Genomic DNA, 57,514 nt, shown 5'->3' on the forward strand with positions numbered 1-57,514 from the left:
GAAGGCGCCGGACTCGGGCGAGAGCCAGCGCAACCTGTGGTCGAACCTCGACCACCTGCTGCCGCACGACCAGATCAAGATCGTCATCGCCAGCCGCGCCGACTACGAGTGGGCGCGCGCGATGCTGGCCGAGCACGCGCTGGCGGATCGCTGCATGGTGCTGTTCTCGCCGGTGCACGGTGCGGTCGAGCCACGTGATCTCGCCGAATGGATCATCGCCGACAAGCTGCCGGTGCGCTTCCAACTGCAACTGCACAAGTTGCTGTGGAACGACGCGGCCGGAAGGTAAGAGGCGGCCATATTGCTGTAGGCGACAAGAGAACCCGCGCGCCGGCCTGTGTCGCCGGTGGCGTTCGCGACCGGTGACCGGTCACTCCAGGTGGAAACATCATGTCTCAAAGCACATTGCGCAAAGCCGTCGTACTGGTCTCCGGCGGCATGGATTCGGCCGTCACCATCGCGCTGGCGCGCGAGCAGGGCTACCAGGTGCATGCGCTGAGCGTGGCCTACGGCCAGCGTCACAACTCGGAGCTCGCCGCGTCCGATCGCGTGGCGAAGATGCTCGGTGCGGTCGAGCACAAGACCGTCGGCATCGACCTGCGCAGCATCGGCGGCTCCGCGCTCACCGCCGACATCGACGTGCCGCTGGATACCGTGGACAGCAGCGACATCCCGGTGACCTACGTGCCGGCGCGCAACACCATCATGCTGTCGATCGCGCTGGGCTGGGCCGAGGTGCTCGGTTCCAGCGACATCTGGTGCGGCGTCAATGCGGTCGACTACTCGGGTTATCCGGATTGCCGCCCCGCCTTCATCGAGGCGTTCGAGGCCCTAGCGAACGTCGCCACCAAGGCCGGTGTCGAAGGTGCCGGGATCCGCATCCACGCGCCGCTGATGCGCATGAGCAAGGCCGACATCGCGCGCGAAGGCCAGCGGCTGGGCGTGGATTTTTCGGCCACGGTCAGCTGCTACCAGGCCGACGACGACGGCCGTGCCTGCGGTCATTGCGACGCTTGCCGACTGCGTGCACAGGGCTTCCGCGAGGCGGGCCTGGTCGATCCCACGCGCTACGTCTGAACGACCCGATGCGCTTGCTTGTGCCGTTGCCGCCCAGCCCGTAAAATTGTCGGCTTGAGTTTTGCCGCAGTTTTGCGTGATGGGTCGTTAGCTCAGTTGGTAGAGCAGTAGACTTTTAATCTATTGGTCCCGGGTTCGAATCCCGGACGACCCACCAGTTTTCGGAGCGTCCTGACGGGCGCTCTTTTTTTGTCCTTGCCGGCGATCGCGCGCGACTTCAGTCGTCGCCGTGGGCGACGGTCCACACCGACATCATCGCGCGGCGCAACTGTTGCGGTGAAACCGGCTTGTACAGCAGCGGGACCTTCGCGGCGATAATTTCGCGCAGGCGGTCGATGCGGGTTTCGCCGGTGATCAGCAGGCGGGCGAACGGCGCCTCGCCATCGCGCTGGTAGTGCTGGTCGAGCGCGGCGAAGACGTCGATACCGCGTTCGCCGCCGCGCAGGCGCAAGTCGGAGATCACGATGTCGGGCGGCCCGGGCCAGTTCTCGACGGCCTCCAGCGCCTGCAACCGATCCTCGGCTACTTCCACTTCGCAGCCCCAGCTGCGCAGCAGGAAGTGGATGCCGGAAAGGATGGCTGGGTCGTCATCCACGACCAGCACGCGTTTGCCGACCAGGTCGATGGGTACGTCGTCGTCGGGTACGGGCAGCTCCGGGCGTGCGTCGGTGGTCGGCAACTGGAAGTGAAACACGCTGCCGCGACCGAGCCGGGATTTCACCATGACCTCGGTATCGAGCAGCTCCGCCAACCGCTGCACGGTGGGCAGACCCAGGCCCAGGCCCGAGTGCGAGCCGTCGTCGAGCCCGACGTCGGCATGGTCGTCGATGCGGTAGAACTCGTCGAACACGCTGGAAATGTGTTCCGGTGCGATGCCGCTGCCGGTATCCCGGACCTCGATGCGCACCCGGCCATCGCCGGCACGCCGGACGCCGACCAGCGCGCCGCCGTGGCGGGTGAAGCGCAGGGCGTTGCTGACCAGATTGTTGAGTATGCGGGTCAGCATGGTGCGGTCGCTGCGTACCCACACCCGGGTGGGGTGGATCGTCAGCTGCAGCCCGCGCTGCTCCGCGACCATGTCGAAATTGCGGCGGACCTCGGCGAAGACCTGGTTGAGCGGGAACTCGCTGATCTCGACCTGCACCGCGCCGGTTTCCAGCCGCGACAGGTCGAGCAGTTCGCCGAACAGGTGGTCGAGCGACTGCACGCATTCCTGGATGTGGGCGATCCGGTCCAGCCGCTGCGGGTCGTGTTCGTTCACTGCCAGCGCGGAAGAGAACAGGGTCAGCGCGTACAGCGGTTGGCGCAGGTCGTGCGAGGCGGCCGCCAGGAAGCGCGACCTGGCCAGGCCGACCGCTTCCAGCGCGGCGTTCTTGCGGGCCAGTTCCTGCGTGGCCTGTTCGATCTGCTGCTCCATCCCGCGCTGCACGTCGTACAGCGCGGCCGCCGCATGGTTGAAACCCCGCTGCAGTTCACCGATCTCGGTGCGGTCGGTCACCACCACTTCCACCTGGCGGTCGCCCTGGCCGAGCTGGCGCACGGCACCGGCCAGATGACGCAGCGGCGCACCGATCCAGCGCGCCGCCCGCCAACCGATCACGCCGGCCACGCACAGGCTCAGCACCAGGACGACCAGTGCATAGCGCAGGCTTGCGTGCTGGGCGGCGATCGCGTCGTGCAGGCTCACGTCCACCAGCACCGAGCCCAGCGTTGTCGTTCCGGGCTGGTCGCGATCGAACACGTCGCGCACCACGGTCAGGATCTCCTGCGGATCGCGACTGTCGTCAGGCTCGTGGTGATCGGCCAGGATCTGGCCGGCGGTGGTGCGGATCTGCACGCGCGTCACATGCGGCAGGTTGCCGATCGAATCGGCGATCCGCACCAGCTCGCGCAATTGCATCGTGCGCAGCGGCTGCAGGCTGATCGAGGCCGCCTGCGTGGCGATGGCTTCGGCGTTGCTGTGCGCCATCTGGCGCAGGTTGGCCTGCTGGCGCTGGGTCAGGAAGGTCACCAGCAGCGCGGCGGTGATCAGGGCGGGTACCAGCGCCACAAAGGCCAAGCGCTGCATCAGCGACATGCACTGCCACAGGCGTGCGGGCCAGGAGTTGGTCGCCATGTCCATCCGCCCCTACCTCCCCTGTATTACCCCGCGCCAGCGCGCCGGGCCAGGTCCAGCCCTTGCCCGTGCATGCGGGTGATCTGGACCTGACATAACACTAGCGCGAAATGGGTAGATTGACAGCTGCACCGGGACGCACGAGGCGTTCCGTCTGCCGGCCCTTGGGAAGCTGGCACTGGCGACGACACCTCGCGGCACATGGTCGACGGAGCTTGCGTCCCGCAGTTTCGAGTAGGGTGGCGCCGTCGCGTTGGGGGGAGCAACGGCCATCGCGGGCGATCCGCCTCGCCCGAGGCCGTGGTGCAGGCGCGACGGGAGGGTCGCGCCTGCTGAGCCCGGCGACTATTTCAGGCCTTCGGTGAACCAGTAGGTACGCTTGCGCTTGCCGGTGTTGGGCGGAGTGACCTTGTTGGCACCCAGTGCCGAGGAGTTGTTGCCGCCGCCCGGCCCGGTCTGGTTGCCGCCGCCGATCAGGACCGGGGTGTACACGCCGCTATTGGCAGTGACTTCGACCAGACCGAATACCGGCGAGGGCGGCAGGCCGCCGCCGTCGAAGGGGACGTAGCCTTGGCCGTTCAGGCCCGCGCCGGTCAGGAAGTTGATCGCGTAACCGCGCGCGAGACCCAGGTTCCCCTTGCACACGAAAGTGTTGCTTGAAGCATCGGGTGTATTGGTGCCGAAGTAGGTATAACCCGCCACTGTCAACGGTGCATTCACGGCCTTTTCGCCATTGCTGGTTGTGACTCCTTGAGCGTTGGTGGTTGTGCCCCCCAAGGTGATGAAGAAGCCCTTCGGGGCGCCGGTGGAGGAGGAATAGGCATACGGTGTTCCTCCTGTGAGAGCAGCGGTTGCATCGGTGAGCATGGATTCGGTAATCGTGGTCCAGCCACTCGGTGGGGTGAGGCCGGTGTTGGTGTCCTGCAGCATGTAGTAACGGTTGAATACGGTGGACGCCGCATTCGCCAGCAGCGGGTGCTCGCGATCACCGCTAGCGGCCACCACCGCGTCGAAGCTGCCGGTCGGGGTGACGTCGGGCGGGTAGAAGAACTTGCGGGCGTTGGTGCCGGTGCCGCCGAGGCTGGCGAGCTGGGTCACCGTCCACTTTGTCGAGTCGGCGTCATTGATGTCGGCACGCCAGATATTGCCGCCCAGGTCGGCGGTGTAAAGGCGATCGGTGTAACCATCGCCATTGGTATCGAGCAAGGTGACGTCGGCAGGGATCGCGTAGGTCATGGCGGTGACGTTCGTCGTGCAGCCGCTCGGGCAGGCAGTCCACACCGGGTTGCCCGAGAAGGCGTCCAGCACCACGATCGCGTTCCCCATGCTATCGGGAGCACCTACCGGGTCGGCATCCTCTTCAGGGGCATAGCCGCCGCCCATGATGAGCACGGGATTCGTATTGCCGTTGATCAGGGCCAGTTTGGGCTGCGACCAGGTCTGGCCGAGTGCGGGGATGTCGACGTTGGTCTTGCTCCACAGGAATGCCGGTGCGGTCGGGTCGCTCACGTCGAACGCGTAGATCAGGCGACCGCCGCGGCGTGCCGTGACATAGATATAGGTCTTCGAAGGCGTGGTGCGCAGATCCTGGTAGACCGTGGTGGTGCCGTCGAAGAAGTAGTCCTTGCCACTGCCGGTAGCGGTTGCACCCAGCGTGAGCGATGGGGTGTTGTTGTACAGGTGCTGGAATTTACCGAAAAAGTCCGGGGCGATGAACGACCACAGCTCGCCGCCGGGACGCACGTAGCGTGTAGGTGCAGATGGAGTACTGGTAGTCGTGATGACGGTGGGGGGCGGAGTGGTCGCGGTAGAGGGAGCGCCCGTGTTGCCGTTGACGGCACGGAAGAGGCCGTCATTGGAGCCGTAGAACACCACGATGCCAATGGAACCGCCGTAATTGACCACCGCTGGCCGCGAGTGCAGCACGTCGCCGTGGATGGAGGGGCGCACGGGTGTGGAACCTAAGCCGCCGGGCCCCGCCGGGTTCTCGATGCCGGTGCCGGTGTTGTTGTCCGTGCCGCGGATCCAGTTGATCAAATTCGTGGTAGTCGGGGTCGTAGTGGTACTGGTACCGAAAGTTGTGTTGCTGCCCAGCGTGGCGACATCGAACTTGGTGGTGGACAGCGCCGCATTTCTGGTGCAGCCACTTGTTGGGCAGGTATAGATCGCGCGAATCGTCTGATCGGTGAGGTAATCCGCGCGTGTCATCTCGGCGACGCCGCCCTTGTCGACGATCTGGCCGTCGGGGGCGTCGAAGGTGCCGCCAGATCCTTGAACGGTGGAGTCCAGATGGACCCAGAAGCCGGAGGGGGGGGTGGGGGGAGTGGTGGTGGGGGGAGTGTTGAAGCTGGGCCAGTTGGTGACGGGCGTGCTGGTGGTGTTGACCTGGAATGGGCCGTCGCGCAATTGGGTGGTGGTGCCCAGGGTGGTGAGCAGGGTGGCGGGCAGGTGATCCGCCGTCCAGAAGCTGAGCGCGTTGGGCGTGATGAAGCCGGTGCCGGAGTTGGTGATCGCCGGGTGGCGCAGCGAGTCTTCCATCTGGACTTGCTGGCTACCATTCAGGTCGGTATAAAAACCGAGCTGATACTGCTTGAGATTGCCCGCCCAGCGCGGAGCGCCTCCGGCATCCGGGCGGAACATGCCGACATACACCTGGTTCAGCGAGGTGCCTTGGGCGTTCACGCTGACCGGCAGGCTCACCGAAGCGAACACGCTGTTGGTCGCCTGCACTTCGGTCAGGATCGTGTTGAACGCACTGATCAGCGCGGCCACAGCGTTTGTATCGGTCCCATTGACGTAGAAATATTTGCCGCCGCCGTATGAGGCCATGCTCTTGATCAGGTTGACGTGATCGATGCATTTTTGGCTCGGGTTTCTCCCCGTATCGCAACCATCCGTAACGGCGATGGTGTAGGTAATGATGTTCTGGCGGGTATGCGCGGTCGACGCGGGAATGCCGGAAAGATCGGCCGTGCTGTACATGAACTGAGCCCACTCGTCGGCCCAGTTCTGCTGGTCGCCGGAGGGGGTCAGCGGGATGATCCCCGGGGTAACTCCGCCGTTGGCCGTCGTCAACTTTGATTGTGGGAGCGAAACGTTGTTTGACGTTTTGGGTGAATTGTTGCCGGTCACATTGGCCAGATAGATGATGAAGTTCTGTTGGCACGTGTCCGTGGTCGGCTTTTTGTACTTGGTTCCCGATATACCCTGGGTGCCGCTGAAGAAGGCATACGCCTCCTGCATGGATTCGTCCACCTTGTTCGAGCCGGCGCCGAAAGCCATGCCGGTGCCGCCGGGGCCACCGCTCAAGATCGCGGTCATAAAATTGCTGGCGCCAGCGCTGTCCAGCAGCGGAAGCGGGCCGGGTGCAGGTGTGGGACCCGGATAGAAGAACCGTCCGCCACCGGTACTATCTGGAGCGAACATCATTAGGCCCATGTTGACCTTGCCGTTCAACTGGCTGGTCGACGAGCCAATCCCTTGGACCAGGTTGTACAGAGCGCATTGATCGACCAGTAGATCACTGGTGTTGCTGAGCCCGAAGGTACTGCAGGCGGAGGAGCCGGAGGGGACTGGTTTGAAGGCCGCATTGGCAGCATCGGCGTTGTCCAGCACGAGCAGGACGTTCGGCTGGCCGCCGCCCGTCGTGTTGACGGTGTACAGGTCGATATCCTCGCCGTTGACCATGCCCGGCAGCGCCAGGGCCGCGGCGATCAGCACGAAGAGACGCAGCCGGTGGTTCAAGACAATGCGCGCGTGTGGCATGACGACTCCTCCGCGGGAACGGATGCGAGGTTGATTAATTGGGGCAGGGCGTGCCGATCGGCACCTGGACGGAGGCACCCTGGTGCACGGTGACAGCGACGGCAGTGTTGCTCGGATCGGTGACGGCGGACTGGATGTCCCATTGCGTCGCCGAGCACATCGAGGGTGCCGCCGGCGGTGGAGATACCGAGGAGGCCGGACCGGGCAGGGTCAGGTTGCCGTTGTTGTTGTTTGGCGTCTTGCAGACATCGCCTACCGGCAGGGACGCGTTCGGGATCACTTTGCTGTCGAGGCAGGATGGCGGTGAAACCTGCGCGGTGAAATCCGTGACACCGTCGCCGTTGACGTCGACCTGCACGGGGGTGGTGGCGGTGATCGGCAGCCGGACGAACGGCTGGCTCATCACCTGCTCGATGCCCTGTTGCGCCACGGTGCCAGCTTCCAGACGGTACTGCTGATTGGCGGCGACCTTGGTGTTGATCATGCTCGAACTGACCATGGAAATGGCGAACAGCATGAAGATGATCAGGAAGATCAGCGTCATCACCAGGGTGAAGCCGCGCTGCGAGGCGCGAGACGGAGGGGTCTTCATTACTGGTTCTCCCTCAGGCCGCCGGTGTTCCAGATACGTGCGACGGTACCGTAGACGTGCCGCTTGTAGTGGTCGTTGTACGGGCCGTTTGCTGTCGCGCGGCCCAGGTCATAGGTGCGGGTGTCGGTCCAGCTGGCGGTGTTGTCGAGATTGCGCGAAAGCAGGTTGACGCGCACAGCGGTAACGTTGGGCCAATTGGCGGTGCCGGATGTGATCCATGTGTAAGTGGCGGCCGCAGCCACTGCCGCGCAGGCCGGCACGGCGCTGTTGTCCACGGATGGGTTATCGACGTAGCAATCTGGCGAGCCGTTGTTGTCGGTGTCCACGCCGTAGCTGTAGTGCACGTCCTCGATGCCGGTAACCAGCGAGGAGACCTGGATGTTATTGGGTGCGCCGGGCGCGAACTCGGCCACCTTCAACGTCGGCGTGGTGTCGGCGCCAGGACCGGTGCAGACATCGCAGGTGGCCACGTAGTAGCTGCGCTCGACGTACTGGCGCAACTCGGCCGTGGTACCGGTGGTGCTGCAGGGCTGGCCGGCAATGGGCGCCTTGGTGAGCAGGGTGAAGGCGCTGGCGGTATTGCTGTAGACCATCGATACGCTGTCGGTCTCGCAGCCGGATCGCTGCAGGTAGTAATTGGTACCGTCAGCCGTGGCGCTGGTGCTGCCGGAGACGTAGCTGACGGTGAGGACTTCCGTGCCGAGCTTCATGTTCGTAAGTTTGGCCGCCAGGCATGCGGGAACAGTGGCGGCCAGCGCCGGCCCGTAGACCGGGAGCGGGACGGTGAGTGTGGTGAAACCCATCGATGCCGGCGCTGTGGCGCAGGGATCCGACAGGGCATAGCTGGTGGTGGCGACTGGCTGGCTGGCACGGCCGTAAAAGCCGGCCATCTCGATGTCGCGCGTGATGGAGTGCAGGGCGAAGCGGCCGTTCTCGACCTGCTCGGAAGTCTTGTTGAACTCCGAACGTGCCTTGCTGGTGGAGACGTACAGCGAGCTGAGCCCGGCCAGCAGCGCCAGGCCGATGGCGACGGCGATCATCAGCTCGATCAGGGACATGCCCGCCTGGTGGCGGGCATGCGACAGGGGCTGGCCGTGAGCGCGAGGAGTCATCATGTCGTCGTGAGGTTGGCGATCTGGATTTCGACGCTGATTACGCGCCGCTTGTTGTTGTCGCCGAGCGAGGCCTTTCCGCACGACAGCTTCGGTACAGCGGTGGACATCAGGCCTTGCCAGGCGACGCTGACACGATAGATCTGGTTGACCGGGTCAACCACCTGGTCGACGCAGCCCACCGCGCCGATCATGGCGCCGACTTTGTTGCCGCTGGAGACTTCGCTGGAACCGAGCAGGGCGTTTTGCCATGCAAGGAGATCGGCGTTGGCCGTGGCGATCTGGACGGCCGAGCCCGTAGCGCAGACGGGCAGTGGAACGCTGGTCGTGCTGAGGCCGGCGGAGCCATTCGAATAGCACGCGGCGACCTGCCGGTTGGCGTTGATGCGCGAGACCATGTCCTGCACCAGGGTCAACGCCTGCACCCGCTGGTACGACTCCATCTCGCTGCGCGTGGATTTGGCCATCAAAGTGACGGTGCCGAGCAGGGCGATGGCTGCGATGACCAGCGACACCAGTGCCTCGATCAGCATCATGCCGGTCTGGTTTTTCATGTGCAGGTGACCTTGGTGGACTCGACGCGGCCGGTGGCGCCCACTGTGACGGTGAGACAGAGCGGCTGCGAGCCGGTCTTGTTGAGTGGCTTGATCGTGAACGTGGCCCCGGTGCTGGTCATCCGGCCGTTGCCGTCGAAGCTGAAGCTTTGGCCGTTGGTCGGCGCGATGACGATGTTGCCGAGGGCAGGCTGCTTGCGGATGGTAGCGGCGGGGGTGGTCTGACTGACTACCCAGCCCTGGCTCCAGTCGGTCGCGCTGTTGGCCGTAACGTCGACGATGGCGTTGCGCTTGATCGCCTCGCTGCGCGCCAGCGCCACCGTAGAGTTGATGTCCATCGAGGCGTTCTTGACGCTTTGCGACTGCAGGAACGGTCGCATCGAGGGGACGGCGATCATCAGCAGCACGGCGAAGATGGCCAAGGTGACCAGCATCTCGATCAGGGTGAAGCCGTGGCTACGTGATGTGCGCATGGCTCATTTCCAGCAGTTCGTGGCGCCGGTACTGGCCTTCTTGCTGCCGTCGCCGTTGAGCGTGAGCGTTTTGCAGCCGGTGTCGCGGACCTGGCTACCTTTTGGCGTGGCCGTGATGGTGTAGTCCGGCGGCGTGCCGCCCGAGGCGGAGGCCGCGGTAGCCACCATATCGACTCTGTAGTTGGAGTCCACCGTGTTCGGCACGCTGTAGCCGAGCGTGCTCAAGTTGCCGGCGAACTGCCGGCTGTCGACCAGGTAGCGTTCCTGCGCGCTGGCGATTTCCTGCATGACGCTCTCGGCCGCCGAGCGGTTGGAGCGCAAGGTGTACTGGTAATAGCTGGGAACGGCGATGGCCGCGAGGATGGCGATGACCGCCACCGTGATCATCAGCTCGATCAGGGTGAAACCCCGTGTACGTGCCGTGACCTGCGCCTGCCGCAAGCGCGTGCGCGCCGGTGACATGGACCGTCGATCGGATTGGATCGAAACTGGCATATTCCCCCCCTAGGGCCGCCGGCATTATTTCAGTTGACCGACAAGCTTGTCCGTGTGCTGCGTCACGGGCTAACGCCATGCCTGACAGGGAATATGAGATGTTCCTGAATCAATGTCAATTTACTGATTTACGGGCATTTGGCTGTACCGCTGAACCTTGCGCATGATCTTTCAGCTTGGCCCGGAAAGCGGTTCATCCGGGCCGCCGGCGTACTCCGGCTCGGAACCGGCAGAGGCCTGAGCCGGTCGATGGCGTCGTCGAAGGCGCTGATCGCCCCGCGTCGCGGCCGGATTCCGGCGTTCAGTCGATGTGCCTGGTTCCTTGGCGGTGGCGCCGGGTGATGCGCTCGATCAGCAGCGGCAGCAAGGCGAGCAGGGCGATCGCGCCCAGTGGCAGCAGCACTTCGCGGTGCATGAACAGGGCGATGCCGAAGCTGTCGCTCCGACTCATGGCCATGGCGTCGCCGAGGCCGGCGCCGATCGAGGTTTCGAAGATCAGCGAGACGGTGCCGCCAAGCCAGCTGGCGCCGAGGAACAGCCACAGCGGGCAGCGCAGCCATGCCAGCGCCACGGTCACCCCGCCGAACGGCACGACCGGCACGAAGCGCAGGAACAAGGTGTAGCTCACCGGGTGCCGTTCGAAGCCGTGGCGCAGGCGCGCCACGAAGGCCGGCGGCTGGCGGCTGCCGGGGCCGAACGCGTAGCGGCTGGCCAGGTACAGAACCAGCGAGCCCAGGGTAAGCCCGACCGACGAGCACAGCGTGGCGTCGACCACGCCGAACGCGAAGCCGCCGGCCAGGATCACCACGATGGTGCCGGGGATCCCGGTGGCCACGGTCAGCGTCAGCAGTCCGATGAAGGCCAGTCGGGTCAGCCACGGGTGTCCGGCGATCTGTACGTGCAACTCGGCCTGGTGCGCCACCAGCTGGTGCGGGCTCAACTGGTCCAGCGAGCCGGAGGCAAACAGGACGATGCCTGCCAGCACCAGCAGGATCAGCGGCAGCGCGGCACGCCAGCGATTCAATAGGGTGTGCCGGTGGCGCCGTAAGTGGCCAGTACCTCGCGGGCCTGGTCGCGCAGGATGTCGCGGCGCACGACGATGTTGCGGCGGGCCAGCTCGCCGATCCAGTCGGCCGGCAGCGGGCCTTCGTCGAATTCGGTAAGTTCCTCGACGTCTTCGGCGCGGGCGCCGATCAGCAGCTCGTCGATGCCGGCCCACACGCTGGCGCCGTAGCACTGGCAGCAAGGCTGCGAACTGGTGGCCAGCACGTAGTGGCCGCCGTCCTCGTTCAGCCGGTGCCGGCTGAGCCGCTGCTGCGCGATCATGATCACCATCATCTCGGCGTGCGCGACCGAGCAGCTCTGCGGCACCACCCGATTCACCCCGACCGCGACCAGTCGGCCGCTGTGACTGTTGAACACGGCCGCGCCGAACGGGCCGCCACCGCCGCGATCCACATTTTGCCGCGACAGCTCGATGGCCAGGCCAACGCGCTCCTCGTCGCTCTGGTAACGCCGGTTGGTATCGGCAACGTCGCCGATCCACGGCGGCAGGGTCAGGTGGATCTGCAGGGGCAGCATCATTGTTCTCCGCTTACTGGCCGGCAGGCTTGGCCCAGACGTCGCGCAGGGTCACCGTGCGGTTGAACACCGGCGCGTCGGCGCGATGGTCGGCGCGGTCGGCCACGAAGTAGCCGAGCCGTTCGAACTGGAAGCGCTGCTCCGGCTCGACGTGGGCGGCGGCCGGTTCCAGCCACGCCTGCACCACGCGTTTGGCCTCGGGGTTGACGTGGTCGAGCCAGCTCTTGCCGTCTTCTTCGTTGTCCGGCGCGGGCACGCTGAACAGGCGGTCGTACAGGCGCACCTCGGTGGCCACCGCATGCTTCGCGCTGACCCAGTGGATCGTGCCCTTCACCTTGCGGTCGGCGCCGGGCAGGCCGTGGCGGGTTTCCGGGTCGAGCGTGCAGTGCAGCTCGACCACGTGGCCGTCGGCGTCCTTGATGATCTGCTCGCACTTGATGATGCCGACGCCGCGCAGGCGCACTTCGCCCTCCGGCTTCAGCCGATGGAAACCCTTCGGCGGCACTTCGGCGAAGTCGTCGTGCTCGATCCACACTTCGCGCGAGAACGGCACTTCGCGCGTGCCGAAGCTCTCGTCCTTGGGGTGGTTCGGGAAGCTCAACGTTTCCTCGTGGCCTTCCGGCAGGTTGGTGATCACCAGCTTCAGCGGGTCGAGCACGGCCATGCGCCGCGCCGCGGTGGCGTCCAGATCCTCGCGGATGCAGTTCTCCAGGATCGCGTAGTCGATCACGCTGTTCTGCTTGCTCACGCCCACGCGTTCGATCAGCAGGCGCAGCCCGGCCGGGGTGAAGCCGCGCCGGCGCAGGCCGCGCAGCGTGTTCATGCGCGGGTCGTCCCAGCCGTCCACGAAGTTCTCGTTCACCAGCTGCGCCAGCTTGCGCTTGCTGGTGATGCAGTAGCTCAGGTTGAGCCGCGAGAACTCGATCTGGCGCGGCTTGGCCGGCACCGTCGGCAGGCCGGCGTCGAGCAACGGCTGCCACAACTCGGGGTGGTTCGGCAGGTCGACCTGGTCGACGAACCAGTCGTACAGCGGCCGGTGGTCCTCGAACTCCAGCGTGCACAGCGAATGCGTGATGCCTTCCAGCGCATCGGACAGGCAGTGCGCGTAGTCGTACATCGGGTAGATCGGCCAGGCGTCGCCGGTGTTCTGGTGGGCGATCTTGCGCACCCGGTAGATCGCCGGGTCGCGCATGTTGATGTTGCCGGCGGCCATGTCGATCTTCGCGCGCAGCGTCTTGCTGCCATCGGCGAATTCGCCCGCGCGCATGCGGCGGAACAGGTCCAGGTTCTCGTCGATGGAGCGCTCGCGATGCGGCGAGTTGCGGCCCGGCTCGGTCAGCGTGCCGCGGTACTGGCGCATCTCCTCGGCGCTGAGGTCGTCGACGTAGGCCACGCCGTCCTCGATCAGCTTGCAGGCGCTGCGGTAGAACACCTCGAAGTAGTCCGAGGCGTGACGCAGTTCGTGCCACTCGAAGCCGAGCCAGCGCACGTCGTCCTTGATGCCCTGGACGAATTCGGGGTCTTCCTTGCCCGGGTTGGTGTCGTCCAGACGCAGGTTGCACCAGCCGCTGAATTCCTTCGCGATGCCGAAGCTCAGGCAGATCGCCTTGGCGTGGCCGATGTGCAGGTAGCCGTTCGGCTCCGGCGGGAAGCGGGTGTGGATCGCGGTGTGCCTGCCCGCGGCGAGGTCGTCGCGCACGATCTGCCGGATGAAATCCTGCAGAGGAGCCGCCTGATGTGGAGCCGCGCTGGCGGGTGCAGTGGCGGAATTCTCGGTCGACATCGGGCTGGACTCGCAAGCGGTGGCGGAAACGTCCAAGTTTACCCTGTCGTCGCCACTGGGCGCAGGGCGGCCGATGGCCGTCGGGAGGCTTGCCCCGCGTCGCCGTGCGGGTTAGCGTGCAGGCATGCACATCGTCTACCGCGCCGAAAACCTGTTCGATGCCCATCTGGTCAAGGATGCGCTGGAGGCCGACGGCATCCCGGCGTTCATTGCCGGCGAGTACCTCACCGGCGCGGTGGGCCAGCTGCCGGCGATGGATTACATGGCGGTGATGGTGCCCGAATCGAGCCTGGCGATCGCCAACGGCATCGTGGGCGAGGTCGAAGCCCGGCTCAGCGAGGCGCGGCAGGCGATCGTGGACGATGATCTGCCGGACGACCCGCTGACCGTGCCTTGCTGAGTCATGTGGCCGGCACGCTCCCAGGAAGCCCCATGCAAGACCTCGCCGCACTGATTCGCGCCGTACCCGATTTTCCCCGCCCCGGCGTGATGTTTCGCGACGTCACCCCGTTGCTCGCCGATGCCGGCAGCTTCGCCCGTTGCATCGACGCGCTGGCCGAGCCGTGGCAGGGCAGCGGCGTGCAGGCAGTGTGCGGCATCGAGGCGCGCGGCTTCATCTTCGGCGCCGCGCTGGCGCAGAAACTGCACGCCGGCTTCGTGCCGCTGCGCAAGCCGGGCAAGCTGCCGCCGCCGGTGGTGACGGTGGACTATCAGCTGGAATACGCCAGCGACCAGCTGCAGGTGCAGCGCAATGCGTTCAGGCCCGGCGAGCGCGTGCTGCTGGCCGACGACGTGCTGGCCACCGGCGGCACCCTGGCGGCGGCTGCGGCCCTGGTCGGCAAGCTGGGTGCCGAGTTGCTCGGCGCCAGCGTGGTGATCGAGCTGCCCGCGCTGCAGGGACGCAGCCGCTGGCATGCCGGCAAGCCGCTGCACAGCTTGCTGCGTTACTGAGTCCCGCCTGTCGCTGCGGTCGGCAGCGCTCACGGCGCCGCGGCGTCGACCCTTTCCACATAGATCAGCTCGCACGCACCGGCGCCGGTGTCGTCGCGGGTCAGCGAGGTATTCCAGTGCCAGCCGCCGGCGCGGCTGGCGTCGACCAGGAAGCCTTCGATGTGCACCAGCTGGCCGGGGCGCACCTGGTCGAGCTGGCGCTTCACGTCCGCGTCGGCGGGGATCATGTGCATGTTCGCGCTGGAGGTTTCGATCTCGCGGCGCGGGATCGGAAATGCCTTGACGTGCCAGTAGTAGAAGCGGCCGGACTGGCTGATGTCGATGTTTGCCAGCACCGCGCTGTCGGACATGCGGCCCCAGCCGAGCGCGAGGTCGAGCGGGATCAGCTCGGCGTCGGCGCCGGAGGAGTATTCCTTGCGCGACAGCACGCGGGCGGTGATGTCGAAGTGGGCGCGGGTGGTCAACGTGGTGTCGCCACGCTGCAGCTGCGCTCCGTGGTCGAGGTCGACCTGCACCGGCACTTCGGCGGCGAGCACGCCAGGTTCGGGTTGCAGCGGTGCGTGATGCCTGCGCGAGAACACGCCCAGCAGCACCAGCAGCAGGGCGGCGGCGATCGGGAGTTTGCGCATGCTCAGGCGAAATCCGCCGCCAGGGCGCGCGACTGCCCGGGTGTGAGCGTGGTGTCGACCGGCATCGCCGGCAGGGTCGAGGCTAGTGCGACTGCAGCGCCGGCGCGCCAGTCCGCGATCATCGCGGGGCTGAGTTCGAAACGCAGGAAGTGCACGGCGGCGGTCTTCTCGTCGTTGCTGCGCTCCATGTCCTCGTCGGCGATCGCGGCGACCGCGGCGTGGCCGTGCACGCTCAGCGCGATCGCATGCTCGATATGGCGCAGGCGTATGAGTTCATGCTTGCGCTGTTCGACGTCGGCGTATTCGATGAGCATGGTGGCCTTGAGGTTGCTGCCGTCGGGGACCAGCGGATTGTAGGCGTCCAGTTCATCCTGGATGCCGTCCACCTCGAAGATGCGCTCGATGCGCAGCATTTCCTGCACCTGGTACTGGATGCTCAGGCGGTCTTCGAAGATCAGCGTGAGGTGCTCGCCGAGATGCACCGTACGCTGCTTCTTGTGCGCCATCACGCGGGCGCGGAACTCGTTGCGCTGCTGCGCGTAGGTTTCCAGGCTGAGCAGGTCGGCGCGGGTGAGTTTTTGCATGATGTTTCCGTCAGCGCGATGCCGATGAGTACGTGCGGAAGTTTCATATTGCCGTCATTCCCGCGACAGCGGGAATCCACCTTGATCTTCGGCCGCGCGTGAAAATGGATTCCCGCTTGCGCGGGAATGACGGCAGTGAGGGCATGTGCCTCAAACGCCGTACGCCTTGCGTAGCAGACTCAACGGATGCTCCGCGCCGGGCTTGTCGTCGAGGCCGTGGGCGATGTGGCCGCCGGCCATCGGGCAGTCGCTGGTGAAGTGGTCGGGGTTGGCCTGGCTCACCCGGTTCTCCACCGGCTTGGCCAGCTTGCGCGAGAGTGCGTAGGTCTTGTGCTTCACGCCGTAGGTGCCGTCGTGGCCGGAGCAGCGCTCGATCGTGACGATTTCGGTGCCCGGCACCAGCTGCAGGATGTCGCGCGTCTTCGGGCCGATCTTCTGCACGCGCTGGTGGCACGGCACCTGCCAGGCGACCTTGCCCAGCGACTGCTTGAAGTCGGTCTGCAGCAGGCCGGCCCTGTGCCGTTCGGCCAGGTATTCGAACGGATCGAAGAAGCGCTCGCGCACCAGCGCCACGTCGGCATCGTCGGGAAACATCAGCGGCAGTTCCTGCTTGAACATCAGCACACAGGACGGGATCGCCGCGGTGAAATCCCAGCCCTCGCGCGCCATCTTCGCCAGCACCGGGATGTTGCGCTCCTTGTACTTCTTCACCGTTTGCAGGTCGCCCAGTTCCAGCTTGGGCATGCCGCAGCAGCTTTCCTGTTCGACCAGCTTGGTCGGGATCGCGTTGTGCCGCAGCACCGCGGCGAGGTCCTCGACCACCACCGGGTCGGAGTGGTCGCAATAGCAGGTGGCGAACAGCGCCAGCTTGCCGCGCGTGCGGCCGGCGGGAACCGCTTCGCCGCTGCCGTCGAGATCGCGCAGACGCTTGCGCGCGGTGGGCGAGTGGTATTCGGGCACGCGCGCCTTCGCGTCGACGCCCATGGTTTTTTCCAGCAGTTGGCGCGCGCCCGGGTTGCGGTTGGCGGCGTTGATCACCTGCACCACCACCGGAATCGAGGCGAGCTTGCCCACGGTGCGCGTGCTGGACAGGATCTTCGACGACAGCGGCACGCCGTCACGCTCGAACGCCACCGCCTTGGCACGCAGCATCAGGTGCGGGAAATCCACGTTCCACGGATGCGGCGGCGTGTACGGACACTTGGTCTGGTAGCACAGGTCGCACAGGTAGCACTGCTCGGTGACCTTGGGATAGTCGGCCTTGTCGACGCCGTCGATCTCCATCGTCGCCGACGCGTCGATCAGGTCGAACAGGGTCGGGAAGGCGTGGCACAGGCTGACGCAGCGGCGGCAGCCGTGGCAGATGTTGAACACGCGCTCGAGTTCGGCATCCAGCGATTGCTGGTCCATGAAGTCGGGGCTGGTCCAGTCCAGCGGATGCCGCGTGGGCGCGTCCAGGTTGCCTTCGCGCGTGTCTTGGGTGGGATCGGCCATCGTCTTCTTCCCGCAAATCAGGAGGGAATCCCATAACCCGTCATCCCGGCGAAAGCCGGGATCCAGCGTCTTTACATTGGGACTGCCGAGTCGCTGGATTCCGGCTTTCGCCGGAATGACGGTCTTGGTTGTTGGCGGCTTCTCAGCCCAGTTCGCCCAGCGCCTTGGTGAAGCGGTTCGCGTGCGAGCGCTCGGCCTTGGCCAGGGTTTCGAACCAGTCGGCGATCTCGTCGAAGCCTTCCTCGCGCGCGGCCTTGCTCATGCCCGGGTACATGTCGGTGTACTCGTGGGTTTCGCCGGCGATGGCGCTTTTCAGGTTCAGCTGGGTGCCGCCGAACGGCAGGCCGGTGGCGGGGTCGCCCACCGCTTCGAGGTATTCCAGGTGGCCGTGGGCGTGGCCGGTCTCGCCTTCGGCGGTGGAGCGGAACACCGCGGAGACATCGTTGTAGCCCTCGACGTCGGCCTTGGCGGCGAAGTACAGGTAGCGGCGGTTTGCCATCGACTCGCCGGCAAAGGCGTCTTTCAGGTTCTGCTCGGTCTTGGAGCCTTTCAGGTTGCTCATGACATCACCTCGTGGCGTTGGGCTGGGAGGGGTTGCGAGTGCGGCCTTCACGGTCGTGACCTGCCGAGCCTAGCGCCCGGCGGGCGAATGCTGAAATTGATTGTCTGGATCGGACGAATAGCCTGCAGCTATCGGCGCGCCGCCTTGCGCGCGGGCCGGACGGGTTCCGCCGGCACGGCGGGCGAGGCTGCCGTATGCGGGTTCAGCAGATCGGCCGGCAGTTGCCGGAACACCGCCGCCATCCGCTTCAGGAATCCGGCCATCGCCGAACTCTTGCGCCAGACCATCGCGACACGCCGGCTCGGCGGCTGGCCCTTGAACTCGATCAGGTGCAGGTTATCCAGCGGCGCCACCGGCGGCTTCACTGCGGTGACTGGCAGCAGGGTGATGCCGACGTTCGCCGCCACCATCTGCCGCAGCGTCTCCAGGCTGGTGGCGCGGAAACCGCTGCGCTCGACGGCGCCGGCGAGGTGGCACACCTCCAGCGCCTGGTCGCGCAGGCAGTGGCCGTCTTCCAGCAGCAGCAGGTTCTGGTTGGACAGGTCGGCCAGTTTCAGCTGGCCTTGCTTGTGCGCCAGCGGATGGGCTTCCGACACGGCCAGCAGGAAGGGTTCTTCGAACAGGAACTCGGTATGCAGGCTGTCTTCGTGCAGCGGCAGGGCGAGGATGCCGGCGTCCAGCTTGCCCTCGCGCAACAGGCGCAGCACCGCCTCGGTCTTTTCCTCGACCAGCAGCAGTTCCAGCTGGGGGAACGCCTTGCGCACCAGCGGCAACGCATGCGGCAGCAGATACGGCCCCAGGGTGGGGAAGATGCCCAGCCGCACCGTGCCGGATTCCGGATCCAGCGTGCGCCGGGCCACGCTGCGGATCTGCTCGATGCCGTTGAGCACGTCGCGCGCGCGGATGGCGATGTCGCGGCCGACTTCGGTCAGCAGCACCTTGCGCGGGGTGCGCTCGACCAGCGGCACGCCCAGTTCCTCCTCCAGTTTCTTGATCTGGGTGGACAGGGTGGGCTGGCTGACGAAGCAGGCCTCGGCCGCGCGGCCGAAGTGGCGATGCTCGGCCAGGGCCACCAGGTACTGGAGATCGCGCAGATTCATGGATCGTCCCGGCTCGGCAATAGCCATACGCTATGGCTGGGATGGTAACAATCAATTGGAGCAATGCAAGCGAGGGTCCTATGCTGTGCCCACGTTGTGCTTTTGACACCCCGCGCGCTGGAGCTCCCCCTCCCTCTCCCCCGCAGGCGCGCGGGCTTCCCCGGCCGGTGATGAAGCTTGCTTCGTCGCCGGTTTTTTTTCGCCTTTCTCCGCAGGCGGTTCCGCGTCGCGCCTGCCGCGCGGCGGGCATGCCTTCTGGCACTGGGTCGGAAGTCATGCCGCCTCTAGTTTGGGGTTTTCCCCCACGCCAGAGAAAGTTCTCATGCGCCGACTCGTCCGTCCTCTTCTGCTCACCGCGCTGGCCGCCTGCTGCGGCGCCGCGTTTGCCGCCACCGCCGATCAGGCGCCGCAGGGCCGCTTGCCCGGCTGGGCCGTGCCGCAGTCCTACCAGCTGGCGTTCAAGGTCGATCCGGCGCAGCAGGATTTCTCCGGCACCACCACGATCAAGGTCAAGCTGACCCAGGCCTCCGACCACCTGTGGCTGGACGGCGCCGAGTTGAAGGTGTCGAAGGTGACGATCACCGACGCCGCCGGCAAGGCGCACGCCGGCAAGTACGTCGCGGTGGATCCGAAGGCCGGCGTGGTGCGGGTGGATTTCGGCAGCACCCTCAAGCCGCAGCAGCTGACCGTGAAGTTCGAGTACACCGCGCCGCTCAACGCGCAGCTGCAGGGCCTGTACAAGGTCACCGCGAAGGGCCAGCCGTACGCGATGACGCAGATGGAACCGATCAGCGCGCGCTTCGCCTTCCCCGGCTTCGACGAGCCCGGCTTCAAGACCCCGTTCGACCTCAGCATCACCGTGCCCGACCACGAAAACGTGGTGGCGAACACCCAGCAGGTGAAACAGGCGCCGGCCGGCAAGGGCTGGAAGACCGTGACGTTCGCGCAGACGCTGCCGCTGCCGACCTACCTGGTCGCGTTCGCGGTCGGCCCGTGGGACATCGTCGCCGGCCCGGACATCTCGCCGACCGCTTATCGCGCCAAGCCGCTGCAGCTGCGCGGCATCGCCGCCAAGGGCGAAGGCCAGCGCATGCAGCACGTGCTGGGCGAAACGCCGAGCATCATCCACGCGCTGGAAAACTACTACGGCTTCGGCTACCCGTTCGACAAGCTCGACCTGCTGGCCGCGCCGGATTTCGAGGCTGGCGCGATGGAGAACCCGGGCCTGGTCACCTTCCGCGACTGGCTGCTGCTGATCGACAAGGATTCGCCGGCGCGCAACGTGCAGGGCTCGTTCAACGTCAACGCGCATGAACTGGCGCATCAGTGGACCGGCGACACGGTGACCACCGAATGGTGGAACGACATCTGGCTCAACGAGGCGTTCGCCACCTGGATGCAGCAGAAGGTCACCATGCAGGTGCACCCGGAATACCGCGCCGACCTCGACCGCGTGCGCGGCGGCCAGGGCGCGATGAACAACGACAGCCTGGTCAGCGCGCGCAGTATCCGCCAGCCGATCACCGGCAACGGCGACATCATGACCGCGTTCGACGGCATCACCTATCAGAAGGGCGCCAGCGTCATCGGCATGTTCGAGAACTACGTGGGCGAGAAGACCTACCAGAAGGGCATGCGCGCGTACATCCAGAGCCAGAAGTACGGCAACGCCACCGCCGACGACCTGGTCTCGGCGATCGCCACCGCGGCCGACAAGGGCGATGCGTTCAAGCACGCCTTCAAGAGCTTCCTCGACCAGTCCGGCGTGCCGTACGTGGCGACCAAGCTGGAGCAGAAAAACGGCCAGACCGTGCTGCAGCTGAGCCAGAGCCGCTACCTGCCGCTCGGCAGCCGCGGCGACGCGCAGCGCATCTGGGGCGTGCCGGTGTGCGTGCGCTACGGCACCGCCGCCAGCGGCAAAGATGGAGCACCGTCCAGCAAGGTGGCCTGTGAAATGCTCGACAAGGCAACCGGTTCGATGGTGCTGGCCGGCGCCAGCAAGCCGACCTGGATCATGCCGAACGCGAACGCCAGCGGCTATTACCGCTTCAGCCTCGACAAGTCGGAACTGGACGGGCTGGTCAAGCAGGTCGGCAAGCTCAGCGATGCCGAGCAACTCGCCTACGCCGACGCGATCAGCGCCAGCTTCCGCCATGGCGACCTCGATGCCGGCGACATGCTGGCCGCACTGCAGCCGTTGACCGCTTCGAAAATCCGCGAAGTGGCCACCGTGCCGCTGGACCAGGCGGCGCAGCTCTACCACCGCATCGCTGCCACCGATGCGCAGCGCGCCCGCCTGGCCGACTGGGCGAAGGCGGCCTACCTGCCGCGCCTGGAGCAGCTCGGTTACCAGCGCAAGGCGGGCGAGCCGGAAGACGACTCGCTGATGCGCAGCAGCCTGGCCAGCTCGCTGGCGTTCGATTTCAAGCTGCCGGAAGTGCGTGCAGCCCTGCTCAAGCAGGGTGAGGCGGCACTCAAGCCGAACGCGGATGGCCGTCTGAACCTGGCCGCCGCCGATCCCGACCTGCTCGGCGATGCGCTGGGCGTGGCGGTGCAGGAACATGGCAAGAGCGCGGTCGATGCGTTGATCGCCGAGCTGCCCAGGACCAGCGATCCGGCCCTGCGCAACGGCATCCTCGGCGGCCTGGCCAGCGTGGAGGATCCGGCGCTGACCGAGCAGGTGCGCAACTTCGCCCTGACCAAGCCGGTCAAGGTCGGCGAGATGGGCATGCTGCTGCGCGCCGGCCGCGACACCCTGGCCCAGCGCAACGCGATGTGGACCTGGTTCACCGCCCACTACCAGCAGATCCTCGATCGCACCGGCAGCTTCTCCGGCGGCCGGCTGCCGTCGCTGGCCGGTGGCGGCGGCTGCAGCACGGCCGAGTACGAACGCCTGCAGGCGTTCTTCAAGCCGCGCGAGAAAGATGCCGCCGGCATCGGCCGCGGCCTGGCGCAGACCGGCGAATCGATCCAGTTGTGCAGTGCGCTGAAAGCGAAGCAGGATCCGGCCGCGATCCTGCGCTGAGCGGCAAGGTGGAACTGAAACAGCCGGCGCGCAAACGTGCCGGCTGTTTCATTTGCGTGGATCGAAGAGCCCTTCGGCCAGTCGCGGTCAGTTCGCGGGGACGGCATCCTTCGGCACGTTGGCATCGATCCAGCCGATGACGAATGCCTCAAGCGCCACCCGCGGCGGCGCCTCGATCCCGGCCTCCCGCGCGAACGCGGCGACCGCCTTGATGAAGGATTGCCTCGACTGGCTCGATGCCTGCCGCGCGGCAGCCTGCTGCTGCCGCAGCCGGACGATGTGCGGCGATGGCTGGCCCGGCTTGGCGAATTTCTGATACCGGCGCAGCTCGTCGGCCACCACGTCCGTATCGTACGACGCCTGCAGCACGGCCTTGCGCGCCTTCAGCAATTGGATCAGATGAGCGGCGGCTGGCGTCGGTTGGCCGGAGCCTTCCGCGACCAGGGAAATGCGGGCGAGTGATGGCGGCAGCCGGGCCACGGGCATGGGCGCCGATGCGTCGATGTGCTCCAGCTGGCTCAGGAAGCCGGCGTGGGGGAAGGGCTTCGGGGTTGCCATGGGGAGCCTGATGGTGGAGAGGTTGGACGATACGTTCTTCATCGGCGGGATGCCACGGCGGCGGTTGAAAGCTGCCGTGGCAGCGGCAAAAGAAGGGCATGCGAGATGCTCAAGTGTGGCCCCGATATCGCTCATTCCTTCCGGTTGGTCCTAGAATCTCCACGTATCGCGGACGTCTTCCGCTGCAGCGCATGGCCTGCACACGGCGACGTCGCTCCACACAACGTGTTCCATTGGCATCGCCTACAGGGGGCTGGATGATCGAGCTGGAAATCCAGGGCCTCTCGGAAAGCCGGAAGGGGCTGCTGATCGAGGTCGGACGACTCGTCCTGGCCAGTGGCTTCGCGCTGCAGCGGCAACGCCTGATGCAAGGCGAACACGGCATCCTGCTCAGCGTGATCGTGCGGGGGCCATCCCGCGCCCGACGCACACTCGAGGCGGCGCTGGATGGCTGCGATCGTTTCATCAGCGTCAAGCTGTTTCCCTACACCGAGGACGAGCCGAGGCCGCATTTCGCGATCTCGCACAAGCGCACACGGCCGGCGGTCATGGCGCCGCCGGCACCGGTCGGGCCGGTGGTCACACCGGTCGTACCGGTGGCCACTCCGTCGCCTGGCGTGGCGTTGCCGGTAGCGGCGACGGCGGCCGAGCCCGAGGCGGCCGGACCGGTGGCGACACCTGTCGTGGCGAGCCCGCCAGCGCCGCGGCAGGCATCCTCGCCCGAGCCGGAGTTCGAGTTCATCCAGCCCACGCCACGGGCACCTGCACCGGCGAAGTCCGTGGAGACGGCGCTGTTCGTCGAACTGGTTGCACTGGCGCCGGATGAGGCGGCGGTCGACAAGGCGTTGCAGGATCTGGAGCACGACTACCCGCGGGTACTGCCGCAACTGCTGGCGCTGCAGCATGCGGTCGCCGCGGATGCGCGCGAGCCCTCGCTCGCGCTGGCCGGCCGGCGCATGGGCACTTGGGTGTTCGGGCGCGAGTACGCGCTGGATGGCGGACTGGACCTGCGCGAGGCGGTCGAGCGCCTGGGCATTCCTGCCTTGCGCGCGCTGGTCGAGGCCGACCAGCAGGGCATGCAACTGCACATCCACGACAGCCCCCTGTGCGCGGAAGACGGCCAATCCGGCTGCAGTTTCTTCAGCGGTTTTCTGCAGGGCCTGCTGGAGCCGGCCATCGCGCCGGGAACGCTGTCGATCTTTCCGGTTTGTTGTCGCAGTTATGGGGCGGGGGAGTGTGTGTTGGCGATTTCGGATTGAGTGACATTGCGGTGATGGTGATTTCGCTGCCCTCGGCCGTCATTCCGGCGAAAGCCGAAATCCAGCGCCTTGCTTCCAGGCGTTGAGTCGGAGCAAGAGCTTTCGTCCTCCTTCGGAGGGCGAGTTACTTTCTCTCGCTTGCCCGAGAGAAAGTAACCAAAGAGAGAGGCACCCCGCTTACGCGCTTTCCGGGCTTCCTGCCCGGAAAGTCCGCGGGCGGGTTACGGGGTTTGTCGACAGGGCATCCTGCCCTGACGCCAAACTGGTTCGCATCCATGCGAACCACCCTGCGGGCTGATCCTCCACCCGCCCGCCGCTTCAGAGGGGCCCCCGGGTAGAGCGACGCGCATCCTGCGCGTACTTTTCAGAAGAGCCAGATCGACAGCAACAGCAACAGCAAAAAACCACGCGCCACCTTTGACGCATCGCCTGCTCGTCATTCCAGCGAAGGCTGGAATCCAGTGCCTGGGGTACAGCCATGAAGTCGCAGGGATGGCGCACGCTGCGAGGCTTGGCTTTTCAGCTCTCCACCGAGTGCGGGCCACGATGGTCCGCTGCTCTACCCGGGGTCCCTTGTGCGGCGGTGAGTCGGGGACGACAGGCCGCGTAGCGGGAGTCGACATGGATGGCGACTCCTTTTCGTCCGGACAGGAGTCCGGTCGAAAAGCCCGGCCCCGGCTCACGGACTTGCCGGGCAGGAAGCCCGGCAAGCGCCAAGCGGGGTGGCCTTTCTCTTTGGTTATCTTTCTCTTTGGCCACGCAAAGAGAAAGTAACTCGGGCGCCGAAGGCGCACGAAAGCTCTTGCTCCGACGTCGCTGGCGAAGAAGTCAGAACGCGGAATAGCCGTTTCCGGCAGAGGCTTCGCCGGATTCAGGGCGGATAAACGCGGTCGGATTTGCAGGCGTGGCGATCTGTACGAGAGGACGCAAGCGTGGGTGCTGATCGTTTGATCGGCGCCATCATTTGGCGGACACCCCGCATCGGCTCAGTCTGGGGCTTGACATGACGTAAAAACTCCTTAAACTCTAAAACTTCGAGTTAATAAGTTTAGGGGTTTTTATGAGCAAAACGATAGTCGTGACAGACCAGTTGTACGAGCGCTTAGCTGCACTCGCACGGCCCTTTGTTGATAAGGACCCGGCCGACGTCATTGGCTGGCTGATAAAAATTCAGCAAGAGAGCTGCACGCAAACGCCATCGAATGTCGCTCAACCAGCTGCCGATATAAGTGACCGATCGCCTAGGGAGCGAGGCGCGATCGTCGACCTAGACGGTACGACAGTTCGTTCGGACTCAGTTCCAGATCTTTGCATGAAGGTTATGGAATACCTTCATGCGCATGGGCATTGGGGCAAAGTTGCAGGGCTGGCCCCTTACAGGACAAGTACACAGCGCTACCTTTTCTCGAAAACTCCCAAGCACCCAAACGGAAACGATTTTTTTGTGTCTATTAAGTGCCACGAGATGTACGTTGAAGTTCACAAAAACTACAAGACTTCGATTGGGCAGCTTGCACGGTTGGCCGCTAAGTGTGGCGTAACACTTACTTATAAAGGCACTTGAGAGCGATAGTCGCCTCACATCGCTTCAAGATGTAGCTCGTTCAGCTCGCGGCATCAACCACACTTCACGCCGTCGGTTCAACCCGCAACACCAACTTCCCCCGATGACTCCCATCGAACAACCGGTTGAGCACGACGGGCGCATTCTCCAGCCCCTCCGCCACCGTCTCCTCCGCCTTCAACTTTCCCTCGCGAATCCACCCGCCAAGCGCCTGCACCGCCTCGCGCGTCTTGGTGTAGTCGAGCACCAGAAACCCGCGCATGCTCAGGCGCTTCATCACGCATACGCTGAAATCGTCGCTGGGGCGTTCGGTGCTGTTGTAGCTGGAGATCAGGCCGCATAGGGCGACGCGGCCGCCGATGACCATGCGCGCGAGCACCGCGCGCATCACCTCGCCGCCCACGTTCTCGAAGTTGACGTGCACGCCGTCCGGGGTGGCGGCTTTCAGTTGCTGCTTGAAATCGGCGGCCTTGTAGTCGACGGCGGCGTCGAAGCGCAGTTCGTCGGTGAGGTAACGGCACTTGTCGGCGCCGCCGGTGATGCCTACCACGCGCGCACCCATGATCTTGCCGAGCTGGCCGGCGATGGAGCCGACCGAGCCGGCGGCGGCGGAGACCACCAGGGTTTCGCCGGGTTGCACCGGGGCGATCTCGGTGAGGCCGTAGTAGGCGGTGATGCCGCTCATGCCGCAGGCACCGAGCAAGGTGGGCAGCGGGACGCCGGGATCGGCGGGCAGGTGCGCGTAGCCCTTGGCGCTCTCGTGCAGTACCAGGTAGTCCTGCCAGCCGGTGACGCCTTGCACCAGGTCGCCTTCGCGGTATTGTGCCGAGCGCGACTGCACCACGCGGCCCAGGCCGAGCGCGCGCATCACCTCGCCGATCGCCACCGGCGGCAGGTATTGCGGGATGTCGCGCATCCACACGCGGTTGGTCGGGTCCATCGAGATATACAGCACGCGCACCAGCACTTCGCCGTCTTTCAGCGCGGGCACGGGCCGTTCGAGCAGGTCGAAATCCTCGCGCCGGACCAGGCCTTCGGGACGGGTCTTGAGGCGCAGTTGGCGATTGAGCTGGGACATGCGGTTCACCGTGATGGGAAAGCGCATTCCACTATACGGCGCCGTCGTTGTCGGCACGTAACCCCGTTGTGCCACCGGCTGCGTTGAACCAGTGATCGGAATCGTTTCGCGCCGATGCGCCGCAACGGCAACCGGGGCAGGCGTGACGGTGTGCCTGTCGTGTTCCACTTACACTGTGCCGACCGCACGGCGCACAGGGAGAACTGCATGCTTGCTCGAACGCTCGGACTGCTGGGTCTGTGGTTGCTACTGGCGGCGCCGCTGCCGGCGCAGGACGTACCGCCGCCGTTGCGCGACTGGCAGGGCTGGGTGCTGCACGACGTGCCGCAGCACGACTGCCCGTTTCTCGCCACCCAGATGCCGAACGCCGGCAGCTATCAATGCGCCTGGCCCGGTCGGCTGACCCTCGATGCCGGCAAGGACGGCGGCCGCTTCGGCCTGGACGTGCGCGTGGATGCGCCGAGCTGGGTGGCGTTGCCCGGTGACGCGAAGAGCTGGCCGCAGCAGGTCAGTGCGAACAACCAGCCGGCAACCGTGCTGCAGCGCGCCGGCCAGCCGATGCTGTGGCTGACGTCCGGCGACTATCAGTTGCGCGGCACGCTGCCGTGGACGGCGCGCCCGGCGCGCATGCGCGTGCCTTCGGCGATCGGGCTGGTGGCGCTGAGCGTCGATGGTGCGGCGGTCACGCGCATCGAGCGCAACAGCGAACAGCTCACCCTGGGCGAGGCCGCCGCCGCGCAGCGCGCCGCCGATGCGCTGTCGCTGCGCGTTTATCGCCGCCTCGCCGACGGCCTGCCGGCCACGCTGGAAACGCAGCTGCAGTTCAACGTCACCGGCAGCGCGCGCGAGCAGGCGCTCGGTCCGGTGTTGCCGGAGGGTTTCGTGGCCACCGCCTTGTCCGGCGACTTGCCGGCGCGGCTGGAAAGCGATGGCCAGCTGCGCGTGCAACTGCGGCCGGGCCAGTGGACCGTCACGCTCGCCGCGCGCAGCGTCGCGCCGCTGGCCAAGGTAGCGCTGAAGCTGCCGCCGGCGCCGTGGCCGCGACAGGAGATCTGGAGTTACGACGATGCTCCCGCCCTGCGCAACACCCGGGTGGAAGGCAACGCCACCGATGCCGCGCAAGCTGGTGTGCCGGGCGAGTGGAGCGATCTGCCGGCCTTCGTGCTGGACGACGGCGCGGGCCTGGCGATCGAGCAGGGCACGCGCGGCGACGAGGGCGGCAAGGGCGACCAGCTGCATCTGCAACGCCAGCTGTGGTTGGACTTCGACGGCGGCGGCCTCAGTGTGGCCGACCGCCTCAGCGGCGAGCTGCGTCATCACCAGCGCCTCGATGTGGCGGCGCCGTGGCAATTGCAGCGGGCGAATCAGGGCGGCGAACCGCTGCTGGTCAGCAAGGGCGAGGACGGCCGCAGCGGCGTCGAACTGCGCGAGCAGCAGCTCGATCTCGACGCCGGCCTGCGCCTGCCCACGCATCGCGGCGCGATTCCCAGTTCCGGCTGGCAGCTGCCGCTGGAAAGCATCGACGCCACCTTGCACTTGCCATACGGCTACCGCCTGCTCGGCGCGATCGGCGTGGATCGCTCGCCCGATTCGTGGGTCGGGCAGTGGAGCTTGCTCGATCTGTTCGTGGTGGCCTTGATTACGCTGCTCGCCGGCCGTCTGCTTGGCTGGCCGTGGGCGCTGCTGGCGGCCGGCTATCTGGCGCTGGCGCAGCACGAGTCCAGCGCGCCGCTGTGGACGCTGGCCGTGACGCTGGCGCTGGCCTTGTTGCTGCGTGCGTTGCCGGAAGGCCGGCTGCGCACGGCGGCACGCGCTGGCGCGGTGGCGATCTTTGTGCTGGCGGTGCTGTGGACGCTGCCGTTCGCCGCGGCGCAGTTGCAGTACGCGTTGCATCCGCAACTGGAAGGTGGCAGCCAGGCACGGATCGTCTCGGCGGGTTACGTCGAGCAGGCTGCACGGGAAGAGGCCTATGCGAATGCGCAGATGAAGATGAAGCAGCAAGTGGCGCCGGCGCCCGTCGAAGAGATGGCCGCCGCCGCGCCATCGGCCGACGACGCAATGAAGGACAAGCCAGTACGGGGAGACTCCGGCCTGGTGGCAAGCGGCCGTTCGAATCAGGCGCTGTCTTCGGTCGTGGTCATGGGAACGAAGATGTCGAACCTCGGCAGTACCGGCAACAACCGGATCGACAGCCGCAGCGTGATCCAGGCCGGCGCCGGCATGCCGAGCTGGAATCAGGGCAACGATTACCGGCTCGGCTGGTCCGGCCCGATCACGGCGGAGCAGAGCACGCGGCTGGTGATCGCGCCGGCGTGGCTGGTGCGGCTGCTGCGGGTGGTCATGGTGGGACTGCTGGCGCTGCTTCTCGCCAAGCTGGTGCCGCTGCTACTGACACCTCTGCGTGGCCGCTGGCGCGACTGGCGCGGCGGTGGTGCGGTGAGCGCCGCCTTGCTGGCCATCGCGCTGCTGCCCACGGGCGTGCATGCGCAGAGCCTGCCCAGCCAGGACTTGTTGAACCAGCTGCGCGACCGGCTGACCGAGGCGCCGAAGTGCGCGCCGGCCTGCGCCGTCGTGGCGCAGGCGCAAATGCAGGCCAGCGGCGACACGCTCGATATGGAGCTGGAGGCGCACATCGGCGCCGCGGTCGCATTGCCGCTGCCGCAGGCCGACGATGCCCTGCAACTGCTCGATGTCGGCGTGGACGGCCATGCGAATGCACCGCTCAGCCGTCGCGGCGATCAACTGCTGCTGCGGCTGGATCGTGGCGTGCACCGGGTCAGCCTGCGCTACCGCATCGGCGCGACCGACAACGCCAGCCTGCGCTTTGTGCTGCGCCCGCAGCGCATCGCGTTCAGCGGTCAGGGCTGGTCGCTGGCTGGTGTCGACGACGGCCGCCCGCTGGGCGACAGCATCGCCTTGCAGCGCATGCGTACGGCCAGCGACGGCAAGGGCTTGCCGCCCGTGCAAAGTTTCCCACCCTATGTGCGGCTGACCCGCCGCCTGCAACTGGGCGTCGACTGGACCGTCGAGAACACGGTCGAGCGCATCGCCCCACAGGATGGCGGCTTCAGCGTCACGCTGCCGCTGCTGCCGGGCGAGCATCCGCTGGGCGACGACGCGCTGGTGAAGGATGGCCGCATCAGCATCACCTTCAACGCGAACAGCGGCGCGGTGAGCTGGGGCAGCCGGCTCGACCATGCGACGAAGCTGGCGCTCAAGGCACCGGCACTGGGCGAGCGTGCCGAGGTATGGGAAGTCCACGCCGCGCCGATGTGGCACGTGGACGCGAAGGGCGTGCCGACCAGCGCCAGCGACGACGGGCTGCTGTACCAACCGCTGCCCGGCGAAAGCCTGCAACTGGCCTTCAGCAAGCCGGTGGCGATCGCTGGCGACAGCCTGGCGTTCGATGGCGTGCAGGTAACCAGCCGCGCCGGCGAACGTGCCACCGAAACCACACTGAGCCTGCGCGCGCGCAGCACGCGTGGCGGCGAGCACGCGATCAGCCTGCCGGCCGGTGCCGAGTTGCTGGATGCGAATCGCGACGGCGAATCGATCAACCTGGCCGTGCGCGACGGCAAACTGAGCTTGCCGCTGCTGCCCGGCGAACACGACTACACGTTGCGCCTGCGCGAGCCGCACGGGGTCGCCGCACGCACGCGCGCGCCGGCGTTTGCGTTGCATGCGCCGGTGGCGAACGTCGACCTGGCGCTGCAGCTGCCGCAGGATCGCTGGGTACTGTGGACGTGGGGGCCGACCACCGGTCCGGCGGTGTTGTACTGGTCGCAGCTGGTCGTACTGCTGTTCGCCGCGTGGCTGCTGGCGCGTTACGCACCGACGCCGCTGCGTTTCCGGCACTGGCTGCTGCTGGGGCTGGGCTTCTCCGCGTTCGCCTGGAGCGCCTACGCGCTGGTGGTGGTGTGGCTGATCCTGCTGGGCCTGCGTGCGCGCAGCACGCCGTCGGAGCAACTGGGCAGCACGAAGTTCAACCTGATGCAGCTGGGCCTCGCGCTGCTCACCCTGCTGGCGCTGGTGGTGCTGATCGGCGCGGTGCCGAAGGGCCTGCTCGGCCTGCCGGACATGCACGTGGCCGGCAACGCGTCCAACGCGTGGAACCTGCGCTGGTTCGCCGACCAGAGCGCCAATGCGCTGCCCGGCGGTGGCGTGCTCAGCGTCTCGCTGTGGGTCTACAAGCTGGCCATGCTGGCGTGGGCGTTGTGGCTGGCATGGTCGCTGATCGACTGGCTGCGCTGGGCGTTCGACGCGTGGACGCGCGGCGGCTACTGGCGCAAGCCCGCGCCGAAGCCGGGCGTGGCGCCGCCGCAGCTGCCGCCATCGGCAACGGAGCCGCCGCATGCCTGATGTCCGCAGCATGCTGGCCGCCGCCACTGATCGGCTCGGCGAGCGCGTCGACGCCGAACTATTGCTGCTGCACGTGCTGCAGCAGCCACGCAGCTGGCTGTTCACCCACGCCGACGATGTGCCGGATATGGACGTCCAGACGGCTTATGCCACATTGGTCGAACGTCGTGCCGCGGGCGAGCCGGTGGCTTATATCACCGGTCGGCGCGGCTTCTGGTCGCTGGATCTGGAAGTGAGCCCGGCCACACTGATCCCGCGCCCGGAAACCGAACTGCTGGTCGAACTGGCACTGCAGCGCCTGTCGCTCGTCGCCGTCTGCAGTGTGGCCGACCTCGGCACCGGCAGCGGCGCGATCGCGCTGGCGATTGCGCGCGAGCGGCCACGTGCGCGGGTGATCGCCACCGACGCCAGCACCGCCGCACTCGCCGTGGCCCAGCGCAATGCGCAACGCCATGCCATCGGCAACGTCGCCTTCGTGCACGGCGACTGGCTGGCGCCACTTGCCGGCCAGCACTTCGACCTGATCGTCTCCAACCCGCCGTACATCGAAGCTGCCGACCCGCACCTGGCGCAAGGCGACCTGCGTCACGAGCCTGCCGGCGCCCTGGCCTCCGGCCCCGACGGCCTCGACGACATCCGCCGCATCGTGTGCGACGCCCGCGCCCACCTGCACCCCGACGCCTGGCTGCTGTTCGAGCACGGCTGGAACCAGGGCGCCGCCGCCCGCGCGTTGCTCGCCGAATCCGGCTACACCGAGGTATTCACGGCGCAGGATCTGGAGTCGCGCGACCGGGTCAGTGGTGGGCGCCTCGGGTAGGCCGTCGCGCGCCGACCGCCCGCCTGTGGGGCGGCGGATTTCAGCCCGCGCTGGCGATGCTGGCGGCGGCCAGTTGCGGGAAGCGCGCGCGGATCGCGTGGCGGATGCCGGGCAGGTCGAGGCCGGCCATGCTCAGCACTTCCTCGCGGCTGCCGTGTTCGAGATAGGCGTCCGGCAGGCCCAGGTGCAGGATCGGCAGGGTGATGCCGTGCGCGGCCAGGCATTCGGCCACGGCGGAGCCGGCACCGCCGGCGACCGCGTTGTCTTCCAGGGTGACGAAGGCATCGTGGGTTTGTGCCAGCTCCACGATCAGCGCCTCGTCCAGCGGCTTCACGAAGCGCATGTTGACCAGGGTGGCGTCGAGCTCGGCGGCGATCGTGGCGGCCGGTGCCAGCATCGCGCCGAAGCTGAGCAGGGCCAGGCCGTGGCCGCGTCGGCGCAGTTCGGCCTTGCCGATCGGCAGCGTGTCGAGTTCCTGGTGGATCGCGGCGCCGGGGCCGGTGCCGCGCGGGTAGCGGATGGCGGCGGGGCCGTGGTGGTGGAAGCCGGTGCTCAGCATCATGCGGCACTCGTTCTCGTCGGCCGGGGCCATGATGACCATGTTCGGCAGGCAACGCAGGAAGGTGAGGTCGAAGCTGCCGCAATGGGTGGCGCCATCGGGGCCGACCACGCCGGCGCGATCGATCGCGAAGGTGACGTCGAGGTTCTGCAGCGCCACGTCGTGGATCGCCTGGTCGTAGGCGCGCTGCAGGAAGGTGGAGTAGATCGCCACCACGGGCTTCACGCCTTCGCAGGCCATGCCGGCGGCCAGGGTCACCGCGTGCTGCTCGGCGATCGCCACGTCGAAGTAGCGCTCGGGGTAGGCTTTCGAGAAGTGCACCAGGCCGGAGCCTTCGCGCATGGCCGGGGTGATCGCCAGCAGGCGCTCGTCGGCGGCCGCCTGGTCGCACAACCACTCGCCGAAGATGTCGGTATAGGTCGGCTTTGCCGCCGCGGCTTTCTTCACCACGCCGGCCTGCGGGTCGAACGGGCCCACCGCGTGGTACTCGATCTGCGCCTGTTCGGCCGGGGCGTAGCCCTTGCCCTTGGTGGTGATCACGTGCAGCAGCTGCGGGCCAGGCAGGTTCTTCACCGTGCGCAGCGCCTGCAGCAGTTTCGGAATGTTGTGGCCGTCGATCGGGCCGGTGTAGTGGAAGCCCAGTTCCTCGAACAGCGTCGAGGGCACGAACATGCCCTTGGCGTGTTCCTCCCAGCGCTTGAAGAAGCGACCCATGAAGGACTGCTTCGGGATCGCCCGCTTGGCCCGCTCGCGCCACTCGTTGAGGCGGCGGCTGGCCATCGCGCGGGCCATCATCTTGGTCATCGCGCCCACGTTTTCGCTGATCGACATGCCGTTGTCGTTGAACACCACCAGCATGTCCGGCTCGGCGTCGCCGCCGTGGTTGAGCGCCTCGAACGCCATGCCGGCGGTCATCGCGCCGTCGCCGATCACCGCCACGACCTTGCGGTGGTCGCCCTTGTGCTGCGCGGCGATCGCCATGCCCAGCGCGGCCGAGATCGAGGTGGACGAATGGCCGACGCCGAAGGTGTCGTACTCGCTTTCCTCGCGGCGCGGGAACGGCGCCAGGCCGCCCTTCTTCTTGATCGTGGTGATGCGGTCGCGGCGGCCGGTGAGGATCTTGTGCGGGTAGCACTGGTGGCCGACGTCCCACACCAGGCGGTCGTGCGGGGTGTCGAATTCGTGGTGCAGCGCCACGGTGAGTTCCACCACGCCCAGGCCCGCACCGAAATGGCCGCCGGAACTGGCCACTGCCTCGATCAGGTATTGGCGCAGCTCGTCGGCGACGGCGGGGAGCTTGTCATCGGGTACGCGGCGCAGGTCGGCCGGCGTCTCGATCGACGCCAGGTGGGGGTAGTGGGAAAGGTCGTTCATCTGCGTATTGTTGGTCCAGCGGCGGGGCGGGGCAAGGGCAGACATCTGAACAGGCGGTGGCAGTGGCGCTGCGGCAGGCTCTCCACGCGGCACACACGTGCGTGCGGCAAGGCTGGGCCGGTCCTCCGATTCAGGGAATGCCACCATGTCCGTGCGCAAGCTGCTCCGCCGTTTTGCCGAGGGCACCTCACGCCAGGCCGGCAAGCCGATGGCGTTCATCCTGGCCGCCACGCTGGTGCTGCTGTGGGCGACAACCGGGCCGCTGTTCGGCTACGGCGACACCTGGCAACTGGTGATCAACACCTCCACCACGATCATCACCTTCCTGATGGTGTTCCTGATCCAGAGCAGCCAGAACCGCGATACCGCGGCGCTGCAGATCAAGCTGGACGAGTTGATCCGCACCAGCCAGGCGCACAACGCGCTGTTGAACCTGGAGGAACTGGACGAGGACGACCTGGAACGCATCCGCCGGCATTACTGCAAGCTGGCACACCAGGCCTACGGCAGCCTGTCCACGATCGAGCGGGGGATCAAGGACATGCACAACGACGAGGGCGAGGACGACTTGGCCGATTGAGCTGGCCGGCTGAGTTCAGGCCGCCACCAGCGAGGGCATGGACATGGAGCGCCGGTCACGCGGCAGCCGGCTGACCAGGAATTCCATCTGGTCGGCCAGGATGTTGCGGTTGGACAGGATCAGGTGCTCGACCCAGCTTGGCCGGTACGGCACCGCCAGCAGCGGCATGTCGGCTTCCTGCGGGGTGCGGTTGCTCTTCTTCAGGTTGCACGCAAGGCAGGCGCTGACCACGTTCTCCCACTCGTCCTTGCCGCGCTTGGAGATCGGCAGCACGTGGTCGCGGGTGAGTTCGGCGCGGGTGAAGTGCTCGCCGCAGTACAGGCAGATGTGGCGGTCGCGGGCGAACAGCGCGGTGTTGGTCAGTGCCGGCGCCGGGTCGATCGCGTGTTCGCGGCAACGGCCGGTGCTGGCGATGATCGGGTGCAACTGCAGCAGGCTCTGCGCGCCGAGCAGGCGGTTGTGGCCGCCGTGCACGACGAGGCAGGGGTCGCCCAGGGTCCAGGCAACCGCGTCACGGACGTACAGGCAAACCGCCTCCTGCCAGCTGATCCAGTCGAGGATGCGGCCGGCGGCGTCCAGTGACAACACGCGGGTCGCATTGAGATCGGCCCGACTTGGCACTTCCATCAGCATGTAAATCGTCCTTCAGCCAGGGGCTTCGAAAGAGCGTTCAGGCAATGCAGGGTGCTTGTCCGGGGCCAGCATAGAACAATTTCGTTGCAATTCGCATGCAAATGAGGCAGCGGCACCCCTGGCAGGACAGTCGCCGTTGCGGATAAGCGCTGATATGATTACCAGTCAACGCAGACCCTACGCCGGGTTTGGTAGGGGCGCTTGGTGGTGACCCGGCACGGCGGTGGGCAGAGGTGGACAACGTGGCTGAAGTTCTTTTCTACGAGCATCCGGTACCGCTCAACCGTGTCGAGCACAAAGACCTGCGCATGAAGGCCGTGCCGAACGTGAAGTTCGCCATGAACGCGCATTCGGTACCGCTGACCGGCGTGGAGTTCGGCATCGCCGCGCGCGACCTGCTGATCGTGTTCGCCGGCACCAGTATCGCCGACGCCGGCCCGGTGGCCCTGCTGGGCCTGCGCCAGAACGAAAATCTGTACATCGACGCCAGTGGCCAGTGGGCGCCGGACACCTATGTCCCGGCCTTCGTGCGCCGCTACCCGTTCGTGCTGGCCGAGAAGCCGGCAGGGCAGGAAGGCGACGACTTCACCGTGTTCCTCGACGAGCGCTACGAGGGCTTCAACGCAACCGAAGGCCAGCGCCTGTTCAAGGAAGACGGCACCGACAGCGAACTGCTGGCCAATGCCGTGGGTTTCCTCGGCGATTTCCAGCAGAACGTCGCGCGCACCAAGTGGTTCATGGAGCAGCTGAACAAGCACGACCTGCTGGAGCCGCGAAACGTGCAGCTGCAGAAGGAAGGCAAGGACGGCCAGCAGGGCAAGTCGATCAACCTCAGCGGCCTGTTCGTGGTCAACGAGGAGAAGCTGCGTGCGCTGGACGAGAAGACCTGTCAGGAGTTCCTGCGCGAAGGCATGTTCGGCTGGATCTATGCGCACCTGCTGTCGCTGACCAATATCGACCGCCTGGCGCGTCGGCTGGACGTGCGCGAGCAGGCCGAAGCGGCTGCCGGCACGATCACGAACTGATCGCTCCCTCCCGCTGATCGCAAGGAAGCCGCCCTCGGGCGGCTTCTTTCGTTGGCGCGTTCAGCGGACCGGCTTGGCCAGCCGCAGCAGGTCGGGTGCGTAGCCGTTGTCTTCGTACAGCGCCCGGGCGCGCTCGTTGCCGGGGAACACCGCCAGCGTCACCAGCTGGCATTGGTGTTCGCGCGCCCAGGTCTCGGCATGCGCCAGCAGCGCCTTGCCGACGCCACGCCCCTCGTGCTGCGGCGCCACCGCGATGTCGGAGATGTGGCAATTGCTGCGCCCGGTGAAAAAATCCGCGGTGCGCTGCAGGTGGATGAAGCCGGCCCGTTCGCCGTCTTCGTCCTCGGCCACGAACAGGTAGCTGTTCGCCGGCTGGTCCTCCAGGTGGCGCAGCAGGTCGTTGCGGATGCCCTCGATGCATTCGTGGCGGCGGCGCCATGGCGGCAGCGTGAAATCCACGAAACGCGGCACCTGTTCGAGAATGAAATCGTCGTCGTCTTCTTCGGCCAGGCGAATCAGCAGGGACATGTCGGTCATGAGGATCGAGTCGGTGGCTGGGTGACGCTGCCGTTTCTACACCTTGCATGGTGGCTGCGGTAGTCCCTGCCGGCGCGTGTATATTTTGCGGAGCACGACAAAGGCCGGGGCGAGCATCGGCCTGGTCTTGCCGAACGGCATCCACGCAAGGAAATCGCCCATGTCGACCACCCGCCGCCTCCACATCCAGCCTGCCGGGGATCCGGTGCTCGCGCAGGGCATGCGCGACATCCACGACGACCTGAAGCTGCCGTCGGCGTTTCCGCCGGAAGTCGAGGCCGCCGCGGCGCAGGCGGCCGCGAACCCGCGGCTGCCGGCGCTGGATCGCAGCGACATCGCCCTGGTGACCATCGACCCGCCCGGCTCGATGGACCTGGACCAGGCGATGCATGTCGAGCGCGCCGACGGCGGTTATCGGGTGTACTACGCGATTGCCGACGTCGCCGCCTTCGTCAGCGCCGGCGACCCGGTCGACCTGGAAGCGAACCGGCGCGGCGAGACGCTGTACGGCGCGGACGCGAAGATCCCGCTGCACCCGAAGGTGCTGTCCGAAGGTGCCGCCTCGTTGCTGCCGGGCCAGTTGCGGCCGGCGCTGTTGTGGACGATCGATCTGGACCGGACCGGCGAAGGCATCGCCGTCGACGTGCGGCGCGCGAAGGTCAGCAGCCGCGCCCGGCTCGACTACGCCGGCGTGCAGCAACGCATCGACGCCGGCACGGCCGAGTCGATGTGGGCGGTGTTGCGCGAGATCGGCGAGTTGCGCCGGCAGCGCGAGTTCGCCCGCGGCGGCGTCAGCCTGCCGCTGCCGGAGCAGGAAGTCAGCGTGGTCGATGGCCGCTGGAAGCTGGCGTTTCGTGCGCGCATGCCGATCGAGGACTGGAACGAGCAGATCTCGCTGCTGACCGGGATGGCCGCCGCGCACCTGATGGTGCAGGCCAAGGTCGGCCTGCTGCGCACCTTGCCGCCAGCCGATCCGCGCGCGATCGAGCGCCTGCGTGTCACCGCGCGGGCGCTCGGCATCGCCTGGCCGCCCGGGCTGGATTATCCCGGCTTCATCCGTTCGCTGGATCCGTCGAACGACGTGCACGTGGCGATGCTGACCGCCTGCACCAGCGTGCTGCGCGGAGCCGGCTACGCGGCGTTCGACGGCGCGCTGCCCGCGCAACCGATGCACTCGGCGCTGGCCGCGCAATACACCCACGCCACCGCGCCGCTGCGCCGGCTGGTCGATCGCTACACCGGCGAAATCTGCGTGGCGCTGTGCGCGAAGCAGCCGATACCGGCGTGGGCGCTGGCCGCGCTGCCGGGCCTGCCGGTCACCATGCAGGCTTCCGGCCATCGCGCCGGCCAGTACGAAAGCGCCGTGCTCAACCTGGCCGAAGCCGCCGTGCTGGCGCCGCGCGTGGGCGAAGTCTTCAACGGCGCGATCGTCGAGGTCGCCCACGACGATCCGGGCAAGGGCACGGTCATCGTGCGCGACCCGGCGGTCGAGGCCAGCGTGTCCGGCAGCGTGAGTCTTCCGCTCGGTGCCGACGTCAGGGTGAGCCTGGTCGAGGCCGACCCGGTCAGACGCGTGACGCGTTTCGAACTGGCGGGGTGACCGCGGCGGTTGCCGTTCAATCGCGTGGTGGGTCGGGAGGTGACCGGCGTGGCCTGAACCCCTGGTGCCGTACCACTCGCGCACCTAGCCGGCGCCGACTCCGAGCTGGCCATTCCTTCGTGGCACAGCGTGCAGGAAACGCCGGCGGCAATCCTGGAATTGCGGCGGATTCTGCGCTTGCAGATATCCGCGGCGAAAGGCGATCAGCGCTAGCGTCGCCTGGCGGCCCACACGTGCGAATTGTGAAAGGAGCGCGCCGCGTGTCAGATTCGCGGCTTCGTCGACAGGTTCGGAACGGGGAAATCCATGCGTAAATCCATCGCCGCCGCCGTGTGGCTATCGGCGGGCGCCATGTTGCCCATGTCATGCCTGGGCCAGCAAAAGCCCACGCCGCCGATCGTCACCGATCCGATTTACGCGAAGCCGCAGCAATTGGTGGACGTGGACCACGGACGCCGCATGAACCTGTACTGCCGCGGTTCCGGTTCGCCCACGGTGATCCTCGATGCCGGCATGGGCGACTCCACGATTGCCTGGGCGCTGGTGCAGCCGGCGCTCGCGAAGCGGACGCGGACCTGCTCGTACGACCGCGCCGGCCTGGGTTTCAGCGACGCGGCCACGCGTCCCGGCACCGTGGACAACATGGCCGCGGACCTGCACGCCTTGTTGCGGGCCGCGCATGTCGCGCCGCCTTACGTGCTGGTCGGCCATTCGCTGGCCGGCATGACCGTGCGCGTGTTCGCCGATCGCTATCGTGACGAGGTGGCCGGCATGGTGGTGGTCGAAGGCTCGCATGAGGATCAGTCCACGCGCGGCTGGGCCATCGGCGAGCCCGGCCAGAAGGCGAAGTGGGACGCGTACCTGAAGGACGCACATGCCTGCGTGGACGAAGCCGGCAAAGGCCTGGTCAAGGGCACGCCGGCCTTCGCGAAGTGCGTCGGCGACGCCGACCCCCGCTTCAGCACGGCGATCAACGAGGCGCAGCTGGCCTACGGGGCCAGCGTGAAATGGCAGGCTGCAGCGGCCTCCGAACGGGAGAACGTGTTCTACGCCGGTGCGGAGCAGACCCGCGCCACGCGCAAGGACTTCGGCGACATGCCGATCATCGTGCTGACCCATGCGCCATACCCGAAGTCGAAGGACGAGACGCAGGAGCAACGCGATCAGCGCACCTTGCTATGGGAGGATCTGCACACGCAGGTGGCGGCGATGTCCACTCGCGGGGTGAACGTGATCGTGCCGCGGGCTGGCCACTACGTGCAGTACGACCGCCCGGAAATCGTCATCGATGCGGTGAACCAAGCGGTGGCGATCGCGCGGGAACAACGCGCGAACTGATCTTCGCCATGCTCCCTCCCCTGCAAGGCAGGAGAGGGTTGGGGTGGCTCTTGGTCTGGTCTGGCCCGGAGCTATCGTGGCACGTCCTCGCCGTGCGTTTGTCTCTTGTGAAGACGGGGCCAATGCCGGTGTTCCCGGGGTTGATGCCGCCGCGTGCAGCGTATCGCACGCGGTGACGGCCAAACGGCTGCGCCGGGTGGTCAGTCCTTCGGCCTGAAGTCCCAGTGGACCTTGACCGTGCCCAGGTTCCCCTCGCCGAGCGCGGAGCCGACGCTGTCCATCTCGCTTATCCAGCTGGTTTTTTCCAGGGAGTTGTCCGCGATCTGGGATTGGGTGAGCGCCGGGAATTGGGCGGACCCCTGGATCTGCTCCGACGAGGTGACGTGCCCCTCGCCCGTCACGGAGTGGAACCACAGCCTGCCCTCGTAGGACTTGTCACCGCCTATCAACTCCCATCGCTTGCCCGAGCCATACACCTGCCCCTGCAGGTAGAACGAATAGGTGCAGTCTCGCCTCAAGGTGAGGACGAGCATCGTGCCGTCCTCCGACATGCCTTTCTCGAACGGCCGCAACGTGCCGTTGCCGGTAAAGGTGTCGGTCCATTCGAGCCGACCCCGTTCGTCGAATTCCTCCTTGGTGTATTGAACGTTGGCGGTTCCGCTCGGGTTAGGGCTGAAGTAGCGCACCAGGTAGTCCCCACCGCGCCATTGGCGCCGGGTGTCTTCCGGCATGTCCGCGCTCAGGCTGACGTTGAAGCTGTAGACGGAATGCCTGCCATGCTTGTCGTAGACGTCGCGCGACTGGTTGTAGGACACGCTGCCGGTCCAGGCCTTGTTCTCCAGCAGGTTCGTGCATGCGCCCGTGACGGCCACGGACACGGGCGCCGTCTTGGTGTCCTTCGCCGTGCCGCGGGTCATGCTCAGGGTCGCCACGTAGCTGCCCCGGGTCGTGTAGCGGTGGTCGGCCTCCGTGACCGCGGTGCAGTCGTCGAACGTCTGCTTGCCGGAGCCGTCGCCGGGATCGAGCACGCAGCTTGGCGGCGCCTCGTCCGGCGGCAGCGGAATGTTCCAGTTGAAGTGCGTATCCAGCGGCGCCTCACCGCTGGACGGCGAGACCTTGAACTCCCAGTCGGGGTAGATCTCGGTCGACCCGTCGGCGTTGGAGCCCCCCAAGCTGATGGTCGCCACGTAGGCGCCGTCGGTGCCGTCGTTCAGGCGCGAGGTGTACGGGTATTCGTGCGAGATCGAGCTGGTTTCCCGGCAGTCGGCGATGTGCTCGACCGGCGTGCCGTCGCCGAAGTCCACCGTGCAGGCCAGCGGGCCTTTATCCTCCAGCGCCTCGGCGATTTCCCAACGCAGCTCGACGTCCATGGGCGCGGCGCCGTGACGCGGAAACGGTTCGAGCTTGACGCCCACGTCGATCTTCTTGGAGATCGACAGGATGTCCTCGCCGAAGGCTCCTCCGGTGTAGACGCAAATGATGCACAGGCTATGGTCGACGAGTACCTTGCTGCGATCGCCCGTTGCGCGCATCTCGACGCGCACACCGGTCTTGCCATGCCCCTTGGCTTCCCAGGTCAGCTCCTTTTCCCGCGCCACGACCACCTGCTGGTCATAGCTGTACAGGGTCACCAGGTCGTCGCTGTTGATCTTGGCCGGGCCCCAGGTCATCGGCGGCATGGTGAACACGCCGGGATTCACCCCCGCGGTCGATCCGGGCGTCATGTATTCGGATCCGCGCAGTGCGGTCTGGTAGATGTCGATGGTGAAGTCGAAGACTTTCACCAGCGCGTCCTTGTATGCCTCGCTGAACTTGATGTTCGGTCCGATCACCATCTTGGCCAGGTCCACCAGGTCCATCACGGTGACCGTTTGCGGGTTGTTCCTCGCCTCCACCTCGATGACCACCTTGGCGGTCTCGCCCACGCGCATCAGTTCCTTGTGCTCGACCACCTCGAAGCGGGTGACCTTGGCGGGCAGCAGCGACAGCGAGACCTTCTCCATCACGAAACTCGTCACGCTCAGCAGCGAGCTGACCACCATGTTCAACGTCACCGCGACACCGGCGCCAGTACTCGCACCACCGGCGGCCGCCCCGCTGAACGCCAGCGCCATCGTGCTGGCGTACAGGTCGGCCGTCGGCTTGACGACCTCCTGCGAAAACGCGGAAAGCACCACCTGGACCTGCATCAGGCAGGCGATTTCGAAAGCCTTGTCGTTGCCGCCCCGGCACTGCAACGCGGCGACCGCGCTGCCGGCGGAATGACCGGCACCGCCGAACGGCACGTCGCCGCCGGCTGGTTCCTGGCCGGTCATGACGAACGCATTGCCGCGGCCCCATGCCGAGTCGGCCACCCACGCGGCGGTCAGGGCGCCTGCCGTTTTCAGCAGGTCGCCGGGATAGGCCATCGCGTCGGTGGATGCGCGGTACGGGCCCGACCGGAAGCCAAGTCCGGAGGCCTGCAGCGTGGCGGCCATCGCCTTCATCGGCGCGGCCACCGAGGTGCCTGCCGCTTTCGCAACGCTGGCGAGGGCGCCCAGCCCGGCCGGCCGGCCCGGCGCCTGCGCCGTGGTCGGGGTCGCCGGCGCGGGCTCGCCGCCCACGGCGTCTGCGTAGGCGTCGAGGTGGTCGGCGGAGCCACTGGACGCCAGCAGCGCGTCGGTCAGTTCCAGCTCGGGTTTCGCACCGGCCAGCAACGGCGAGGTGCCGGCGAGTACCGCGGCCAGCGAGTGATCCCCTTCGCTGACCAGGGCGCGCAGCGTCGTCAGCATCGCCTGGCGGTAGGCCCGCTCCTCCTGGTGCTGTACCGGCAAGGCCGTGAGGATGCGCTCGTAGCCCTGGGTGATCCTGGCCAGCGAACGCTGCACACCGGCGGTGGTGCCCGGCGCGCGCTGCAGCTCGGTGACTTGCAACCCGCCCTGGCTGGCGGCGACCAGGGCGTCGTCCCGATGGACTTCCAGCGGCTGCGGCTGCGCCGGCGGCACCGGCCAGTTGTCCGGTCCCAGGTACAGTGGCACGAGGATGCGGATGCGGCCGTCGGCCAGTCGCTGGGCCGCCGCCGGCTGGTCGCCGACACGCACATCGAGGTGCTCACCGGCGAGCACCGGCACGCCGCTCAGCAGCACCGGCGCGCCGGGTGCTGCGGTGGCGGGCGCGAAGGTCAGCACCGCCGGCTTGGCCGGCCCGGCTGCCTCGGCGCTGGCTGGCGCGGCAGACACCGTCGGCGCGTTGCCGGGCGGGCGAAGCAGCAGGACGCAGGCCGCCACCAGCAGCACACCCGCCACACCGACGACGAGGCGTCGCTGCGGCAGCTTCATGTAACCCCGCTGCAGCAGTGGCCAGACGGTGTTGCGCCACCCTCGCCACGCGGCCGGCAACAGCTTGCGGACAACGAAATTGCCGATCGCGGCCAGCAGCAAAAAGAGCCGTCGTGCCAGCCACCAGAGGCCCTTGCCGACGGCAAGGGCGAGGCGTTTGAGCAGGTGGTTCCAGTTCGTCGTCATGTCCGTCGTTCACCGCAAGAGGGAAGAGTGGTGCAACGTGTCCGGGTGGGCTGCCCGGACACGGGGTCAGCGACCGATCAGGCCGCGCAGCAGGCCCTTGGCCGCGTCCTTGACCGGTAGCGGGGACGCGCCCGGCGCGCCGGCGCCGAACGACATCAGCATCGCGGTCGACTTGTTGCGCACGTGCACGTTCCAGCCGGCCTGGCTGATCGTGCGTTCGCTGCCGTAGGCGATCATCTGCAGCACCGGCGCGGCGTTGCCGTTGCCGGCGAACACCTCGCGCGGGATCGAACAACTGCGCGCATCGGCGTTCAGCAGGGTGCGCGAGCCGGTCCACTGGGCGATCTGCTTTTCGGGCAGGTAGCCGATCAGTTCCGGGCCAGCGTAGCCGTCCTGCGAACTGCTCCACATCACGATCGTGTCGCCGTCCATCGCGGTGCCGTGGATGAAGTAGGCGCGCGCGCCGTCCACCGCATCCCAGTGCAGCGTCGGCCCCTGTTCGGCCTTGCTCTCGCTGCGCAGTTTCAGCGCGGGCATGAAGTCGTGGTCGTGCGCCAGCTCGAACTGCATCGTTTCGGGCAAGCCCTCGCCGGTCACGCGGTGGGTGCCGACCAGCGACGCCTTGGCGGAGACCGTTTTGCGGCTGGACGGGTTCGGCCACAACACGTGCTGGGGGCCGGGGTCGATACCCGACGACGGCACCTGCCGCGGGGTGGGTGCGCGGCCGCTCTGCACCGGCTTGCCGTTGCGGATCGTCACCGTGTACTCGGCCGGCTGGCCCGCGCGCACCTGCTCGCCGCAGCCCCAGTAGTAGCGCATGCGGAAGGTGCCGCCGTCGGCGGGCATCTGGTGGGCAGGCGGGCTGTCGGCCAGCGGGGCCGCGGCGCCGCGCGGGGAGGGCAGCAGCTCGATTCGCTCGCCGACCCGAAGGCCCTTCGGCACGAACTGGCTGGCCGGCGTGCCGGGGTGCTGGCGGTTGTGCAGGGCGATGTCCAGGTACTTGCCGGCCATACCGGGGCTGCGCGCCATGCCATAGCTGGCGGTCTGGCCGCTCATCGCGTTCGCCATCCGGCCGATGCTGCCCATGCCGGGCATGCCAGGCATGGCGTGGGTCGCCACGTCGATGTACAGCTCCGCTGGCTTGGGCTTGGGTTTGGTCTGCGCGCTGGCGTCCATCGGCAGCGCGGCAGCGATGCCGACAGCCAAAGCCGAGGCGGCGAGAAACAGGGAAGAAGTGTGCATGGGCGGCGCCCTCGTTGGGGCGGGCCGAAACGGCGGCCCGGCCGAGCCCGGCGAGTCCGGGTCTCCCATAAACGAGATTCGTGCGCGAAAACTGACAGCCGCCATCGCGGGCGGCCCGGCGGCCGGTGGCTCGCCGCCCTACGGCAGCGCCGTGCAGCGGGCCTGGCTGGTCGCGGCGACGCAGTGCGCCAGCGGGGTGACGCTGGCGAAATCGCCCAGGCCGGCGAGTAGTTCTGTCGTGGCGGCCGCATCGCCGGTGTCCCGGGCCAGCAGCAGCGACAGCATCCAGGGGCGCTGCCAGTCGCGCGCGAGGCTTACCGGCGGAAGCTCGCTGCGCAGCCCGGCGAGAAGCTGTGACGCCTCCGCGCGGTTGCCGCCCAGGAGGTGCCGCTCGGCCTGCGCCAGCCGGTAGGTCAGCGGCGGCTCGACCCCGGCCGGCGGCGCGCAGCCTGCGAGCGTTTGCGTGGCGGCCTCCGCTTTGCCGCGGTGCCACTGGATCGAGGCGGCCAAGCCGCAGGCGGCGAGGCCGGCGCCCTGGTGGGTCAAGCCGTGCTTGCCGATGATGGCCGAACTCCGGCCCAGCACTTCGGTCGCGCGGGCGGACTGGTTCAGCGCCGTCAGCACGTAGGCATGGCCGCGATAGCAGGATTCCGCATGCAGATCCATGCGCTTGATGCGGTCGTCGATCGCGCTGCTTGTCTCGTAGTGTTCGAGGGCCTCCGCGTGCCGGCCGCGTTGCATCAGGTACGCCGCGAGGTTGCAGTGGGCGAGCGACGCATGCAGGTGGGGCCGGGTATAGATGCGATCGGTGATCTCCACCGCCTGCCGTGCCAACGCCTCGGCGCGCTCGAGCCGGCCGGCCTTGCGCATCGTGGTGGAGGCATCGGCGGCGGTGTACGCGTAACTGCCGCTCTGTTCCCCGTCCAGCGCGCGGACCATGCGCAGGCGTGTTTCCTGCAGCTGGATGCGTTCGGCGAAATCCGCGGGCCGGGCGAAGGCGATGGACACGGCAAGACCGTTGAGCGTGTCCAGGTGCAGCCGCGAATTTTCCAGCGTGCTTCCGGCGATGCGCGCCAGCGCCTGCCGGTGCAGCGCTTCGGCCTCGGTCGGGGCGGTGGTCGCCAGCGCCATGCCCAGCGCGTTCATGGCACGCAGATGGTCGGCGACCGGTGTTCCCAGTTGATGATCGAGGGCCAGGGCGGCGCGGGCGTGGCGGATCGCTTCGGCGGTGTTGCCGCGCACACGGTGCAGTCGCGCCAGTTCCTTGTGGATGGCCGCGGCTTGGCGTGCATGGGTTTGCCCGGCGCCGCCCGCGGCAGCGATCAGTTCCAGCGCTTGTTCGAGATCGCGTGCGGCGTCATCGAGCCGGTTCAGGCGCAGGCGCGAAACCCCGGTCAGGTGGAGGATGTCGGCGGCAGCCAGCGGATCGCTGGCGACGATGTTCTCGCGCGCCTGGCTGGCGCCTTCGTCGAGCAGGTCGAGCGCGCTGGGAATGCCGCCCGCATCCGGGTTGGTGGATTCGAAGACGTGTTGCAGGAAGTCGCGCACCAGCGTTGCCCGCTGCGCCTGCGTGCGCGCGTTCGCCGCCTCTTCCCTGGCGATGCCCGCTTGCCACAGCGTGGTCGCCACGCCGCCGGCGAGCGTGAGCAGCAGCAGGCACGCCGCGGCGACGCCGACCTTGTGGCGGCCGACGAACTTGCGCAGCCGATAGCCCGGCCGCGGCTTCTGCGCCAGCACGGGCAGGCCGGCGAGCCAGCGGCGCAGGTCGTCGGCCAGTGCCTCGGCCGAGTGATAGCGCTGCTCCGGCGCTTCGGACAAGGCCTTGAGCAACACCCGGTCGAGGTCGTTCTTCAGCGGCACGTAATGGCGGTGGCAGGCGTCGCCATCGGCGCGGACCAGCAGCGAAGGCCGGGTGGATCGGCTGCTTTCGGCCGTCGTCTGCGGCGTGCGTCCGGTGAGCAGGCGGTGGAGCAGGGCGCCGAGGCCGTAGACGTCGATGGCGGTGCTCGGCAAGGCGCCGTGCAGCTGTTCGGGCGCCGCGTATCCGGGCGTCATCGCGCGCAACATCGTCTGCGTGCGTTCCTCGGTGGAGCCGGTGAACTGGCCGATGCCGAAGTCGAGCAGGCGCACATGGCCGGCAGCCTCGATCAGCACGTTCGAGGGCTTGAGGTCCCGGTGGATCACCAGGTTGCGATGCGCGTAGGCGGCGGCGTCGCAGACCTGCAGATAGAGCCGCACGATCGCGCGTGTATCGAGCGCGTGCGATTCGCACCAGTGGTCGATGCGCTCGCCCTCGACCAGCGGCATCGCCAGCCAGCAGGTGCCGTCGTCGGCCACGCCGGAGTCGAGCAGCGGGGTGATGTTGGGGTGGTTGAGGCGGGCCAGGATCGCCGCCTCGCGCTGGAAACGGTCGCGGCCGGCGATGCCGAGCGCGCCGAGGGTGAGGATCTTGATCGCCGCCTGCTGCCGCGCCATGCCCTGTTCGCGCCAGCCGCGATAGACCACGGCCATGCCGCCGCGGCCAAGTTCGGTTTCCAGCGTCCAGCCGCCCAGGCGGCAGCCGCTGAGGTCGCCGCCGCCCGGGTCCAGCGAGGCCCGCGGCTGCCGGTGCGCGGCCAGCAGTTGTTCGAGCCGCCGCCGCACCGGCGCGGGCAGTACCTGCGCGGCCAGCCAGTTGTCGCGTTCGCCCTCGGGCAGGTCCAGCCACTGGTCGAAGGCCGCGTCGGCCGCCCGCCAATGCGCCAGCGTCTCAGCGTCCATCGCCGGCCTCGTCGAGCATCGCCTGCAGGAACGCGCGGGCGCGCTCCCATTCGCGGTACACGGTGCGTTCGGAACACGCCAGCAGGCGCGCGATTTCGCTGAATTCCAGCCCCGCGAAATAGCGCAGATCGACGATCCGGCGCCGCTGCGGGCTGATCGCCTCCAGTGCCTGCAGGCACTCTTCCAGCGCCAGCACGTTGGTCGTCGCCACCGGCATCTGCGGGATCTGGTCGTCGAGGCTGACCATGAGCTGCCCGCCGCCGCGCTTTTCGCTGACGCGCTGGCGGGCGTGTTCGACCAGGATCCAGCGCATCGCCTGCGCCGAGATCGCGAAGAAGTGGTTGCGGTCGGCCAGCGGCAGCGGCTTGCCCTGGGTGATCCGCAGGAACAGTTCGTGCACCAGCACGGTCGGGGTCAGCGTGGCCTGGTTGCCGTGCAGGCGCGCGTTGGCCAGGCGCAGCAGCTCGGGGTACAGCGCTTCGAACACGGCCCCCAGTTGCGCGGGCTCGCCGTCGCGGGCAAGTGCGAGCAAGCCGGTGATGTCAGTGTCGGACACGTGTGCCTTCCCCCAGGCAGATCCCGCCAGCGGCGCCAGTAGCCACTTGCCGGGCATGCCGTTGCCGAGTTTTCAGTTTCAGGCTGCGAGCCCGGGATTGCGCATGCAGCCGGCGAAGCATGGCGTCACTGCCATTCGTGCCAGAGGCAACTTTCTACCATATCCACCGGCGTGGCGGGCTCGATCTGGATTTCGTCGTCCAGGCCGCGTGATCGGGGTCTCGTGACCGGCCGGAAACACGGAGTCGGGCGGTGGCAGGTTCATGGATCCGGATCGATGAACCTGCCACCGGTTCTTGCGCGGCGATGTCGGCATCAGTGCACACGAAAGCATGCCGACGCTGACGAAGGCAGGTAGCTTTCTTCACCCACGCGGCGGCAGTGTGCGATCAGGTCAGCTTCGGCGCGGCGGGCCCGTTGCCAGTCTTCACGCGTGAACGCAAACCCGTCGACCGCGCAGCCGCACGTGGTCGGAGCCATCCACCTCATACGCTGAAGACAGGACCTTCGCCAAATCCATGCCGATGGTTATAGTGCCGATGGAAACTTCCTCTTCTGCTGGCGGTTGTGTCGCAACAGCATCATGGCCTTCGAGGCCGTAAAGGGAGAAAGTCTCTTTTTACTCGTTCAAGGCGGACGGCTACGCCGCCGCTTATCCGGGTAGCAACACGTCACGAAGAGCGGCAAAGCGGCCTTGGTGGAGGCTGTGGTGAGTCGTCCAACCGCTCGCTCAAGACGAACGACTGGGTAGCATCCGGCTATTCGCCCAGGTGACGCGCGAAAGGCCGCTGACCCGTTTTGTCGGGTCGGCCCAATGAGAATTCTCGTCGACAAAAATTTGGTCCAGCTGTTTCATCCGGATTTCGATGGATCGGTGAGCCGACTTCTTCCCGGCTCCACACGGCGTCCCTTCTTTTTCCACATGCCGGGAGGACGCTTGCAGTACCACTCATGCGGAGGCGGGGCCATGGCAGCGAATACGGGAAACAGTGGCGGGCGGCGCGGGAATCGTTGGAGGCCGGCGGTCTGGGGCGCCGCGGCGGGTTTGCTGTTGCTGCCTTTGGTGGCGATGCAGTTCACCGGGGACGTGGTCTGGACGCCGTTCGATTTCATGGTCTTCGGCGCCATGCTGCTCGCCGCCTGTGGCACCTACGAGTTGGGCGCGAGGGTGTCGAGCAACACCGCGTACCGCGCCGCGTTCGGCGTGGCGGTCGCGGCGGGATTCATCCTGGTTTGGGTGAACCTTGCCGTCGGCATCATCGGCACGGAAAACAATCCGGCCAACTTGATGTTTGGCGGAGTGCTCGTCGTCGGCATCATCGGCGCGCTCATCGCGCGCTTCCGGCCTCACGGCATGGCACGCGCGTTGATCGCGACGGCCGTCGCCCAGGCGCTGGTCGTCGTGATCGCCGTGGCCGCTGTAATCGAATTCGATTTTGCCTTGGTGGGACTGACGGTGTTCTTCGTCGCGATGTGGCTCATATCGGCCGGGTTGTTTCGAAAAGCGGCGCGGGAGCGAACTCCCGCGGGTGCGCTTTGACAACTCTGCAAAAGACTTCGCCTCAATGCCGCGCGCTGTTTTATCTCTGCAGAGCGTTGCCGATCGTGCTTCGAACTCTCAGCCGCCCACCACCGGCAACGCAATGAAGCTCGCCTGCGCCGGCGTGTGGTACACGCGCTGGGTCGCCTTCACGTAGTCCGCCGGCTTGGCGAAAAAGATGTTCGGCACGAAGGTCTGCGGGTTGCGGTCGTACAGCGGGAACCAGCTCGATTGCACCTGCACCATGATGCGGTGGCCGGGCAGGAAGACGTGGTTGGCGGCGGGCAGGGCGAAGCGGTAGGGCAGGGGCCGGTTGGCGGCGATCGGCTTGGCTTCGGTGAAGCCTTCGCGGTAGCGGCCGCGGAAGATGTCCATCGCCACGGCGAGCTGGTAGCCGCCCATCTCGGGTTGCTCGGCAACCTGGTCGGGGTAGACGTCGATCAGCTTGACCACCCAGTCGCTGTCGCTGCCGCTGGTCGAGGCGACCAGGTTCACTTCGGGCGCGCCGCTGATGGTGAGCGGCGCGGTGAGCACGTCGCTCACGTAGGTGACCACGTCGGTGCGGCCGGAGGCTTCGCGCTGGTCGTCGACGAGCCATTGCGACCAGGTCTGGCCGTCGCCATAGCCGATCGGCTGGATCGGACGTGCGCGGAACGGTACCGGGTGCGCGGGATCGGAGACGTATTCGTCGTAGGCGTCGCCGCCGGCGGGTGAGCCGAAGCCGAGCTTGTGGTCGGCCTGCAGGTACAGTGCGCGGCTTTTCGCGGCGCAGCCGCTTTCGCAGGCGAGCGGCCAGCGCGGCAGCCGCTGCCACTGGTTGCTGCCGGTCTGGTAGGCGGTGACCGGCGCGAGGCCGGCCTTCGGCGCGCCGTCCTTCAGGTATTGCGCCAGGTACGGACGCAGGATCTTTTCGCGGAAATACTTCGCGGTGTCGCTGCCGAAGCGGATCGCGCCGAGCGAGCTGCCCTCGTCGATCTCCTGGCCGTGGTGCCACGGACCCATCACCAGCTTGACCATGTTGTCGCTTGAGTCCTTCGGCTTGATCGTGCGGTACACGGCCAGCGCGCCGTAGATGTCTTCCTGATCCCACAGGCTGTGCACCAGCATTACCGGCACCTTCAATGGCTGCGCGGCGAGCAGCTTGTCCACCGCCTGCTCGCTCCAGAAGCTGTCGTAGGCGGGGTGCGCCAGCAGCTTGTTCCAGAAGCCGAGCTGGCGCATGCCGTAGGCGTCGGCGAGCGCGCCGGCCGAGCCGTAATGCATGAACAGGTCGTATTCGTCGCGGTAGCTGGTCCACCACTTGATCGAGTTGTCGCGGCTGGCGGTCTGCTCGTACATGTAGGCCATGTTCTGCTGGCGGAACGCACCGTGGTGGAACCAGTCGTCGCCCATCCAGCCGTCCACCATCGGGTTCATCGGCACGGAAACCTTCAGCGCCGGATGCGGATGGAACAGCGCCATCAGCGGCTCGAAGCCGTCGTAGGAAATGCCCAGGATGCCGACCTTGCCATTCGACTCGGGGATGTTCTTCACCAGCCAATCGATGGTGTCGTACGTGTCGGTGGCGTCGTCCACCGGGGTGGGGTTCAGTGGGCCGTGCAGTGGCCGGTTCATCACGTAGTCGCCTTCGGAACCGTACTTGCCGCGCACGTCCTGCACCACGCGGATGTAGCCGTCCTCGACGATGATGTCGGCGGCGTTGTCGTAGCCCTCGAGCATCGGGCCGAGGTGGCCGCTCATGCTGTGCGTGGTCAGCGCCTTGGCGTCGTACGGCGTGCGGGTGAGCAGGATGCCGGCGTGGTGGGCACCCTTCGGGATCAGGATGACGGTGTGCAGCTTCACCCCGTCGCGCATCGGGATCATCACGTCGCGCTGCACGTAGTCGAAGCTGCCGGTGGCCGGCACGAACTTCGCCGGCGTTTCGCTGGGGTAGTCCGGGTACTTCGCCTGCGGTGCATCGGTGGCTTGCAGCATGCCGCCCGTGGCGAGCAGCAGGGCGAACAGCGCAGGCCTCAGGCCTGCAACGAATCGACTCGACGTCATGGTGGCTCCCCGGGTGGACAACGCAACACAGGGTAACCGCAACGGCGGTTCCGATGGATGCCGGCCCATGTTGGCAAGCCTGTTGCTTGGTTCAGGGCATGAGTGACCTTGCCTACGACATCAGCTACCTGCTCGACAGCGAACCGGCCACGGCCGCGGCGCCGGCGCTGCGCGTAGCCAGAGCTGCGCCGGCCGCACCGGCGCCATCAGTTCTGCCGGGCGTTGCCGCTGCACAGGTCGCCCTGGCGCGGGAGCTGCTGCAGGTTGCCGAAGTCCACGAAGAATGGATCAGGCAATACCTGCACACGCAGAGCAGCGCCCAGGGCCGCCCGTGAGGCGCCTGTCGTTGCAGAGCAAAACCTGACCCGGTTGGACACATCCGGCTGCCCATCGACCCATGAAAAGCCCGGGACTGGCCCGGGCTCCGGTTTGCCGGATGGCTCGGCGACGACTCAGTCGATCGCCGGCAGGGTACCCACGCCTGCTTCGATCGCCGCCTTGTGCATCAGCGTGCGCGGCAGGATGCGGGCGAAGTAGAACGCGGCGGTGTCGCGCTTGGCCTGCTTGAACGCGGCGGACTGCGCGCCGGCTTCGGCGGCGGCCACGCTGCGCGCCCACAGGTAGGCGAGGGTGACGTAGCCGGAGTAGTACAGGTAGTCGGTGGCCGCGGCGCCGAGTTCCTCCGGGTTGGCCTGCGCGCGCTGGGCCAGGCTCACGGTGAGGTCGCTCCATTCCTTGGTGGCGACGGCGAGCGGGCCGATCAGGCTGCGCAGCGCCGCGTCGGTGCTGTGCTGCTGGCAGAACGCGCTGATCTCCTGCAGGAAGTGCTTCGCGCCGACGCCTTGCAGCTGGAGAATCTTGCGGCCCAGCAGGTCGGCCGCCTGGATCCCGGTGGTGCCTTCGTACAGCGTGATGATGCGGGCGTCGCGCACGAACTGCTCCATGCCGTTCTCGGCGATGTAGCCGTGGCCGCCGTAGATCTGCAGCGCTTCCTTGGTGCACTCCTGCGCCAGCTCGGTGGTCATGCCCTTGGCGATCGGGATCAGGAACGCCACCAGCTCGCCGGCCTTCTGCCGGGCCGCTGCGTCGGTGGCGCGATGTTCGATGTCGGTCTGCAGCGCGGTGTACAGCACCAGTGCGCGCGAACCTTCGACGAACGCGCGCTGGGTTAGCAGCATGCGGCGCACGTCCGGCTGCACCAGCAGGTTGTCGGCCGGCTTGTTCGGGAACACGGGGCCGGACAGCGCGCGTGACTGCAGCCGCTCGCGCGCGTAGTTGAGACTGTTCTGCAGCGCGCGCTCGGCCAGCGCCAGGCCCTGCACGCCGACCGACAGGCGCGCCGCATTCATCATGGTGAACATCGCGGCGAGGCCCTTGTGCGGCTTGCCGATCAGGTAGCCCTCGGCGCCGTCGAAGTTCATCACGCAGGTGGAGCAGGCGTGGATGCCCATCTTGTGCTCGATCGCGCCGGCGGCGACCGTGTTGCGCGCGCCCAGCGAGCCGTCCTCGTTGACCCTGAATTTCGGCACGATGAACATCGAGATGCCGCGGCTGCCTTCCGGCGCGTCGGGCAGGCGCGCCAGCACCAGGTGCACGATGTTCTCGGTGAGGTCGTGCTCGCCGGCGCTGATGAAGATCTTGGTGCCGGTGATCTTGTAGCTGTTGCCCTGGGCGGGCTCGGCGCGGGTCTTCAGCAAGCCCAGGTCGGAACCGGCCTGTGGCTCGGTCAGGCACATCGTGCCGGTCCAGCGGCCTTCGATGATCGGCTTCATGAAGCGCTCGCGTTGCCATGCCTCGCCGTGGATCTCCAGCGCGTGGGTGGCACCTTCGGACAGCAGCGGGTACAGGCTCCAGGCCAGGTTGCCGGACTGGAAGATCTCGGTGGTGGCGGTGCCGAGCACGCCGGGCAACGCCTGGCCGCCGTAGATTTCCGGATTGGTCAGGCCGGTCCAGCCGCCTTCGGCGAACTGCTTGAACGCTTCCTTGAAACCCTTCGGCGTGGTCACCGTCTGGGTGGCCTTGTCGTAGTGGCAGCCTTCCGCGTCGGCGGGCGCGTTGGTCGGCGCCAGCAACTGCTCGCTGAGGCGGCCGGCTTCCTCCAGCACCGCGTCGAGCAAGTCGCGGCTGTGTGCTTCGCCGCCCTGCAGCGCGGTGAGGGTCGGTTCGGCGTTCAACACGTCGAACAGGGCGAAGCGCAGGTCGTCGAGGGGAGCCTTGTAAGCGGTCATGGTGATTCCTTCGGTGGAAAGCGGGGATGTCTAGCGATACGTGTTGGGGATGCCCGGCACCGGCGAGATCCAGTCGTTGCCGTTGAAGTCGAACGAGCGCGGCTTGGCCTCCTGCTCGGGCTTGGCGCTGGCGCTGCCGCTGACGCGATAGGCCAGCGCGCCAGCACTGCCCTTGGCGGCGATCGCCTGCAGTGCCTGGGTCATCGCCGCGGTGGGCAGCACGTTGAGCTGGATCACGTCGCCGGCGAGCTCGGGAATGTCGAGGTCGAAGGTGGCGTGCAGCCGCACCGGTACCAGCTCGGCGAGCTGCAACTGGCCGTCCAGCGACTTGAAGTCCATCCCGCCGTAGCTGTTGTTCTGGATGCGCACGGTCAGCTGCCACTGCCCGTTCGGCAGCACCACCAGTTGCTGGATGGTGACGTTCGGCGGGTACACGCTCTTCTTCGCCGGTCCACAGGCGGCCAGGCCCAGCAGCAGGACGGGGATGATCCAGCGCAGCAGACGCATCGCGGCTTCTCCAAACGATCGTTTGAATACCGATTCTAACCGCGATCGAGGGGGTTGGCGCCAGTAGCGGCGAATGGTTGCCGGCGGAAGGGTTGCGGATCCATCAGGAACTTCGGCCAGTGCCGGCAGGATCGCGGCAGACGCGAGCCTGGCTTCCGCATGCGCCGTCCTGGCGAAGGTTTCGCGGTTACCCGCAAACGGGCATCATCGTCGCTTCCACTTTCATCCGCAGGGTTCCGCCGCATGTCACGACGCTTTGTTGCACGCCGCTCGCCGATCCACGGCAACGGCGTGTTCGCCACCGCCCCGATCGCCAAAGGCGAGGAAATCATCGAGTACAAGGGCAAGTTGATGAGTCACGCGGAGGCGGACGATCTGTACGGCGACGGCGGCGAGACCGGCCACACCTTCCTGTTCACCTTGAACGACGACTACATCATCGACGCCAACCAGGGCGGCAACAGCGCGCGCTGGATCAACCACAGCTGCGCGCCGAACTGCCGCGCGCTGGTCGAAGAAAGCGCCAGCGGCGACCCGCGCCGGGATCGCGTGGTGATCGAGGCGATCCGCAACATCAAGCCGGGCGAGGAGCTCACCTACGACTACGGCATCGTGCTCGACGTGCCGCATACGGCGCGCCTGAAGAAGCTGTGGGTTTGCCTGTGCGGCTCGCCGAAATGCAGCGGCACCCTGCTCAAGCCGAAGCGCTGAGGGCAAAAGTGGGTGGAGGGGAGCGAGAAACGAGAGAAGCCCCTCGTTCATTCTTCTCCACCCACTCCACGCTTCATTTCTATTCTTCTTCCACGTGCGGTTTCCACGCCTCGCTGAGCTGCTTCTGCACGGTGGGCGGTACCGCTTCGTAGTGGCTGAGGTCGAGGCTGTAGCGGCCGCGGCCGCCGGTCATCGACTTCAGTTCGGTAGGGTAGTCGGTCAGTTCGGCCAGCGGCGCCTGCGCCTTGATCACCAGCTCGCCGCCGCGCTGGGTATCGGTGCCCAGGATGCGCGCGCGCTTGCTGGCGAGGCCGCCGGTGACGTCGCCCACGCTGTTCTCGGGGATCGCCACCTCGACGTTGACGATCGGCTCCAGCACGATCGGCTTCGCCTTGCCGACGGCGTCCAGGAATGCCTTCTTGCCGGCGCTGATGAAGGCGACTTCCTTCGAGTCGACCGGGTGGTACTTGCCGTCGTACACGGTCACGCGCAGGTCCTGCAGCGGATAGCCGGCGACGGCACCGTGTTCCATCGCCTGGCGCACGCCTTTCTCGATCGCCGGCAGGTACTGGCCGGGGATCACGCCGCCCTTCACCGCGTCGACGAACTCGAAACCGGCGCCGCGCTCGAGCGGTTCGATGCGCAGGAACACCTCGCCGAACTGGCCGGCGCCGCCGGTCTGCTTCTTGTGCTTGTGGTGACCCTCGGCCTGGCCGGCGATGGTTTCGCGATACGCGATCCGCGGCGGGTGCGAATCCACCTCGACGCCGTAGCGTTCGCGCATGCGCTCCAGCATCACCTTCAGGTGCAGGTCGGACAAGCCGCGCACCACCGTCTCGTTGAGCTCCTTGTGATGCTCGACGCGAAAGCACGGGTCTTCCTCGGCCAGCCGCCCCAGCGCGTTGGAGAGTTTCTGCTCCTGGCCCTTGTGCCGCGGCTCCAGCGCCAGCCCGAACATCGGCGAGGGAAACGCCAGCGGCGCCAGCGTGATCAGGTCCTCGTCGTGCGAATCGTGCAGCACCGCGTCGAAATGGATTTCCTCCACCTTCGCCACCGCGGCGATGTCGCCGGGGACTGCCGCCTCGATCTCCACGTGGGTCTTGCCCTGCAGGCGGAACAGGTGGCCGACCTTGAACGGCTTGCGGCCGTCGTCGACCAGCAACTGGCTGTCGCGGCGGATCGTGCCCTGCCACACGCGGAACACGCCGAGCTTGCCCACGAACGGATCGTTGACGATCTTGAACACGTCGGCGATCACGTGGGCCGCGGGATCGGCGCTGATCTTGAGCGGCGTGCCGTCGCTGCGCGCGAACGGCGGCGGGTTGCCCTCGGCCGGATTCGGCAGCAGACGCGCGGCGACGTCCAGCAGTTCGGGCACGCCCGCGCCGGTGCGGGCGCTGACGAAGCAGATCGGCACCAGGTGGCCTTCGCGCAGGCACTGCTCGAACGCGTCGTGCAGTTGCTGCGGCGTCAGCGCACTTTCGCCGGCATCCAGGTAGCGGTCCATCACGGTCTCGTCGACTTCGACCACCTGGTCCAGGATGCGCTGGTGCGCCTGGGCCAGCGAGGAAAAGTCGGTGGCGCCCTCGGTGTGGAAGAAGCAGTCCAGCACCCGGTTGCCGCGGTTGGCAGGCAGGTTCACCGGCAGGCATTCGTTGCCGAACTCCTCGCGCAGCGCATCCACCAGCGCGGCCAGGTTGGCGCCGTCGAAGTCGATCTTGTTGATCACCAGCACGCGGGCCAGACCGCGCTTGTGCGCGTGCATCATCATGCGGCGGGTGCCGTATTCGATGCCGTTGATCGCATTGACCACGATTACCGCGGTTTCCACCGCCGACAACGACGCCAGCGTGGCGCCGCGGAAATCGGCGTAGCCGGCGGTGTCGATCAGGTTGAGGTGGCAGTCGCCGTGGTCGAGGTGCGCGATGCAACTGTCGATGGAATGGACGCGCGCCTTTTCCTGCGCGTCGCTGTCCGACACCGTATTGCCGCGCTCGACCGTACCCGGCGTCTGGATCGCGCCGCCGGCCAGCAGCAGCGCTTCGAACAACGTGGTCTTGCCCACGCCGGCGTGTCCGGCGAGCGCGATGTTGCGGATGCTTTCCGTGGAATGCGTCACGATGCGACCCTCCCATGCAGGGCGTGGCCTCGTGGCATGAACGGCGCCGCGCGAGGCCGCGCGTTGGCGGCTGACGATGGCGGGCCGTCATGGTCGTCTTGCACCTGTGCAGGGCGTGGCGTGCACCGGGCAAGCGGTCATGGCGGAGAGACGGCGCGTGGCGCCGTCCGCCTAGCCTTGAGCGAACCATGGGTGCGGTCAAGCTGCAGTGCGGGGAACCGGCGCGGCGCTGCGGCGGTCTGAATGAGATGCGCCGTGATCCCGCCTGCCGCCGTCCGATGCTGGGCGGTGGTTCAAGCGCGATCGGCCATCCTGTCCGCCGTCACCGTCCACGAGGCACCGTCATCGTCCCTCCGCAGCAGCTTGCCCAGCACCGCCCACTGTCGCCGGACCCGGAGCCCGCGGAGCAGCCGGGTCGCGGGCTGAGTCCGCTGGACGGTGCAGCGCGGGCGCTGCTGCGGCAACGACGCTGGCACGAACCACGGCACGAGCGCCGCCAGCACTGGCTGGCGCTGGTGGTGGCCGGCCTGCTGCATGCGCTGTTCGTGTTGGTGATCTGGCAGCAGATGCGGCCGACGACGATCCGGACCGTGGTGCACGCGCAAGCGGACGACGTGCTGCAGGTGCGCTTCATCACGCGCGCACCGAACACCGTAGCCGCACCGCCGCCGGCCATGCCGGCGCCGCCGAAACCGCGCACGCCGCCCCGGCCGCACGAGCCGCCGGCGAAGAACGCGATGACCCTGCAGGTGCCCACGCCGGCACCTGCCGCCGCACCGCGCCTGTATGACGAACACGGCCAGCCGTTGCTGCCCGCAGCCGCCGCCAGCGTGCCCGCGCCCAGCTACGTGCAGCGCCTGCCGCAGGGCGACCCGCGGATCATGCAGCACCGCAGCCCGGTCACCTATCAGGCCACGCGCTTCGAGAAGGATTGGGACCGCAACAGCAATGCGATCGACAGCGCGCTGCAGAAGCTGGTGGACAAGACCACGGTGAAGAAAACCATTCGCCTGCCCGGTGGCGTGCGCATCCACTGCGGCGTTTCGCTCGCCATGCTGGCCGGCGGCTGCGGTGGCGAGCCGCCGCCACCGCCTTCGGCCAAGGACGGCGACGAGCGCCTCAGCATGGCGCC

Annotated in this window: 44 protein-coding genes and 1 tRNA gene (2 of these 45 cut by a window edge); 17 read left to right on the forward strand and 28 right to left on the reverse strand. The window is 67.1% G+C overall.

What is annotated here, in order from left to right; genetic code table 11:
* The 3 genes from queE to ASG75_RS12605 all read left to right on the forward strand — a co-directional run.
* Positions 1-289: the end of a 7-carboxy-7-deazaguanine synthase QueE gene (gene queE / locus ASG75_RS12595; RefSeq protein ID WP_056389922.1), read on the forward strand. 398 nt of this gene lie to the left of the window's left edge; the window shows 289 of its 687 coding nt (coding positions 399-687); its start codon lies off the left edge, out of view; its stop codon occupies positions 287-289.
* 101 nt (positions 290-390) lie between these two features.
* Positions 391-1,077 (forward strand): 7-cyano-7-deazaguanine synthase QueC, encoded by a 687-nt coding sequence (gene queC, locus ASG75_RS12600; RefSeq protein WP_056389924.1) that lies wholly within the window; start codon positions 391-393, stop codon positions 1,075-1,077.
* 81 nt (positions 1,078-1,158) lie between these two features.
* Positions 1,159-1,234: transfer RNA gene (locus tag ASG75_RS12605), tRNA-Lys, on the forward strand.
* A 60-nt stretch (positions 1,235-1,294) separates the two neighbouring features.
* Here ASG75_RS12605 and ASG75_RS12610 read toward each other — a convergent pair.
* The 10 genes from ASG75_RS12610 to ASG75_RS12655 all read right to left on the reverse strand — a co-directional run bounded on the left by ASG75_RS12610 (position 1,295) and on the right by ASG75_RS12655 (position 13,548).
* Positions 1,295-3,193, reverse strand: a complete 1,899-nt coding sequence (locus ASG75_RS12610) for a hybrid sensor histidine kinase/response regulator (protein ID WP_235580224.1) — start codon at positions 3,191-3,193, stop codon at positions 1,295-1,297.
* Between the two features lie 345 nt (positions 3,194-3,538).
* On the reverse strand, positions 3,539-6,958 hold the full coding sequence (locus tag ASG75_RS12615) for a PilC/PilY family type IV pilus protein (protein WP_056389929.1): 3,420 nt from the start codon (positions 6,956-6,958) through the stop codon (positions 3,539-3,541).
* A gap of 34 nt (positions 6,959-6,992) precedes the next feature.
* A complete protein-coding gene (locus ASG75_RS12620) occupies positions 6,993-7,550 on the reverse strand; it encodes a pilus assembly PilX N-terminal domain-containing protein (RefSeq protein ID WP_056389932.1) in 558 nt (185 codons plus the stop codon).
* Entirely contained in the window at positions 7,550-8,665 is a 1,116-nt protein-coding gene (locus ASG75_RS12625; RefSeq protein WP_268793544.1) for a PilW family protein, read from the reverse strand. Before ASG75_RS12625 ends, ASG75_RS12620 begins: the two co-directional genes overlap by 1 nt.
* Positions 8,662-9,198, reverse strand: coding sequence for a type IV pilus modification protein PilV (locus tag ASG75_RS12630; RefSeq protein ID WP_235580226.1), 537 nt, complete (start codon positions 9,196-9,198; stop codon positions 8,662-8,664). Before ASG75_RS12630 ends, ASG75_RS12625 begins: the two co-directional genes overlap by 4 nt.
* Before the next feature lie 14 nt (positions 9,199-9,212).
* Positions 9,213-9,689, reverse strand: a complete 477-nt coding sequence (locus ASG75_RS12635) for a GspH/FimT family pseudopilin (protein ID WP_056389936.1) — start codon at positions 9,687-9,689, stop codon at positions 9,213-9,215.
* Positions 9,690-9,692: 3 nt separating this feature from the next.
* Positions 9,693-10,151 carry a type IV pilin protein gene (locus tag ASG75_RS12640; protein ID WP_235580227.1) on the reverse strand — a complete coding sequence of 153 codons (459 nt, stop codon included), beginning with the start codon at positions 10,149-10,151 and terminating at the stop codon, positions 9,693-9,695.
* A gap of 334 nt (positions 10,152-10,485) precedes the next feature.
* Positions 10,486-11,208 (reverse strand): VTT domain-containing protein, encoded by a 723-nt coding sequence (locus ASG75_RS12645; protein WP_056389940.1) that lies wholly within the window; start codon positions 11,206-11,208, stop codon positions 10,486-10,488.
* Entirely contained in the window at positions 11,205-11,765 is a 561-nt protein-coding gene (locus tag ASG75_RS12650; RefSeq protein WP_056390649.1) for a nucleoside deaminase, read from the reverse strand. The genes ASG75_RS12645 and ASG75_RS12650 overlap by 4 nt, the downstream gene beginning before the upstream one ends.
* A gap of 13 nt (positions 11,766-11,778) precedes the next feature.
* Positions 11,779-13,548: a glutamine--tRNA ligase/YqeY domain fusion protein gene (locus ASG75_RS12655; RefSeq protein WP_056389942.1), complete on the reverse strand. Its 1,770-nt coding sequence runs from the start codon at positions 13,546-13,548 to the stop codon at positions 11,779-11,781.
* 124 nt (positions 13,549-13,672) lie between these two features.
* On the opposite strand from ASG75_RS12655, the gene ASG75_RS12660 reads away from it, so the two are divergent.
* Both ASG75_RS12660 and ASG75_RS12665 read left to right on the forward strand, forming a co-directional pair.
* Positions 13,673-13,948, forward strand: a complete 276-nt coding sequence (locus ASG75_RS12660) for a DUF2007 domain-containing protein (protein ID WP_056389945.1) — start codon at positions 13,673-13,675, stop codon at positions 13,946-13,948.
* A 32-nt stretch (positions 13,949-13,980) separates the two neighbouring features.
* The gene (locus ASG75_RS12665) at positions 13,981-14,499 is read left to right on the forward strand and encodes an adenine phosphoribosyltransferase (protein ID WP_056389948.1); all 519 of its coding nucleotides are present in this window, start codon (positions 13,981-13,983) and stop codon (positions 14,497-14,499) included.
* A 29-nt stretch (positions 14,500-14,528) separates the two neighbouring features.
* On the opposite strand, the gene ASG75_RS12670 is transcribed toward ASG75_RS12665, so the two are convergent.
* The 5 genes from ASG75_RS12670 to ASG75_RS12690 form a co-directional block, all read right to left on the reverse strand.
* Positions 14,529-15,128, reverse strand: a complete 600-nt coding sequence (locus ASG75_RS12670) for a hypothetical protein (protein ID WP_056389950.1) — start codon at positions 15,126-15,128, stop codon at positions 14,529-14,531.
* Between the two features lie 2 nt (positions 15,129-15,130).
* On the reverse strand, positions 15,131-15,712 hold the full coding sequence (locus tag ASG75_RS12675; protein WP_056389953.1) for a DUF3501 family protein: 582 nt from the start codon (positions 15,710-15,712) through the stop codon (positions 15,131-15,133).
* Positions 15,713-15,862: 150 nt separating this feature from the next.
* A complete protein-coding gene (locus ASG75_RS12680; protein WP_056389956.1) occupies positions 15,863-17,206 on the reverse strand; it encodes a heterodisulfide reductase-related iron-sulfur binding cluster in 1,344 nt (447 codons plus the stop codon).
* Between the two features lie 142 nt (positions 17,207-17,348).
* Positions 17,349-17,768 carry a rubrerythrin family protein gene (locus tag ASG75_RS12685; protein WP_056389959.1) on the reverse strand — a complete coding sequence of 140 codons (420 nt, stop codon included), beginning with the start codon at positions 17,766-17,768 and terminating at the stop codon, positions 17,349-17,351.
* A gap of 128 nt (positions 17,769-17,896) precedes the next feature.
* Positions 17,897-18,868, reverse strand: coding sequence for a LysR substrate-binding domain-containing protein (locus tag ASG75_RS12690; protein WP_056389962.1), 972 nt, complete (start codon positions 18,866-18,868; stop codon positions 17,897-17,899).
* 322 nt (positions 18,869-19,190) lie between these two features.
* Between ASG75_RS12690 and ASG75_RS12695 the strand changes: the two genes are divergently transcribed.
* Positions 19,191-21,893 (forward strand): M1 family metallopeptidase, encoded by a 2,703-nt coding sequence (locus ASG75_RS12695; RefSeq protein WP_056389965.1) that lies wholly within the window; start codon positions 19,191-19,193, stop codon positions 21,891-21,893.
* Positions 21,894-21,980: 87 nt separating this feature from the next.
* Here ASG75_RS12695 and ASG75_RS12700 read toward each other — a convergent pair whose 3' ends face one another.
* Positions 21,981-22,586 (reverse strand): hypothetical protein, encoded by a 606-nt coding sequence (locus ASG75_RS12700; protein WP_235580228.1) that lies wholly within the window; start codon positions 22,584-22,586, stop codon positions 21,981-21,983.
* A gap of 122 nt (positions 22,587-22,708) precedes the next feature.
* Between ASG75_RS12700 and ASG75_RS12705 the strand changes: the two genes are divergently transcribed.
* Positions 22,709-23,710 (forward strand): hypothetical protein, encoded by a 1,002-nt coding sequence (locus ASG75_RS12705; protein ID WP_056389968.1) that lies wholly within the window; start codon positions 22,709-22,711, stop codon positions 23,708-23,710.
* 1,628 nt (positions 23,711-25,338) lie between these two features.
* Here the strand turns inward: ASG75_RS12705 and ASG75_RS12710 are convergent.
* Positions 25,339-26,352: an NADP-dependent oxidoreductase gene (locus ASG75_RS12710; RefSeq protein ID WP_082547603.1), complete on the reverse strand. Its 1,014-nt coding sequence runs from the start codon at positions 26,350-26,352 to the stop codon at positions 25,339-25,341.
* A gap of 207 nt (positions 26,353-26,559) precedes the next feature.
* Between ASG75_RS12710 and ASG75_RS12715 the strand changes: the two genes are divergently transcribed.
* Both ASG75_RS12715 and prmC read left to right on the forward strand, forming a co-directional pair.
* A complete protein-coding gene (locus ASG75_RS12715) occupies positions 26,560-30,711 on the forward strand; it encodes a hypothetical protein (RefSeq protein ID WP_056389975.1) in 4,152 nt (1,383 codons plus the stop codon).
* Positions 30,704-31,528 carry a peptide chain release factor N(5)-glutamine methyltransferase gene (gene prmC, locus ASG75_RS12720; protein WP_056389978.1) on the forward strand — a complete coding sequence of 275 codons (825 nt, stop codon included), beginning with the start codon at positions 30,704-30,706 and terminating at the stop codon, positions 31,526-31,528. The genes ASG75_RS12715 and prmC overlap by 8 nt, the downstream gene beginning before the upstream one ends.
* Before the next feature lie 40 nt (positions 31,529-31,568).
* Here the strand turns inward: prmC and dxs are convergent, their stop codons facing one another.
* Positions 31,569-33,461, reverse strand: a complete 1,893-nt coding sequence (gene dxs, locus ASG75_RS12725; RefSeq protein ID WP_056389983.1) for a 1-deoxy-D-xylulose-5-phosphate synthase — start codon at positions 33,459-33,461, stop codon at positions 31,569-31,571.
* Between the two features lie 145 nt (positions 33,462-33,606).
* Between dxs and ASG75_RS12730 the strand changes: the two genes are divergently transcribed.
* Positions 33,607-34,041 carry a low affinity iron permease family protein gene (locus ASG75_RS12730; protein ID WP_056389986.1) on the forward strand — a complete coding sequence of 145 codons (435 nt, stop codon included), beginning with the start codon at positions 33,607-33,609 and terminating at the stop codon, positions 34,039-34,041.
* Between the two features lie 15 nt (positions 34,042-34,056).
* On the opposite strand, the gene ASG75_RS12735 is transcribed toward ASG75_RS12730, so the two are convergent.
* Entirely contained in the window at positions 34,057-34,674 is a 618-nt protein-coding gene (locus ASG75_RS12735) for an HNH endonuclease (protein ID WP_056389989.1), read from the reverse strand.
* A 242-nt stretch (positions 34,675-34,916) separates the two neighbouring features.
* On the opposite strand from ASG75_RS12735, the gene ASG75_RS12740 reads away from it, so the two are divergent.
* On the forward strand, positions 34,917-35,699 hold the full coding sequence (locus ASG75_RS12740; protein WP_056390656.1) for a SapC family protein: 783 nt from the start codon (positions 34,917-34,919) through the stop codon (positions 35,697-35,699).
* Between the two features lie 60 nt (positions 35,700-35,759).
* On the opposite strand, the gene ASG75_RS12745 is transcribed toward ASG75_RS12740, so the two are convergent.
* Positions 35,760-36,236 (reverse strand): GNAT family N-acetyltransferase, encoded by a 477-nt coding sequence (locus tag ASG75_RS12745; RefSeq protein ID WP_056389992.1) that lies wholly within the window; start codon positions 36,234-36,236, stop codon positions 35,760-35,762.
* Positions 36,237-36,396: 160 nt separating this feature from the next.
* Between ASG75_RS12745 and ASG75_RS12750 the strand changes: the two genes are divergently transcribed.
* Together ASG75_RS12750 and ASG75_RS12755 are read left to right on the forward strand one after the other, a co-directional pair.
* Complete coding sequence (locus ASG75_RS12750; RefSeq protein WP_056390002.1) at positions 36,397-37,836, forward strand: RNB domain-containing ribonuclease; 1,440 nt, start codon at positions 36,397-36,399, stop codon at positions 37,834-37,836.
* A 306-nt stretch (positions 37,837-38,142) separates the two neighbouring features.
* Positions 38,143-39,174: an alpha/beta hydrolase gene (locus tag ASG75_RS12755; RefSeq protein ID WP_082547605.1), complete on the forward strand. Its 1,032-nt coding sequence runs from the start codon at positions 38,143-38,145 to the stop codon at positions 39,172-39,174.
* A gap of 200 nt (positions 39,175-39,374) precedes the next feature.
* Here ASG75_RS12755 and ASG75_RS12760 read toward each other — a convergent pair whose 3' ends face one another.
* The 4 genes from ASG75_RS12760 to ASG75_RS12775 form a co-directional block, all read right to left on the reverse strand.
* A complete protein-coding gene (locus ASG75_RS12760) occupies positions 39,375-42,677 on the reverse strand; it encodes a hypothetical protein (RefSeq protein ID WP_056390005.1) in 3,303 nt (1,100 codons plus the stop codon).
* Between the two features lie 66 nt (positions 42,678-42,743).
* Positions 42,744-43,919 carry a hypothetical protein gene (locus ASG75_RS12765; protein ID WP_157616970.1) on the reverse strand — a complete coding sequence of 392 codons (1,176 nt, stop codon included), beginning with the start codon at positions 43,917-43,919 and terminating at the stop codon, positions 42,744-42,746.
* A 138-nt stretch (positions 43,920-44,057) separates the two neighbouring features.
* The gene (locus tag ASG75_RS12770) at positions 44,058-46,679 is read right to left on the reverse strand and encodes a serine/threonine-protein kinase (protein WP_056390013.1); all 2,622 of its coding nucleotides are present in this window, start codon (positions 46,677-46,679) and stop codon (positions 44,058-44,060) included.
* Positions 46,669-47,235, reverse strand: coding sequence for an ECF-type sigma factor (locus ASG75_RS12775; protein WP_082547622.1), 567 nt, complete (start codon positions 47,233-47,235; stop codon positions 46,669-46,671). Before ASG75_RS12775 ends, ASG75_RS12770 begins: the two co-directional genes overlap by 11 nt.
* A 966-nt stretch (positions 47,236-48,201) precedes the next feature.
* On the opposite strand from ASG75_RS12775, the gene ASG75_RS12780 reads away from it, so the two are divergent.
* Positions 48,202-48,774 (forward strand): hypothetical protein, encoded by a 573-nt coding sequence (locus ASG75_RS12780; protein WP_056390017.1) that lies wholly within the window; start codon positions 48,202-48,204, stop codon positions 48,772-48,774.
* A gap of 78 nt (positions 48,775-48,852) precedes the next feature.
* On the opposite strand, the gene ASG75_RS12785 is transcribed toward ASG75_RS12780, so the two are convergent.
* Complete coding sequence (locus ASG75_RS12785) at positions 48,853-50,817, reverse strand: CocE/NonD family hydrolase (RefSeq protein WP_082547606.1); 1,965 nt, start codon at positions 50,815-50,817, stop codon at positions 48,853-48,855.
* 98 nt (positions 50,818-50,915) lie between these two features.
* Here ASG75_RS12785 and ASG75_RS12790 point away from each other — a divergent pair, with 98 nt between their 5' ends.
* Entirely contained in the window at positions 50,916-51,152 is a 237-nt protein-coding gene (locus ASG75_RS12790) for a hypothetical protein (RefSeq protein WP_056390020.1), read from the forward strand.
* Between the two features lie 117 nt (positions 51,153-51,269).
* Here ASG75_RS12790 and ASG75_RS12795 read toward each other — a convergent pair whose 3' ends face one another.
* The gene (locus ASG75_RS12795; protein ID WP_056390023.1) at positions 51,270-53,045 is read right to left on the reverse strand and encodes an acyl-CoA dehydrogenase C-terminal domain-containing protein; all 1,776 of its coding nucleotides are present in this window, start codon (positions 53,043-53,045) and stop codon (positions 51,270-51,272) included.
* A 30-nt stretch (positions 53,046-53,075) separates the two neighbouring features.
* A complete protein-coding gene (locus ASG75_RS12800) occupies positions 53,076-53,552 on the reverse strand; it encodes a hypothetical protein (protein WP_056390030.1) in 477 nt (158 codons plus the stop codon).
* Positions 53,553-53,795: 243 nt separating this feature from the next.
* On the opposite strand from ASG75_RS12800, the gene ASG75_RS12805 reads away from it, so the two are divergent.
* Positions 53,796-54,263 carry an SET domain-containing protein-lysine N-methyltransferase gene (locus ASG75_RS12805; protein ID WP_056390032.1) on the forward strand — a complete coding sequence of 156 codons (468 nt, stop codon included), beginning with the start codon at positions 53,796-53,798 and terminating at the stop codon, positions 54,261-54,263.
* 79 nt (positions 54,264-54,342) lie between these two features.
* Here the strand turns inward: ASG75_RS12805 and fusA are convergent, their stop codons facing one another.
* Positions 54,343-56,382 (reverse strand): elongation factor G, encoded by a 2,040-nt coding sequence (fusA, locus tag ASG75_RS12810; RefSeq protein ID WP_056390035.1) that lies wholly within the window; start codon positions 56,380-56,382, stop codon positions 54,343-54,345.
* A 188-nt stretch (positions 56,383-56,570) separates the two neighbouring features.
* On the opposite strand from fusA, the gene ASG75_RS12815 reads away from it, so the two are divergent.
* On the forward strand, positions 56,571-57,514 hold the 5' portion of the coding sequence (locus tag ASG75_RS12815; RefSeq protein ID WP_235580229.1) for a hypothetical protein. 175 nt of this gene lie beyond the right edge of the window; only the first 944 of its 1,119 coding nucleotides appear in the window; it begins with the start codon at positions 56,571-56,573; its stop codon lies beyond the right edge, outside the window.

It is taken from the genome of Rhodanobacter sp. Soil772 (assembly GCF_001428385.1).
Classification (GTDB): Bacteria; Pseudomonadota; Gammaproteobacteria; order Xanthomonadales; family Rhodanobacteraceae; genus Rhodanobacter.

What these genes read in the sequence shown, in the direction of transcription:
- queC (WP_056389924.1), top strand. Translation starts at nt 391, where the DNA reads ATGTCTCAAAGCACATTGCGCAAAGCCGTCGTACTGGTCTCCGGCGGC.
- ASG75_RS12610 (WP_235580224.1), bottom strand. Translation starts at nt 3,193, where the DNA reads ATGGCGACCAACTCCTGGCCCGCACGCCTGTGGCAGTGCATGTCGCTG.
- ASG75_RS12615 (WP_056389929.1), bottom strand. Translation starts at nt 6,958, where the DNA reads ATGCCACACGCGCGCATTGTCTTGAACCACCGGCTGCGTCTCTTCGTG.
- ASG75_RS12620 (WP_056389932.1), bottom strand. Translation starts at nt 7,550, where the DNA reads ATGAAGACCCCTCCGTCTCGCGCCTCGCAGCGCGGCTTCACCCTGGTG.
- ASG75_RS12625 (WP_268793544.1), bottom strand. Translation starts at nt 8,665, where the DNA reads ATGATGACTCCTCGCGCTCACGGCCAGCCCCTGTCGCATGCCCGCCAC.
- ASG75_RS12630 (WP_235580226.1), bottom strand. Translation starts at nt 9,198, where the DNA reads ATGATGCTGATCGAGGCACTGGTGTCGCTGGTCATCGCAGCCATCGCC.
- ASG75_RS12635 (WP_056389936.1), bottom strand. Translation starts at nt 9,689, where the DNA reads ATGCGCACATCACGTAGCCACGGCTTCACCCTGATCGAGATGCTGGTC.
- ASG75_RS12640 (WP_235580227.1), bottom strand. Translation starts at nt 10,151, where the DNA reads ATGTCACCGGCGCGCACGCGCTTGCGGCAGGCGCAGGTCACGGCACGT.
- ASG75_RS12650 (WP_056390649.1), bottom strand. Translation starts at nt 11,765, where the DNA reads ATGCTGCCCCTGCAGATCCACCTGACCCTGCCGCCGTGGATCGGCGAC.
- ASG75_RS12655 (WP_056389942.1), bottom strand. Translation starts at nt 13,548, where the DNA reads ATGTCGACCGAGAATTCCGCCACTGCACCCGCCAGCGCGGCTCCACAT.
- ASG75_RS12660 (WP_056389945.1), top strand. Translation starts at nt 13,673, where the DNA reads ATGCACATCGTCTACCGCGCCGAAAACCTGTTCGATGCCCATCTGGTC.
- ASG75_RS12665 (WP_056389948.1), top strand. Translation starts at nt 13,981, where the DNA reads ATGCAAGACCTCGCCGCACTGATTCGCGCCGTACCCGATTTTCCCCGC.
- ASG75_RS12670 (WP_056389950.1), bottom strand. Translation starts at nt 15,128, where the DNA reads ATGCGCAAACTCCCGATCGCCGCCGCCCTGCTGCTGGTGCTGCTGGGC.
- ASG75_RS12675 (WP_056389953.1), bottom strand. Translation starts at nt 15,712, where the DNA reads ATGCAAAAACTCACCCGCGCCGACCTGCTCAGCCTGGAAACCTACGCG.
- ASG75_RS12680 (WP_056389956.1), bottom strand. Translation starts at nt 17,206, where the DNA reads ATGGCCGATCCCACCCAAGACACGCGCGAAGGCAACCTGGACGCGCCC.
- ASG75_RS12685 (WP_056389959.1), bottom strand. Translation starts at nt 17,768, where the DNA reads ATGAGCAACCTGAAAGGCTCCAAGACCGAGCAGAACCTGAAAGACGCC.
- ASG75_RS12690 (WP_056389962.1), bottom strand. Translation starts at nt 18,868, where the DNA reads ATGAATCTGCGCGATCTCCAGTACCTGGTGGCCCTGGCCGAGCATCGC.
- ASG75_RS12695 (WP_056389965.1), top strand. Translation starts at nt 19,191, where the DNA reads ATGCGCCGACTCGTCCGTCCTCTTCTGCTCACCGCGCTGGCCGCCTGC.
- ASG75_RS12700 (WP_235580228.1), bottom strand. Translation starts at nt 22,586, where the DNA reads ATGAGCGATATCGGGGCCACACTTGAGCATCTCGCATGCCCTTCTTTT.
- ASG75_RS12705 (WP_056389968.1), top strand. Translation starts at nt 22,709, where the DNA reads ATGATCGAGCTGGAAATCCAGGGCCTCTCGGAAAGCCGGAAGGGGCTG.
- ASG75_RS12710 (WP_082547603.1), bottom strand. Translation starts at nt 26,352, where the DNA reads ATGTCCCAGCTCAATCGCCAACTGCGCCTCAAGACCCGTCCCGAAGGC.
- ASG75_RS12715 (WP_056389975.1), top strand. Translation starts at nt 26,560, where the DNA reads ATGCTTGCTCGAACGCTCGGACTGCTGGGTCTGTGGTTGCTACTGGCG.
- prmC (WP_056389978.1), top strand. Translation starts at nt 30,704, where the DNA reads ATGCCTGATGTCCGCAGCATGCTGGCCGCCGCCACTGATCGGCTCGGC.
- dxs (WP_056389983.1), bottom strand. Translation starts at nt 33,461, where the DNA reads ATGAACGACCTTTCCCACTACCCCCACCTGGCGTCGATCGAGACGCCG.
- ASG75_RS12730 (WP_056389986.1), top strand. Translation starts at nt 33,607, where the DNA reads ATGTCCGTGCGCAAGCTGCTCCGCCGTTTTGCCGAGGGCACCTCACGC.
- ASG75_RS12735 (WP_056389989.1), bottom strand. Translation starts at nt 34,674, where the DNA reads ATGCTGATGGAAGTGCCAAGTCGGGCCGATCTCAATGCGACCCGCGTG.
- ASG75_RS12745 (WP_056389992.1), bottom strand. Translation starts at nt 36,236, where the DNA reads ATGACCGACATGTCCCTGCTGATTCGCCTGGCCGAAGAAGACGACGAC.
- ASG75_RS12750 (WP_056390002.1), top strand. Translation starts at nt 36,397, where the DNA reads ATGTCGACCACCCGCCGCCTCCACATCCAGCCTGCCGGGGATCCGGTG.
- ASG75_RS12755 (WP_082547605.1), top strand. Translation starts at nt 38,143, where the DNA reads ATGCGTAAATCCATCGCCGCCGCCGTGTGGCTATCGGCGGGCGCCATG.
- ASG75_RS12760 (WP_056390005.1), bottom strand. Translation starts at nt 42,677, where the DNA reads ATGACGACGAACTGGAACCACCTGCTCAAACGCCTCGCCCTTGCCGTC.
- ASG75_RS12765 (WP_157616970.1), bottom strand. Translation starts at nt 43,919, where the DNA reads ATGCACACTTCTTCCCTGTTTCTCGCCGCCTCGGCTTTGGCTGTCGGC.
- ASG75_RS12770 (WP_056390013.1), bottom strand. Translation starts at nt 46,679, where the DNA reads ATGGACGCTGAGACGCTGGCGCATTGGCGGGCGGCCGACGCGGCCTTC.
- ASG75_RS12780 (WP_056390017.1), top strand. Translation starts at nt 48,202, where the DNA reads ATGGCAGCGAATACGGGAAACAGTGGCGGGCGGCGCGGGAATCGTTGG.
- ASG75_RS12785 (WP_082547606.1), bottom strand. Translation starts at nt 50,817, where the DNA reads ATGACGTCGAGTCGATTCGTTGCAGGCCTGAGGCCTGCGCTGTTCGCC.
- ASG75_RS12790 (WP_056390020.1), top strand. Translation starts at nt 50,916, where the DNA reads ATGAGTGACCTTGCCTACGACATCAGCTACCTGCTCGACAGCGAACCG.
- ASG75_RS12795 (WP_056390023.1), bottom strand. Translation starts at nt 53,045, where the DNA reads ATGACCGCTTACAAGGCTCCCCTCGACGACCTGCGCTTCGCCCTGTTC.
- ASG75_RS12800 (WP_056390030.1), bottom strand. Translation starts at nt 53,552, where the DNA reads ATGCGTCTGCTGCGCTGGATCATCCCCGTCCTGCTGCTGGGCCTGGCC.
- ASG75_RS12805 (WP_056390032.1), top strand. Translation starts at nt 53,796, where the DNA reads ATGTCACGACGCTTTGTTGCACGCCGCTCGCCGATCCACGGCAACGGC.